The 57671-nt window shown below is 53.8% G+C and carries 55 protein-coding genes, 2 tRNA genes and 1 pseudogene (1 of these 58 running past the window's edge); 22 read left to right on the top strand and 36 right to left on the bottom strand.

Annotation, left to right across the window (positions count from 1 at the left end; genetic code table 11):
* Window positions 1–992: the 3' portion of a dipeptide/tripeptide permease DtpA gene (gene dtpA, locus ACUW6V_RS20305; RefSeq protein WP_085662668.1), read on the top strand. It extends 508 nt beyond the left edge of the window; only the last 992 of its 1500 coding nucleotides appear in the window; its start codon lies off the left edge, out of view; it ends in the stop codon at window positions 990–992.
* Window positions 993–1100: 108 nt separating this feature from the next.
* Window positions 1101–1709: a glutathione transferase GstA gene (gene gstA, locus ACUW6V_RS20300; protein WP_004386089.1), complete on the top strand. Its 609-nt coding sequence runs from the start codon at window positions 1101–1103 to the stop codon at window positions 1707–1709.
* 40 nt (window positions 1710–1749) lie between these two features.
* Here the strand turns inward: gstA and pdxY are convergent, their stop codons facing one another.
* From pdxY to anmK, 5 genes are all read right to left on the bottom strand, one after another.
* Complete coding sequence (gene pdxY / locus ACUW6V_RS20295) at window positions 1750–2610, bottom strand: pyridoxal kinase PdxY (protein ID WP_097649730.1); 861 nt, start codon at window positions 2608–2610, stop codon at window positions 1750–1752.
* Between the two features lie 74 nt (window positions 2611–2684).
* Window positions 2685–3959 (bottom strand): tyrosine--tRNA ligase, encoded by a 1275-nt coding sequence (gene tyrS / locus ACUW6V_RS20290; protein ID WP_032972515.1) that lies wholly within the window; start codon window positions 3957–3959, stop codon window positions 2685–2687.
* A 138-nt stretch (window positions 3960–4097) separates the two neighbouring features.
* The gene (gene pdxH / locus ACUW6V_RS20285) at window positions 4098–4754 is read right to left on the bottom strand and encodes a pyridoxamine 5'-phosphate oxidase (RefSeq protein WP_085045834.1); all 657 of its coding nucleotides are present in this window, start codon (window positions 4752–4754) and stop codon (window positions 4098–4100) included.
* A 56-nt stretch (window positions 4755–4810) separates the two neighbouring features.
* Window positions 4811–5134, bottom strand: a complete 324-nt coding sequence (gene mliC / locus ACUW6V_RS20280; RefSeq protein WP_032989659.1) for a C-type lysozyme inhibitor — start codon at window positions 5132–5134, stop codon at window positions 4811–4813.
* Window positions 5135–5192: 58 nt separating this feature from the next.
* Complete coding sequence (anmK, locus tag ACUW6V_RS20275) at window positions 5193–6347, bottom strand: anhydro-N-acetylmuramic acid kinase (protein WP_088277927.1); 1155 nt, start codon at window positions 6345–6347, stop codon at window positions 5193–5195.
* Between the two features lie 258 nt (window positions 6348–6605).
* Between anmK and slyB the strand changes: the two genes are divergently transcribed.
* Window positions 6606–7073 (top strand): outer membrane lipoprotein SlyB, encoded by a 468-nt coding sequence (slyB, locus tag ACUW6V_RS20270; RefSeq protein WP_004386095.1) that lies wholly within the window; start codon window positions 6606–6608, stop codon window positions 7071–7073.
* A gap of 118 nt (window positions 7074–7191) precedes the next feature.
* On the opposite strand, the gene slyA is transcribed toward slyB, so the two are convergent.
* Window positions 7192–7632, bottom strand: a complete 441-nt coding sequence (slyA, locus tag ACUW6V_RS20265; protein WP_012124911.1) for a transcriptional regulator SlyA — start codon at window positions 7630–7632, stop codon at window positions 7192–7194.
* A gap of 174 nt (window positions 7633–7806) precedes the next feature.
* Here slyA and ACUW6V_RS20260 point away from each other — a divergent pair, with 174 nt between their 5' ends.
* The 3 genes from ACUW6V_RS20260 to ACUW6V_RS20250 are packed head-to-tail and all read left to right on the top strand — an operon-like array spanning window position 7807 to window position 10948.
* The gene (locus tag ACUW6V_RS20260; RefSeq protein WP_007867474.1) at window positions 7807–8043 is read left to right on the top strand and encodes a DUF1656 domain-containing protein; all 237 of its coding nucleotides are present in this window, start codon (window positions 7807–7809) and stop codon (window positions 8041–8043) included.
* A 4-nt stretch (window positions 8044–8047) separates the two neighbouring features.
* On the top strand, window positions 8048–8905 hold the full coding sequence (locus ACUW6V_RS20255) for an efflux RND transporter periplasmic adaptor subunit (RefSeq protein WP_454038828.1): 858 nt from the start codon (window positions 8048–8050) through the stop codon (window positions 8903–8905).
* A gap of 9 nt (window positions 8906–8914) precedes the next feature.
* A complete protein-coding gene (locus tag ACUW6V_RS20250; protein ID WP_104659022.1) occupies window positions 8915–10948 on the top strand; it encodes an FUSC family protein in 2034 nt (677 codons plus the stop codon).
* On the opposite strand, the gene sodC is transcribed toward ACUW6V_RS20250, so the two are convergent.
* The 3 genes from sodC to ACUW6V_RS20235 all read right to left on the bottom strand — a co-directional run bounded on the left by sodC (window position 10941) and on the right by ACUW6V_RS20235 (window position 12727).
* Complete coding sequence (sodC, locus tag ACUW6V_RS20245; protein ID WP_454038827.1) at window positions 10941–11459, bottom strand: superoxide dismutase [Cu-Zn] SodC; 519 nt, start codon at window positions 11457–11459, stop codon at window positions 10941–10943. The genes ACUW6V_RS20250 and sodC overlap by 8 nt on opposite strands.
* A gap of 79 nt (window positions 11460–11538) precedes the next feature.
* Window positions 11539–12435, bottom strand: a complete 897-nt coding sequence (locus ACUW6V_RS20240; protein WP_007891813.1) for an aldo/keto reductase — start codon at window positions 12433–12435, stop codon at window positions 11539–11541.
* A 52-nt stretch (window positions 12436–12487) separates the two neighbouring features.
* Entirely contained in the window at window positions 12488–12727 is a 240-nt protein-coding gene (locus ACUW6V_RS20235; protein WP_004386102.1) for a DUF1289 domain-containing protein, read from the bottom strand.
* 204 nt (window positions 12728–12931) lie between these two features.
* Here ACUW6V_RS20235 and eptA point away from each other — a divergent pair, with 204 nt between their 5' ends.
* From eptA to rnt, 5 genes are all read left to right on the top strand, one after another.
* Window positions 12932–14560 (top strand): phosphoethanolamine transferase EptA, encoded by a 1629-nt coding sequence (gene eptA, locus ACUW6V_RS20230; RefSeq protein ID WP_454038826.1) that lies wholly within the window; start codon window positions 12932–12934, stop codon window positions 14558–14560.
* A gap of 64 nt (window positions 14561–14624) precedes the next feature.
* The gene (locus ACUW6V_RS20225) at window positions 14625–15206 is read left to right on the top strand and encodes a TetR/AcrR family transcriptional regulator (RefSeq protein ID WP_104659025.1); all 582 of its coding nucleotides are present in this window, start codon (window positions 14625–14627) and stop codon (window positions 15204–15206) included.
* A gap of 74 nt (window positions 15207–15280) precedes the next feature.
* On the top strand, window positions 15281–16378 hold the full coding sequence (nemA, locus tag ACUW6V_RS20220) for an alkene reductase (protein ID WP_014728997.1): 1098 nt from the start codon (window positions 15281–15283) through the stop codon (window positions 16376–16378).
* Between the two features lie 92 nt (window positions 16379–16470).
* A complete protein-coding gene (gene gloA / locus ACUW6V_RS20215; RefSeq protein WP_004385022.1) occupies window positions 16471–16878 on the top strand; it encodes a lactoylglutathione lyase in 408 nt (135 codons plus the stop codon).
* Between the two features lie 95 nt (window positions 16879–16973).
* Window positions 16974–17645, top strand: a complete 672-nt coding sequence (rnt, locus tag ACUW6V_RS20210; protein ID WP_007891820.1) for a ribonuclease T — start codon at window positions 16974–16976, stop codon at window positions 17643–17645.
* Window positions 17646–17715: 70 nt separating this feature from the next.
* On the opposite strand, the gene grxD is transcribed toward rnt, so the two are convergent.
* Entirely contained in the window at window positions 17716–18063 is a 348-nt protein-coding gene (grxD, locus tag ACUW6V_RS20205; protein WP_004385024.1) for a monothiol glutaredoxin 4, read from the bottom strand.
* Between the two features lie 345 nt (window positions 18064–18408).
* Here grxD and ACUW6V_RS20200 point away from each other — a divergent pair, with 345 nt between their 5' ends.
* Window positions 18409–19227, top strand: coding sequence for a C40 family peptidase (locus ACUW6V_RS20200; protein WP_007891821.1), 819 nt, complete (start codon window positions 18409–18411; stop codon window positions 19225–19227).
* A 68-nt stretch (window positions 19228–19295) separates the two neighbouring features.
* Here the strand turns inward: ACUW6V_RS20200 and ACUW6V_RS20195 are convergent, their stop codons facing one another.
* On the bottom strand, window positions 19296–20462 hold the full coding sequence (locus tag ACUW6V_RS20195) for an MFS transporter (protein WP_319703911.1): 1167 nt from the start codon (window positions 20460–20462) through the stop codon (window positions 19296–19298).
* A gap of 262 nt (window positions 20463–20724) precedes the next feature.
* Window positions 20725–20814, bottom strand: coding sequence for a cytochrome bd-I oxidase subunit CydH (gene cydH / locus ACUW6V_RS20190; RefSeq protein ID WP_015386754.1), 90 nt, complete (start codon window positions 20812–20814; stop codon window positions 20725–20727).
* A gap of 291 nt (window positions 20815–21105) precedes the next feature.
* Here cydH and purR point away from each other — a divergent pair, with 291 nt between their 5' ends.
* Complete coding sequence (purR, locus tag ACUW6V_RS20185) at window positions 21106–22131, top strand: HTH-type transcriptional repressor PurR (RefSeq protein WP_012124922.1); 1026 nt, start codon at window positions 21106–21108, stop codon at window positions 22129–22131.
* Between the two features lie 17 nt (window positions 22132–22148).
* Here the strand turns inward: purR and punR are convergent, their stop codons facing one another.
* The gene (gene punR, locus ACUW6V_RS20180; RefSeq protein ID WP_014729000.1) at window positions 22149–23060 is read right to left on the bottom strand and encodes a DNA-binding transcriptional activator PunR; all 912 of its coding nucleotides are present in this window, start codon (window positions 23058–23060) and stop codon (window positions 22149–22151) included.
* Window positions 23061–23171: 111 nt separating this feature from the next.
* Here punR and punC point away from each other — a divergent pair, with 111 nt between their 5' ends.
* From punC to ACUW6V_RS20155, 5 genes are all read left to right on the top strand, one after another.
* A complete protein-coding gene (punC, locus tag ACUW6V_RS20175; RefSeq protein ID WP_454038825.1) occupies window positions 23172–24347 on the top strand; it encodes a purine nucleoside transporter PunC in 1176 nt (391 codons plus the stop codon).
* Between the two features lie 288 nt (window positions 24348–24635).
* Window positions 24636–25784 carry a cyclopropane fatty acyl phospholipid synthase gene (gene cfa, locus ACUW6V_RS20170; protein ID WP_007891825.1) on the top strand — a complete coding sequence of 383 codons (1149 nt, stop codon included), beginning with the start codon at window positions 24636–24638 and terminating at the stop codon, window positions 25782–25784.
* A gap of 194 nt (window positions 25785–25978) precedes the next feature.
* The gene (locus tag ACUW6V_RS20165) at window positions 25979–27298 is read left to right on the top strand and encodes a PTS sugar transporter subunit IIC (RefSeq protein ID WP_454038824.1); all 1320 of its coding nucleotides are present in this window, start codon (window positions 25979–25981) and stop codon (window positions 27296–27298) included.
* A 53-nt stretch (window positions 27299–27351) separates the two neighbouring features.
* Window positions 27352–28737, top strand: coding sequence for a glycoside hydrolase family 1 protein (locus ACUW6V_RS20160; RefSeq protein ID WP_454038823.1), 1386 nt, complete (start codon window positions 27352–27354; stop codon window positions 28735–28737).
* Window positions 28738–28781: 44 nt separating this feature from the next.
* On the top strand, window positions 28782–29702 hold the full coding sequence (locus ACUW6V_RS20155) for a LacI family DNA-binding transcriptional regulator (RefSeq protein ID WP_032989678.1): 921 nt from the start codon (window positions 28782–28784) through the stop codon (window positions 29700–29702).
* 16 nt (window positions 29703–29718) lie between these two features.
* On the opposite strand, the gene ACUW6V_RS20150 is transcribed toward ACUW6V_RS20155, so the two are convergent.
* Window positions 29719–30369, bottom strand: a complete 651-nt coding sequence (locus tag ACUW6V_RS20150) for a riboflavin synthase (RefSeq protein ID WP_007849599.1) — start codon at window positions 30367–30369, stop codon at window positions 29719–29721.
* 236 nt (window positions 30370–30605) lie between these two features.
* Here ACUW6V_RS20150 and mdtK point away from each other — a divergent pair, with 236 nt between their 5' ends.
* From mdtK to ACUW6V_RS20130, 4 genes are all read left to right on the top strand, one after another.
* Entirely contained in the window at window positions 30606–31979 is a 1374-nt protein-coding gene (gene mdtK, locus ACUW6V_RS20145; protein ID WP_014729006.1) for an MdtK family multidrug efflux MATE transporter, read from the top strand.
* 189 nt (window positions 31980–32168) lie between these two features.
* Window positions 32169–32245, top strand: a tRNA-Val gene (locus ACUW6V_RS20140).
* A gap of 9 nt (window positions 32246–32254) precedes the next feature.
* Window positions 32255–32331, top strand: a tRNA-Val gene (locus ACUW6V_RS20135).
* A gap of 137 nt (window positions 32332–32468) precedes the next feature.
* A complete protein-coding gene (locus ACUW6V_RS20130; protein ID WP_454038822.1) occupies window positions 32469–32693 on the top strand; it encodes a hypothetical protein in 225 nt (74 codons plus the stop codon).
* A 63-nt stretch (window positions 32694–32756) separates the two neighbouring features.
* Here the strand turns inward: ACUW6V_RS20130 and ACUW6V_RS20125 are convergent, their stop codons facing one another.
* The 22 genes and pseudogenes from ACUW6V_RS20125 to tssD all read right to left on the bottom strand — a co-directional run.
* A complete protein-coding gene (locus ACUW6V_RS20125) occupies window positions 32757–33401 on the bottom strand; it encodes an Imm52 family immunity protein (protein ID WP_454038821.1) in 645 nt (214 codons plus the stop codon).
* A gap of 72 nt (window positions 33402–33473) precedes the next feature.
* Window positions 33474–34226, bottom strand: coding sequence for a Tox-REase-5 domain-containing protein (locus ACUW6V_RS20120; protein WP_454038820.1), 753 nt, complete (start codon window positions 34224–34226; stop codon window positions 33474–33476).
* A gap of 208 nt (window positions 34227–34434) precedes the next feature.
* Window positions 34435–35151, bottom strand: a complete 717-nt coding sequence (locus ACUW6V_RS20115; protein WP_088277903.1) for an Imm52 family immunity protein — start codon at window positions 35149–35151, stop codon at window positions 34435–34437.
* A complete protein-coding gene (locus ACUW6V_RS20110; protein WP_265093839.1) occupies window positions 35148–35438 on the bottom strand; it encodes a restriction endonuclease fold toxin 5 domain-containing protein in 291 nt (96 codons plus the stop codon). Before ACUW6V_RS20110 ends, ACUW6V_RS20115 begins: the two co-directional genes overlap by 4 nt.
* A 44-nt stretch (window positions 35439–35482) precedes the next feature.
* Window positions 35483–35821, bottom strand: a complete 339-nt coding sequence (locus tag ACUW6V_RS20105; RefSeq protein ID WP_072001900.1) for a hypothetical protein — start codon at window positions 35819–35821, stop codon at window positions 35483–35485.
* Between the two features lie 45 nt (window positions 35822–35866).
* On the bottom strand, window positions 35867–36856 hold the full coding sequence (locus ACUW6V_RS20100) for a DUF6402 family protein (protein ID WP_454038819.1): 990 nt from the start codon (window positions 36854–36856) through the stop codon (window positions 35867–35869).
* 4 nt (window positions 36857–36860) lie between these two features.
* Entirely contained in the window at window positions 36861–39329 is a 2469-nt protein-coding gene (locus ACUW6V_RS20095) for a type VI secretion system Vgr family protein (protein ID WP_454038818.1), read from the bottom strand.
* 3 nt (window positions 39330–39332) lie between these two features.
* Complete coding sequence (tssJ, locus tag ACUW6V_RS20090; protein WP_454038817.1) at window positions 39333–39854, bottom strand: type VI secretion system lipoprotein TssJ; 522 nt, start codon at window positions 39852–39854, stop codon at window positions 39333–39335.
* Between the two features lie 25 nt (window positions 39855–39879).
* The gene (gene tssG, locus ACUW6V_RS20085) at window positions 39880–40962 is read right to left on the bottom strand and encodes a type VI secretion system baseplate subunit TssG (protein WP_069684137.1); all 1083 of its coding nucleotides are present in this window, start codon (window positions 40960–40962) and stop codon (window positions 39880–39882) included.
* Window positions 40926–42695 (bottom strand): type VI secretion system baseplate subunit TssF, encoded by a 1770-nt coding sequence (gene tssF / locus ACUW6V_RS20080; RefSeq protein WP_069684136.1) that lies wholly within the window; start codon window positions 42693–42695, stop codon window positions 40926–40928. Before tssF ends, tssG begins: the two co-directional genes overlap by 37 nt.
* Window positions 42696–42876: 181 nt before the next feature.
* Window positions 42877–46275 carry an ImcF-related family protein gene (locus ACUW6V_RS20075; RefSeq protein ID WP_454038816.1) on the bottom strand — a complete coding sequence of 1133 codons (3399 nt, stop codon included), beginning with the start codon at window positions 46273–46275 and terminating at the stop codon, window positions 42877–42879.
* Window positions 46268–47476: a hypothetical protein gene (locus ACUW6V_RS20070; RefSeq protein WP_454038815.1), complete on the bottom strand. Its 1209-nt coding sequence runs from the start codon at window positions 47474–47476 to the stop codon at window positions 46268–46270. The genes ACUW6V_RS20075 and ACUW6V_RS20070 overlap by 8 nt, the downstream gene beginning before the upstream one ends.
* 2 nt (window positions 47477–47478) lie before the next feature.
* The gene (locus ACUW6V_RS20065) at window positions 47479–47742 is read right to left on the bottom strand and encodes a PAAR domain-containing protein (protein WP_071819701.1); all 264 of its coding nucleotides are present in this window, start codon (window positions 47740–47742) and stop codon (window positions 47479–47481) included.
* A 241-nt stretch (window positions 47743–47983) separates the two neighbouring features.
* Window positions 47984–48268, bottom strand: a complete 285-nt coding sequence (locus tag ACUW6V_RS20060) for a hypothetical protein (protein WP_088277893.1) — start codon at window positions 48266–48268, stop codon at window positions 47984–47986.
* 422 nt (window positions 48269–48690) lie between these two features.
* A complete protein-coding gene (locus ACUW6V_RS20055; RefSeq protein WP_454038814.1) occupies window positions 48691–49170 on the bottom strand; it encodes a hypothetical protein in 480 nt (159 codons plus the stop codon).
* Window positions 49171–49415: 245 nt separating this feature from the next.
* Window positions 49416–50111 carry a hypothetical protein gene (locus ACUW6V_RS20050; RefSeq protein ID WP_454038813.1) on the bottom strand — a complete coding sequence of 232 codons (696 nt, stop codon included), beginning with the start codon at window positions 50109–50111 and terminating at the stop codon, window positions 49416–49418.
* Between the two features lie 38 nt (window positions 50112–50149).
* On the bottom strand, window positions 50150–50431 hold the full coding sequence (locus ACUW6V_RS20045) for a hypothetical protein (RefSeq protein WP_312582848.1): 282 nt from the start codon (window positions 50429–50431) through the stop codon (window positions 50150–50152).
* Window positions 50432–50444: 13 nt separating this feature from the next.
* Window positions 50445–50867, bottom strand: a pseudogene (locus tag ACUW6V_RS20040) (DUF2345 domain-containing protein); the annotation flags it as partial.
* A gap of 245 nt (window positions 50868–51112) precedes the next feature.
* Window positions 51113–51541 carry a hypothetical protein gene (locus ACUW6V_RS20035; RefSeq protein WP_133061392.1) on the bottom strand — a complete coding sequence of 143 codons (429 nt, stop codon included), beginning with the start codon at window positions 51539–51541 and terminating at the stop codon, window positions 51113–51115.
* A 1-nt stretch (window position 51542) separates the two neighbouring features.
* The gene (locus ACUW6V_RS20030) at window positions 51543–54194 is read right to left on the bottom strand and encodes a hypothetical protein (protein WP_454038812.1); all 2652 of its coding nucleotides are present in this window, start codon (window positions 54192–54194) and stop codon (window positions 51543–51545) included.
* Between the two features lie 638 nt (window positions 54195–54832).
* Window positions 54833–57193, bottom strand: coding sequence for a type VI secretion system Vgr family protein (locus ACUW6V_RS20025; protein ID WP_454038811.1), 2361 nt, complete (start codon window positions 57191–57193; stop codon window positions 54833–54835).
* A 235-nt stretch (window positions 57194–57428) separates the two neighbouring features.
* The coding region (tssD, locus tag ACUW6V_RS20020; protein WP_325794034.1) for a type VI secretion system tube protein TssD at window positions 57429–57671 on the bottom strand (243 nt) is incomplete at its 5' end.

Here is a 57671-nt window from a genome sequence, read left to right as displayed (position 1 = left end):
CCCCGTGGCTCGCTGATAAATTCGGCTGGAGCGTGGCGTTCTCGCTGAGCTTTATCGGTATGCTCATCACCCTCGTGAACTTCATCTTCTGCAAGAAGTGGGTGAAAGATTACGGCTCAAAACCCGACTTCGCGCCGCTGCACGTGGGCAAACTGCTGGCGACTATCGCAGGTATCGTGGTGCTGGTCGCTATCGCCACCTGGCTGCTGCACAACCAGGGCATCGCACGTATGGTGCTTGGCGTGGTCGCTCTCGGTATCGTGATTATTTTTGCGAAAGAGGCCTTTGCCATGCAGGGTGCCGCGCGCCGCAAAATGATCGTCGCGTTTATTCTCATGCTGGAGGCGATTGTGTTCTTCGTGCTGTACCAGCAGATGCCGACGTCTCTGAACTTCTTCGCTATCCGTAACGTGGAACACTCAATTCTGGGTATCGCGTTCCAGCCGGAGCAGTTCCAGGCGCTTAACCCGTTCTGGATCATGATTGGTAGCCCGATTCTGGCCGCTATCTATAACAAGCTGGGCGACCGCCTGCCGATGCCGTTTAAATTCACTATCGGTATGCTGCTGTGCTCTGGCGCGTTCCTGGTGCTGCCGCTGGGCGCGAAATTCGCCTCGGATGCCGGTATCGTCTCCGTAAACTGGCTTATTCTGAGCTACGCGCTGCAGAGTATCGGCGAACTGATGATTTCCGGCCTCGGCCTTGCGATGGTTGCGCAGCTGGTGCCTCAGCGCCTGATGGGCTTCATCATGGGTAGCTGGTTCCTGACTACGGCTGGCGCGGCAATGATCGCCGGTAAAGTGGCTAACCTGATGGCCGTGCCGGAAAACGTGACCGACCCGCTGCAGTCGCTGGACGTTTACGGCCGCGTCTTCATGCAGATTGGTATCGCCACCGGCGTAATCGCCGTGCTGATGCTGCTCACGGCTCCCCTGCTGAACCGCATGACGCAGGATGATAACGCGACAGAAACGGATACCGCACACGCGTAACCGTTCGGGAAACGTTGTTCAGGCCGTCAGATTTCATGCTGGCGGCTTTTTTTTTACCCGTTCGCGCTCTACCATAATTTGGTTTATTCATGAGAAGGGAGCATTGCCATGAAACTGTTTTACAAAGCCGGCGCGTGTTCGCTTTCGCCGCACATCATTCTGCGCGAAGCCAATATCGATTTTACGCTGGTGGCGGTGGATCTGGCCGCCAAACGCACGGAAACCGGCGAAGACTATCTGACTATCAACCCGAAAGGTCAGGTGCCGGCGCTGCTGCTGGATGACAATACGCTGCTGACAGAAGGCGTGGCCATTGTGCAGTACATCGCAGATCTTGTCCCGGACCGTCAGTTGCTCGCGCCGGTTGGCAGTATGACCCGTTACCATACGCTGGAGTGGCTGAACTATATCGCCACCGAGCTGCACAAAGGCTTTACGCCCCTGTTCCGCCCGGATACGCCGGATGAGTACAAGACCATCGCACGCGCGCAGCTGCAGAAGAAATTCGCGTACGTGAATGAGGCGCTGGCTCAGAAACAGTGGCTGATGGGGCTGCGCTTCAGCGTGGCGGATGCATATCTGTTTACCGTGCTGAACTGGGCGAAAGCGGTCGGACTTGAGATGCAGGCGTTTGATAATATCGCTGACTACCATGCCCGCGTGAAAGCGCGCCCTGCTGTGGCAGCCGCGCTTAAAGCGGAAGGTCTGAGCGCGTAACACCTGTCAGCGCCGCGTCTGTTGCAGACGCGGCGTTTTTTTACAGTTTCACTGCCGTGAAGTAGTGCTCAGGCTGCGCGATGCCGTCCTGCGCCGCCACGACCTGCAATTCATACTCTTCCATGCGTTTGGTGGTCACCATGATGTCGTAGACCGCCGCCGTCACATGTTCCAGCGCCTCACGAAGCGTCGCGCCCTGTAACAGTTTCACCAGTAGCAGACCACTCGTCACGTCACCCACGCCAACCGGCTGACGCGCGCCAAAATCCACCAGCGGGCGGCTGATATGCCAGGCCTCGTCGGATGTTACCAGCAGCATTTCGAAACGATCCTGATGATATCCTGCACGCGCCAGATGTTTTACCAGCACAATTTGCGGGCCGCGGGCGATAAGCTCACGCGCGGTCACGACCGCCTCATCAACGCTTGCTACCGCATGGCCGCTGAGCATTTCGAGCTCCAGCAGATTCGGCGCGATGATATCACTTGCCGGCAGCGCGAAACGCGCGTGAAACTCCGCCACACCCGGTGCCACGATGCAGCCCTTTTCCGGGTGGCCCATCACCGGATCGCAGAAATATTTCGCCTGCGGATTGGCCGCCTTCACCTGACGGACGATCTCCAGAATATGTTCGCCCTGCTCCGCCGACCCCAGATAGCCGCTCAGCACCGCGTCACAGCGCGACAGCTGGCCGATAGCCGCGATGCCCTGCACGATTTCCGTCAGATGCGACGGCGGCATCACCGTGCCGGTCCACTGGCCATACTGCGTGTGGTTGGAAAACTGCACCGTATTAAGCGGCCAGACATTGGCGCCCAGACGGCGCATCGGGAATTCAGCCGCGCTGTTGCCGGCGTGACCAAACACCACGTGAGACTGAATGGCGAGAATATTCTTCATGATTTTCCGGGTGAAACGAGAGGTCGGGTTAAAAATAAAGGGCGTGGTTTCCCACGCCCTTGACTGGCTGAAGGTTATTTCCAGCAGACGAGGCAGTAGTTTTTCTTACCGCGACGCAACAGCGTATAACGGCCAAAGAGGCGGTCGCTGTCGCTGAAGGTGTATTCCGGGTCTGCCTGCTTTTCGCCGTTGATGGTAATAGCGTTAGACGCGATGGTTTTACGCGCCTGGCCGCGGGACGGCTGCAGCTCGGAATCGACCAGCGCCTGCATCAGATCCGCGCCTTTTTCCATCTCGATCATCGGCACGCCGTCCTGCGCAAGCTGCTCGAAATCCGCTTCGCTCAGCGCGTTGAGGTTGCCGTTAAACAGGCTTTCGGTGATGCGTTTTGCGGCGGCAAGGCCCTCTTCGCCATGCACCAGGCGCGTCACCTGTTCAGCCAGCACGTACTGGGCGCGCGGCGCTTTACCGCTGTTTTTGTCTTCTTCTTCCAGCGCGTTGATTTCATCAATGCTCATAAAGGTGAAGAATTTCAGGAAGCGGTAGACATCCGCGTCCGCGGTGTTGATCCAGAACTGGTAGAACTTGTACGGACTGGTTTTCTTCGGATCCAGCCATACCGCGCCGCCTTCGGTTTTACCGAATTTGGTGCCGTCAGACTTAGTGATAAGCGGTACGGTCAGGCCAAACACCTGGTTCTGATGCAGACGACGGGTCAGGTCGATGCCCGACGTAATGTTACCCCACTGATCGGAGCCGCCGATTTGCAGCGCCACGCCGTGCAGTTTATTCAGGCAGGCGAAGTCATAACCCTGCAACAGGTTGTAGGAGAATTCAGTGAAGGAGATGCCCACGTCATCGCGGTTCAGGCGCTGCTTCACCGCTTCTTTGTTGATCATCTGGTTGACCGAGAAGTGCTTGCCGATATCGCGCAGGAAGGTCAGCACGTTCATGTTGCCGAACCAGTCATAGTTGTTCGCCGCGATAGCGGAGTTCTCGCCGCAATCAAAATCAAGGAACGGCGCGACCTGGCGGCGGATTTTATCCACCCATTCCTGGACGGTGTCTTCGGTATTAAGTTTACGTTCGGTCGCTTTGAAGCTTGGATCGCCAATCAGACCGGTGGCGCCGCCAACCAGTGCAACCGGCTTGTGCCCCGCCATCTGAAAGCGTTTCAGGCACAACAAGGGAACCAGATGGCCCAAGTGCAGGCTGTCGGCGGTGGGATCGAAGCCGCAATAAAGGGCGATCGGCCCCTGCGCCAGTCGCTGCGCTAACGCTTCTTCATCCGTCACCTGAGCCACAAGGCCCCGCTCCTGCAATTGTTTAATCAAATTGCTGCTTGCCATCGATTTCTCCATGTATTTACGACTGCACCTTTGCCGGTACACGGCTTTTCGCCCACTGGCGAAGAATAAAATTCAGGGAGGCATAGAATAAAGCGCAAGCCCTGGGAGCGCCAGCGCTTGCATAAGAAAATCGCTCACTTACGGGGCGAGACGGTCGATTTTCCAGCCATCGCCGTCGCGCTGGTATAAAAAGCGGTCGTGTAGCCTGTGCTCGCCGCCCTGCCAGAATTCCACCTGCTCAAACGAGACGCGAAAACCGCCCCAGAAACTTGGCAGCGGCACTTCGCCCTGCTGGAATTTCTGTTTCAGTTCGAGGAATTTGCTCTCCAGCACGCCGCGCGCGGAAATACGGCTCGACTGCTTCGACACCCAGGCGCCGATCTGGCTGTCACGCGGGCGGCTGTGGAAATATTTCACCACTTCCAGCGTCGAGAGACGCTCTGCTTTGCCGGTGACCATCACCTGGCGCTCCAGCATGTGCCACGGAAAAAGCAGGCTGATGCGCGGATTGTTTTCAAGATGATGCGCCTTGCGGCTGCCGAGGTTGGTATAGAACACCATACCGCGCTCATCGAAATGTTTAAGCAGCACAATACGCTGGTACGGCTGGCCCTGTTCATCAACGGTGGCGACCACCATAGCGGTAGGATCGGCGAGTTTTGCGTCACACGCCTGAGCGAGCCAGCGTTCAAACAGCGGTAACGGCGTCTCGGTGAGGTCGCGGCGGCGTAGCCCGCCTTTGGTATATTCGCGGCGCAGATGCGCGATCTGTTGCAGATGGTCAATATCAGACATAGCGTTGAACCAGTGAGGATCGGGTGGCGCTATTGTGCGCCCCACCCGCTAAAATCTCAACGCTTCGGATTTTGTAACTGACAGTGATTTAACACAATATTGTCGCGATGGTAGACCGTCGCCTCATCGCCTTTCGACCAGAATGCATAGATGCCGTCAGTGTAGCGCGTACCGGACGCGGCGCGGCCCTGATTCAGATGCAGCATTTTATCATCCAGCACAAAACTGACCTGCTCGCGCTGCTTATTGAGCGAGACCGTCAGCGGTTTTTCATCGCAGCGATATTCAAGAGTATCGGTATTCATGCGCTCAACCATAGCGTCATAGTAGCTACAGCCAGTCAGCAGCGTGGGGAGCAAAACGACAAGCAGTTTCTTCATGGCATATCCTGAATGCGTATTTCTGAAGGGGGCCGGACGCCCCCGTAACGCATCCAGTCTAACGTCCTGGCGGAGCAGGAAAAGTCGGCAAACTCCGATTATTTAAGGGGTTGGCGGGAAAGACTGCACCGATCACGCTCGCTTCGCGCGCGCCGGTCACGGAGGGAAGATTTCCTGGTTTGCCGCTGAGCGTGCGGTACGCAAGCCAGGCGAAGGCCAGCGCTTCCATATCATCGCCGCGAATGCCCATCTCATCGGTTGACGAGACTTCGGTGCCCGGCAACAGCGCGGCGAGACGCGCCACCAGCCGCGGGTTGCGTCCGCCGCCGCCACATATCATTAGCCGTTCCGCGCCGCCGCTCAGCTGCACGTCCCGCGCGATGGTGCTGGCAGTCAGCTCCAGCAGCGTCGCCTGCACATCCTGGGCGGGCAGCCCGGCGAAGGACGAGAGCTGGCGCTCTATCCAGCCGTAGTTGAAATATTCACGTCCGGTGCTCTTCGGCGCAGGCGTTGAGAAATACGGATCGCGGAGCATCTTTTGCAGCAGCGGCTGCACCACATTGCCGCTGGCGGCCCACTCGCCGTCTTTATCAAACGGTTTGCCTTTCTGACGCCAAATCCAGGCGTCCATCAGCATATTGCCAGGGCCGGTGTCGAAGCCTTTTACCGGCTGGCCCGGGAACAACAGCGAAAGATTCGCGATGCCGCCGATGTTCAGCACCATACGCCGCTCCGTCGGGTGCGCCAGTAGCGCCTGATGGAACGCGGGCACCAGCGGCGCGCCCTGCCCGCCGAGCGCCATATCGCGACGGCGGAAATCACCCACGACGCTCACGCCGGTGCGTGCCACAATCTGATTGTTATCGCCTATCTGGATGGTGTGCGGCGCGCTGCCGGTCGGCTCATGCCAGACGGTCTGCCCGTGGCAGCCAATCGCCATGACGTCTTCGGGCTTAAGTTTTTGCTGCTCCATCAGCGCGTTGACCGCATCAGCAAACAGGCAACCGAGCTGATGATCGAGCCTGCCGAGCTGAGAGAGCGTCAGCGGCTGCCCCTGACAGATATCCAGGATCGCCTTTTTAATCTCAGGCGGCATTGGCCAGCTCAGGCTTGCCTGCTGCGCCACCATGTGTTCGTCGATGGCCGCCAGCACCACATCCACCCCGTCGAGGCTGGTGCCGGACATCACTCCAATGTAGCGACCTGATTTCATACGCAATCCTTAAGCCCTGTTTGAAAACGTGCAACGCGACCCACAATCATAAACATTCACCCTGATTGAGCAACGGAATAATCACGTGCGGTGCAAAAAGCCGGTTTTCCAGTCGCTGTTGATTTACCGTTCAGGCAGAATATTTTAGGATTTTTATCATCGGCTCCGTGAAGAATGTGAAATATCGCGGTCTTATGCCATATAATTTGAATATGATGGATGCTCAGGTGAGCATTTGTTGGTGAACAGGAGATTTACATGATTTCACGTGTACTGGTTGTTGCACTGGCAGGGGTAACGCTGGCGGGCTGCGTCAACAATGATAGCCTTTCCGGAGACGTTTACACCGCCTCTGAGGCCAAGCAGGTACAGAACGTCACGTACGGTACTGTCGTGAACGTGCGTCCGGTGAAAATCCAGGGCGGGGATGATACCAACGTTATCGGCGCACTCGGCGGTGCAGTGCTGGGCGGTTTTCTTGGCAATACTGTCGGCGGCGGCACGGGTCGTTCGCTGGCAACGGCGGCAGGCGCTATCGCAGGTGGTGTGGCAGGCCAGGGCGTTCAGGGCGCAATGAACAAAACGCAGGGCGTAGAGCTGGAAATCCGTAAGGACGACGGCAACACCATCATGGTGGTACAGAAACAGGGCAATACCCGTTTCTCTGCCGGTCAGCGTGTTGTACTGGCCAGCAACGGCAGCCAGGTCACCGTTTCTCCGCGCTAAAACGCACGATTTTACCGCTGTAAATACAGGAACGGAGGAGCATCAGGCTCCTCCGTTTTTTTATGCGCGCGATTATGATTGTGATGGTGTTGCTTCATACGGTCGTCATACAGACCGTTTACTCTTTCGCCGACAGCGCCTGAATGTTCTTCTCAAGACGCGCCACGATGTGCAGCATCTGGTCGTGCTCTTCCTGCGAAATGCCCGAGAGGATTTCACCGCGCGTTTTCAGAATCACTTCTTCAAGTTGCGAAATGATAGGCGCCGCTTTCTCGGTCAGCTTAATGCGCTTGGCGCGCCGGTCGCTGGCGCAGGTGTGGCGGGCGATAAGCCCCTTCTCTTCGAGCTGGTCGAGCGTGCGCACCAGTGACGGCTGCTCGATACCGATGGCCTTGGCCAGTTGAATTTGCGACTGATCGGGCGGCAGCGAGTGGATATGATGAAGTGTCACCCAGTGGGTCTGCGTTAATTCCAGAGGCTTCAGGCGATGGTCAATCAGAGCACGCCAGATGCGCACCAGTCTTGTCAGGTCAGAGCCTAATGGCGATTCCAATTTCATCTCCTTATAATTAGCTTGCTAAGTTATTATGCTGATTTTAGACTAGTGTGCAGTATTTAGATAGCTAAAACAAATGGCCACACTGGCGATGAATACCGCGACGTCTATAATTTTAGACCACAACGGCGTATCTGAAACGGGTGCCATCTCTCCGATTTTCAAGGATTATCTTTCGTGATATCGCGCTTCTTCACATCAGGGTTCGCGCTTTCGGATCTCGTCGCCGGTGCGTCGGTCTATTTCCCTCCCCTTTTTAAGGCCGTTATTCTCGGTTTTTTTATCTGGCTGATGGTGCACCGTCTGCTGCGTGACTGGATTTACGCGGGCGACATCTGGCACCCGACATTAATGGATCTTTCCCTGTTCGTTTTGTCAGTCAGCCTCGGGCTGCTGATGCTGATTGTGTGGTAATCTCATGCGTCTGAAAACTCTGAAATATTTCTCCACGCTCTATGTGGTTGCAGCCGCTCTGCTGGCAGGCTGGCTGGTCTGGAATTACTACATGCAGTCGCCCTGGACGCGTGATGGAAAAGTACGCGCCGAGCAGGTGAATATCACGCCGCAGGTCTCCGGCACCATTACGCGCCTGCTGGTGCGCGACAACCAGAAAGTCAAAGCGGGCGAATTGCTGTTCACGATAGACGACACGCCCTACCGCATCGCGGTGCTGAACGCCGAAGCGCAAATCGCCCGTGCGCAGACCGATCTTGCCAAAGCCAATAACGAAGCGAACCGCCGCCGCCATCTGCCGCAAAACTATATTTCCGCCGAAGATCTCGACACCGCGAATATCAGCGTAAAAGCCGCGCAGGCCGCGCTGAAAATGGCCGAAGCGTCGCTTGAGCAGGCTCGCTGGCAGCTTGAGCAGACGCATGTGGTAGCGCCCGTCGATGGCTGGGTGACTAATCTCTCAAGCCGCGTGGGCAACTACGCAAGCCAGGGCCAGCCGGTCTTCGCGCTGGTAGACAGCCACTCGTTCTACGTGGTGGGCTATTTTGAAGAGACCAAACTGCGCCATATCCGCGAAGGTGCCCGCGCGCAGATCTTGCTCTACAGCACCCATACGCCGCTGCATGGCAAAGTAGAGAGCATCGGTCGCGCCATTTACGATCAGAGCGTCGAGAGCGACAGCAGTCTCGTCGCCGATATCAAGCCTAACGTGCCGTGGGTGCGGCTCGCGCAGCGCGTGCCGGTGCGTATCGCGCTCGACAACCTGCCCGACGGCGTGACGCTGGTGTCCGGCACCACCTGCACCGTTTCGCTCACCGATTAAGCGCCGCTCATGAATCTCGAATGGCTCACCTGGCAGCGATCCCCGTGGGGCAAAGCGACGCCCGCGCAGTGGCGCTACGCGCTGCGCAACGGCATCGCGATGTCGCTTGCGCTGACTATCGCCTACGTGTTGGAACTGGACGAGCCCTACTGGGCGATGACCTCGGCCGCCGTGGTGAGTTTCCCGACGGTGGGTGGCGTTATCAGCAAAAGTCTCGGACGCATCGCTGGCAGCCTGATTGGAGCCAGCGCCGCGCTCATTATCGCCGGGCATACGCTTAACGATCCGTGGTTATTCACCTGGGCAATGGCGCTGTGGCTCGCGCTCTGCACCTGGGTTTCGGGCTATTTTCATAACAACGCCGCCTACGCCTTTCAGCTTGCCGGATATACCGCCGCCATCATCGCTTTTCCACTGGTCAATACGGTTGAAACCACAGAGCTCTGGAATATCGCCCAGTCGCGCGTCTGCGAAGTGATCGTCGGCATTTTGTGCGGTGGACTGATGATGATGGTGATGCCGGGCCAGCCTGACAGCGTGACGTTTCTCGGCGCGCTGCGCAAAATGCAGGCGCGTCTGCTGGAGCACGCCAGTCTGCTGTGGAAACCGCAAACCACCGACGCCATCCGCACCGCCCATGAGGGCGTGATTACGCAGGTGCTGACGCTCAACGTGCTGCGCATTCAGGCGTTCTGGAGCCATTACCGTATCCGCCAGCAGAACCAGTTGCTGAATTATCTGCTGCACCAGCAACTGCGACTGACCAGTTATATCTCCGGACTGCGCCGCCTGTTGATGAACTGGCCACAGCCGCCGCAAAGCCTGTGGGCCGGGCTTGAGGCGTTGCTGGAAGAGCTCGGCCATCCGAAGCCCTGCCCGCTGCGGGTGGCGCGCCTTCTGGTCGCACTCGCTCCAGATGAAAACAGTGATTTTCGCCATCAGGCGTTCTGGCTGCGGCTGCGCGATTTCTGCCGCGTCTGGATGAACTGTCAGCGCTGGATTGCCAGGCTTGATACCCCCATTCCCGACGACACGATAAGCGTGCCAGCCGCCCCGCCGCTGGCGCGCCATACCGATAACACCGAGGCGCTGTGGAGCGCGCTTCGCACCTTTTGCGTCATCACACTGATTGGCGCCTGGGCGATTAACACTCGCTGGGAGTCAGGCAGCGGCGCGCTGACGCTGGCGGCGATAAGCTGCGTGCTCTATTCCGCCTCACCATCGCCGCATAATTCGCTTAACCTGCTGCTGCGCACGCTGTTACTGCTGACGCTGTTCAGCTTTGTGGTGAAATTCGGCCTGATGGTACAAGTGACCGATCTCTGGCAGTTTCTGTTGTTTCTCTTCCCGCTACTGACCACGATGCAGCTCCTGAAGCTACAACAGCCGCGCTTTGCGGGGCTATGGGGACAGCTGATTGTCTTTATGGGCTCGTTTATCGCGGTGACGAACCCGCCGGTTTACGATCTGGCGGATTTTCTGAATGATAATCTGGCGAAGATTTGCGGCGTGGCATTCTGCTGGGTGGCATTCGCCGTACTTCGGCCCGGCTCTGACCGGCGTAAGGGGCTGCGCCATATCCGCGCCCTGCGTCGCGGATTTATCGATCAGCTCAGCCGCGTTCCGCAGCGCGGTGAAGCGGCGTTTGAATCGCTGGTTTATCATCACATCAGCCAGCTCAGCAACAGTAAAGACGACGCCACCCGTCGCTGGCTGCTGCGCTGGGGCGTAGTGCTGCTCAACTGTTCGCATGTGGTCTGGCAACTGCGTGAATGGGAAACCCGCGCTGACCCGCTCTCGCAGGTGCGTGATATCTGCATCGAAACGCTACGGGATGTGATGAGCGTTAAAGGGGTTCGCCAGCGGCCGCTGGCCGCGGCGCTCGGCGAGCTTGAACGTATTAGCTTTACGCTTGCGCGCCATCATCAGCCCGACGCGCGGCGGCTGGCAGGCATTATCTGGCGTCTGTGGTGTTCGCTGTCACAGCTGGAGCAGGCGTCGCCCTCACCGCAGGAAGACAACGCCCGGCAAGTGATTAAATAACACCGCAGGCGTAACGGGCACCGCCGCCGCCCAGCGCTTTCGGATGATCGGACAGGTTATCGCCGCCGACATGTACCATCAGCGCTTTACCCCTTACTTCGTCCAGCTTTTTGATGCGCGGTGCGGTCACCGGGTCGGTAGCTTTTCCGTCGTTGTTCACCGCCAGCACCGGCAGGTCACCTAAATGTCCGTCGCCTTCCGGCCCGGCGTGTTTACCGGTATTTTGCGGGTCGAAGTGGCCGCCAGCGGCTTCTGCCGCGACCATTTTGCCGTCTTTCATGGCGGGTTCGCAGTTGCCTTTGGCATGAATGTGAAAGCCGTGATCGCCTGGCGGAAGGCCGTTAAGATCGGGCGCGAATTCCAGACCTTTATCGGTTTCAGTGATTTTGACCATCTCGATGGACTGCCCCACGCCTTTGTCAGTCACCAGGTGTAGTTCCACTTCTTCGCTGGCGGCCTGCGCGGCACCGCATACGAGCAGCGCCATCGCCGCCAGTGTTAATCGCTTCATATTCCCTCCAGTTTCAGGTGATTCCCGTTAAGTCTATAACAAGGTAATGAATTTCACCGGAATGGAGGGAATCAGGCTGTCAGGGCACGTCGTAACCGAGCGCGGCCTTGCGAATGCGGAACCACTGCTGGCGAGACATTTCAAGCGACAGCGCGCCCACCGCGCTTTTCACGCGGTCGATTTTCCCCGAGCCGATAATCGGCAGCGGGCGCGATGGCAGACGCATCACCCATGCATAAACGACCTGCTCGATAGTCTGCGCGCCCGTCTCTTCTGCGACCTGATGCAGCTCGGCACGCAGCGGCGCAAAACTTTCATCACTGAACAGCCGCCCGCCGCCCAGGCATGACCAGGCCATCGGGCGAATGCGCAGTTGCTGAAGCAGATCCAGTGTCCCGTCCAGCAGCAGCGGCTGATGTACTGGCGAAATCTCAACCTGATTGGTGGCGAGCGTGAACGGCAGACGCGACTGCACCAGTGAGAACTGCGCAGGCGTGAAGTTAGAAACGCCAAAGTGACGCACTTTGCCGCTTTTATGCAGCTCAAGAAATGCTTCGGCAATCTCATCGGCATCCATCAACGGATCGGGACGATGGATCAGCAGCAGATCCAGCACATCAGTATGCAGATGCCGCAGGGAGTTTTCGGCGCTCTGCACAATATGCGCACGCTCGGTGATGTAATGACCAATCACGTTTTCCGGCTTCGCGGTCGTGGCGATACCGCATTTGGTGACGATTTCCATCTTGTCGCGCAGATGCGGTGCCAGACGCAGCGCCTCACCAAACGCCGCTTCGCACTGATAATTACCATAAATATCCGCGTGATCGACGGTGGTGATCCCAAGCTCCAGATGCTGCTCAATAAATCCGACCAGCTCGCGGGCGGAGTAGTTCCACTCCATTAAACGCCAGTACCCCATCACCAGACGTGAAAATGTCGGCCCCTGGGGTGCCATAAGAATACGCTCAACCATAAGTACTTACCTCAGAAAGGAAAATTGTGGCGATTATACGCAAGCGACGCGGTTAAAACAGTGAAGGCTGCTGTGGTTCTTCGTCTGGATCGGGGCGAGTGGCGCGCAGCTTACGGAGCATACGCTGGCGGCAGAGGCGCAACACCTCCTGCTTTTGCGAATCGCTCATCTTCTGCCAGTTGAAACGCTCGTCGCGGCTGCGCATACAGCCACGGCAGTAGCCACGTTCATCGGACTGGCAGATCCCACGGCACGGACTGGGAACGGGGAAAAACTCAAGCTGCTCGGCCACAACGATTCCTCGTTAACATGATAGTTACAATTGAAGCCTGAACGGCGTCGGGTTGCAAGTCGACCTGTTATCACGCCGATTTATCATCCTCATTCCTTTATTGTTGACCTGACGTTTACTCTCCAGCTCCCACTCTTAAAAACAGATTAAGGTTTAACTAATCTTTACGTCTTACACTGATGTCATCATTAATGGAGCTTACTGATGGCAATGATTAAAAAATGGCGCTGGAGCGATTTACGTTTTAACCTTTTTAGCGCCCTGCTTTTCACCCTGATAAATGCGCTGTTTATCGCCCGCTGCTGGACGATTATTGCACCGCATCATTTTCACGATATCCTCTTCGCTGCAAGCGTACCGCTGGTGCTGTTCTGCGCCTGGCTGGTCATTTTCAGCATTATTAATGTGCCCTGGCTGCGTAAACCCGTACTGGTTATCTTGCTGTTTGGCTCTGCCGCCAGCAGTTATTTTATGTATACCTACGGTGCCGTGATTGACCAGAACATGATGGTCAATATCTTCGAGACCAATCCTCAGGAGGCCGGAGCGCTGATTACGCCCCAGCTAATCGGCTGGTTGCTTATCGCGGGTGTGGTGCCTGCATTACTGTTTAGCCGTATTGAAGTGATTTCAGGCAGTCTGCTGTGGACTGCACTGCGCCGTCTGGTCAGTATTCTCGCGAGCCTGCTGATTATTATTCTGGTGGCGTCGCTCTTTTATAAGGACTACGCCTCGCTGTTTCGCAACAACAAAAACATCGCCAAAATGGTGACGCCGCCCAACTACATCAGCGGCATCGTCAAATATACCCATGCACGGTATTTTGCGGGCGACCAGACGCTGGTGCGCATCGGCGAAGACGCCAAAAAAGGCCCGGTGATCCGCCAGCAGGCAAAAAAAACCGTGCTGGTGGTGGTGATTGGCGAAGCCTCCCGCGAACAGAACTATTCGCTTGGCGATTATGAGCGCGAGACCAATCCGCAGCTTAAAAAACAGGGCGTGGTGTTCTATCCGCACGCCACTTCCTGCGGCACGGAAACGGCGGTGTCCGTGCCCTGCATGTTCTCCGGGATGCCCCGGGCGCATTATGATGCCGGGCTTGCGCATCATCAGGAGGGGCTGATGGACGTGCTGGCGCATGCGGGCGTCAATGTGCTGTGGCGTGATAACGACGGCGGCTGTAAAGGGGCCTGTAACCGCATTCCACATACAGACATGACTGAATGGAAGCTTAACGATCTGTGTAAAGAAGGCTCCTGCCTCGACGACGCGCTGCTGTGGCGTTTCGATAATGTCCTGGACGGCGTGAAACAGGACTCTGTGATTGTTCTGCATCTGATGGGCAGCCACGGCCCGGCTTATTACCGCCGCTACCCGGATAATTTCCGCCGGTTTACGCCGACCTGCGACACCAATGAAATCCAGAATTGCGACCGCCAGGCGCTGATTAACACGTATGACAACACCATTCTGTATACCGACGATGTCCTGAGCCGCACCATAGATGCGCTGCGTAAGCGTCAGGACACCATGAACACCGCGCTGGTCTATCTTTCAGACCACGGCGAATCGCTCGGCGAGAATGGCATCTATCTGCACGGCGCGCCGTATATGCTGGCCCCTGAGCAGCAGACGCACATTCCGATGCTGTTCTGGCTCTCCGGCGATTACGCGCGTCAGTATGGCGTCGATACAGCCTGTCTCGGCAAACGCGCGGCGACGGATGAGGTGTCTCAGGATAACCTTTTCTCAACGGTGCTGGGCATCATGAATATCCAGACTTCGCTTTATCAGCCGCAGGAGGATATGCTTAGCGCCTGCCGGAAAAATTAACGTTTCTGGCGGTTTTCATTAAGGCGACTTGCATTAGACCGACCGGTCTATTAGATTGGATTGTATGAACCGAACACCTGAACACGACACGCGCGAACATCTCCTTGCAACTGGCGAGCAGCTCTGCCTGCAACGCGGTTTTACCGGCATGGGATTAAGCGAGCTGTTAAAAACCGCGGGCGTACCGAAAGGCTCCTTCTACCACTACTTTCGCTCGAAAGAGGCGTTTGGCGTGGCAATGCTGGAGCGTCACTACGCCCGGTATCAGGCATGCCTTGAGCAACACTTCGGCCCGGCGGGCCCGGCGCGCGAGCAGCTAATCGCCTGGTTTGAACAGACGCTGCACCATTACTGCCAGACGGGCAAGATGATGGGCTGCCTGACCGTGAAGCTCTCTGCGGAAGTGTGCGATCTGTCGGAAGATATGCGCGGCGCGCTTGATAAAGGTGCGGCGCAGGTCATCGCCCTGCTGGCAGAGGCGCTTGAGCGCGGCCGCGATGCAGAGGCGCTGACCTTCAGCGGTAGCGCGCAGCAGCGGGCGCAGGTGTTATACGTGCTCTGGCTTGGCGCAAGCCTGCAGGCCAAAGTGTCGCGCAGCGGCGCGCCGCTCGAAAACGCGCTGGCGCACGTTAAAGAAATCCTTTGAAGAGAGCGCCTGCCGCAAGGCAGCGCTTTTTTATTTCGCTCATTACAAGACGACCGGTCTACTCAGGAGTGACTATGCAAGACGAAAAGCTGTTTACCCCGCTGAAAGTGGGCGCTGTTACCGCCCCTAACCGCGTATTCATGGCCCCGCTGACCCGCCTGCGCAGCATCGAACCGGGCGATATTCCAACCGCGATGATGGCGGAGTATTACCGCCAGCGCGCCAGCGCCGGGCTTATCATCAGCGAAGCCACCCAGATTTCTGCGCAGGCCAAAGGCTACGCGGGCGCGCCGGGCCTGCACAGCGAGGAACAGATCGCCGCGTGGAAGAAAATCACGGCTGCGGTGCACGGGGCCGATGGCCGCATCGCCGTTCAGCTGTGGCACACCGGCCGTATCTCGCACAGCAGCATTCAGCCGGGCGGCGAAGCGCCGGTCGCGCCTTCTGCGATTAACTCCGGTACCCGTACGTCGCTGCGTGATGAAAACGGCAAAGCTATCCGTGTCGACACCACGACGCCGCGTGCGCTGGAAACGCACGAAATCCCGGGCATCGTGGATGATTTTCGCAAGGCGGTCGGCAATGCGCGCGACGCCGGTTTCGATATGGCAGAGCTGCACTCCGCCCACGGTTATTTGCTGCACCAGTTCCTGTCGCCGTCCTCTAACCACCGCACCGACCAGTATGGCGGCAGCGTGGAAAACCGCGCGCGTCTGGTACTGGAAGTGGTCGATGCGGTGAGCAAAGAGTGGAGTGCCGATCGCATCGGTATTCGCGTGTCGCCGATTGGCTCTTTCCAGAACGTGGATAACGGCCCGAACGAAGAAGCTGACGCGCTGTACCTTATTGAAGAGCTGAACAAGCGCGGTATTGCGTACCTGCATATGTCCGAGCCGGACTGGGCGGGCGGCGTGCCTTACACTGACGAATTCCGCCAGAAAGTGCGTGAGCGTTTCGATGGCGCCATCATCGGCGCAGGTGCGTACACCCGTGAAAAAGCGGAAGCGCTGATCCAGAAAGGGCTTATCGATGCCGTGGCGTTTGGCCGCGACTATATCGCTAACCCGGATCTCGTTGAGCGTCTGCGTAAAAAAGCGGAGCTTAACCCGCAGCGCCCGGAATCGTTCTACGGCGGCGGCGCGGAAGGCTACATCGATTACCCCACCCTGTGATCCAAATTGATAGCGGCGGCCTTCCGCCGCTATACTAAAATCCTGTTTCACCCAAAAGCATTATCACAAGCCGTTTTATTTAAGAGGATCTTATGCGCTTACTTCACACCATGCTGCGCGTTGGCGACCTGCAACGCTCTATCGATTTCTACACCAACGTACTCGGCATGAAACTGCTGCGCACCAGTGAAAACCCGGAATACAAATATTCCCTGGCGTTTGTTGGTTACGGCCCGGAGAGCGAAGAAGCGGTGATCGAGCTGACTTACAACTGGGGCGTGGAGAGCTATGAGCTCGGCACGGCTTACGGTCATATCGCTATCAGCGTTGATAACGCCGCAGAAGCCTGCGAGCGCATCCGCAACAACGGCGGCAACGTCACCCGTGAAGCGGGCCCGGTCAAAGGCGGCACCACCGTTATCGCGTTTGTTGAAGATCCGGATGGTTACAAAATCGAACTTATCGAAGAGAAAGACGCGGGTCGCGGCCTCGGCAACTGATCCCTCCGGCGGGCGTTCTGCCCGCCTTGCTGCATCCCGTCGTGAAATTTGCCATAATGCGCTCTGCTTTAATTCCCCAAACTTAAGAGACGCTGATGTCCGATAACGCTCAACTGACCGGTCTGTCCGACCGTTTTCGTGGCTTTTACCCTGTTGTCATCGATGTGGAAACCGCCGGTTTTAACGCCAAAACCGACGCGCTGCTGGAAATCGCCGCCGTGACGCTGAAAATGGATGCTGACGGCTGGCTCACCCCCGATGAAACACTGCATTTTCACGTTGAGCCTTTTGAAGGCGCGATTCTCCAGCCGGAAGCGCTGGCCTTTAACGGTATCGATCCGCACAATCCGCTGCGCGGTGCCGTCAGCGAATATGACGCGCTGCATGCCATTTTTAAAATGGTGCGCAAGGGCATGAAAGAGAGTAACTGCAACCGCGCGATTATGGTGGCGCACAACGCCACGTTCGATCACAGCTTTATGATGGCGGCCGCCGAGCGCGCGTCGCTCAAACGTAATCCGTTCCACCCGTTTGTGACGTTCGACACTGCGGCGTTAAGCGGGCTGGCGCTTGGCCAGACGGTGCTCGCAAAAGCGTGTATCGCGGCGGGCATGCCGTTTGACAGCACCCAGGCGCATTCGGCACTTTACGACACCGAGCAAACCGCCCTGCTGTTTTGCGAAATCGTTAACCGCTGGAAGCGTCTGGGCGGCTGGCCGGTGCCGCCGCTCGCCGCAGAAGACACGACGCCGCAGGACGGCGAATAAGCTAACGCAGCGCAAAAAAAAGCGGCCTCTCAGGGCCGCTTTTTTGTCTGCGCGATAACGCGCGACGGGATTACTCTGCGTCCGGCGTTGCCGAATTATATTTCGCCGCCGTCTCTTTGATAAGCGTCTGCAGTTCGCCGCGCTGATACATTTCGATAACGATATCGCAGCCACCAACCAGTTCGCCATCCACCCACAGCTGCGGGAAGGTCGGCCAGTTAGCGTATTTCGGCAGTTCTGCACGGATATCCGGGTTTTGCAGGATATCGACATACGCAAAACGCTCGCCGCAGGCAGAGAGCGCCTGTACGGCCTGTGCGGAGAAGCCGCAGCTCGGCAGTTTCGGGGAGCCTTTCATGTACAGCAGAATCGGGTTTTCAGCGATCTGGCGTTGAATTTTTTCAAGCGTAGTGCTCATTGTCTTACTTCCTCAAGCGTCATTACGGCGTTAGCTTTACATTGTAGCGGCTCCGGAGCGTCCCGAAAATGCATAATCTTGCGCTTAAGCCCGGTGCCGTGCCGTGGTGAAAGAGAAGCAAATAATAACACTTTTCTGTAAGCTGCCGATATTCTCCTCTGAGAAGGCGCGCTAAAATGCGCGTCGGCGCAGCGGCAACTGGCGAAAAAGAGTGCGCCGGTTAACGAAACTGCGTTCAGAAGACGATTTGCTGCTTAACTTTGGTCATTTTTTTAGATTAGAATCAGCAAGCTCTTAAAATTCATCCGTTGGCATGATTGCCGGCTTTATGCAGGGGAATGCTCAGTGGCGCGCAAAACAAAAATTGCTCTCACGCTCTGTGCTTTATTAATGACTTCATCACTGGCTTTTGCACCGTTCGCGCAGGCGTCGGAGCAGACGCGCGCCTCGAAGGTGCAAAAAGCGCACGCCAGTACGGTGAAAAAGAAAACCAGCACAAAAACCGCCAAGAAAAGTAACAACGCAACGAAAACCAAAACGGCGAAAACCGCCAGCGAGAAGCGAAACAGCACCGCAAAACGCACCAGCAAAACCACCTCTTCCGTCAGTAAAACCGCTTCCCGCAGCCCTTCCACCACTTCTGGCAAACAGGCCAGCAACCGCCTGAGCGCGCAGACCTGTGCCAAAACACGAAAAAATCGCAAAACCAAATGCGTGAATGGGCCGCTCACGATTGCCGACGCACACAAAGCGCGCGTGAAGAAAGCCCAGACCACCGCCATGAACAAGCTGATGAACCAGATAGGCAAGCCGTACCACTGGGGCGGCACGTCGCCGCGTACCGGTTTCGACTGCAGCGGCCTCGTCTGGTATGCCTATAAAGATCTGGTGAAATTCCGCATTCCGCGCACCGCCAATGAAATGTATCACCTGCGCGACGCCGCGCCGGTTAACCGTGGCGAGCTGGAAAGCGGCGACCTGGTATTCTTCCGCACTCAGGGCCGTGGCACCGCCGATCACGTCGGCGTCTATGTCGGTAACGGCAAATTTATTCAGTCACCGCGCAGCGGCCAGGAAATCCAGATAACGTCGCTGAGCGAAGATTACTGGCAGCGTCACTATGTCGGCGCGCGCCGGGTGATGACGCCGCGCACTATTCGTTAATCGATTTATCCTCACAAAAAAACGGAGAAGGTCACCCTTCTCCGTTTTCTTTTATATGGCAGCATGCATTATTCAGCGCTGCACGCCATTTGCGCCTCGCTACGGCTGGAGATCAGCACCAGCAGCAGGCCGAGTGCGGCAATCAGCGCGCCCATCACTGGCACTACGCTATAACCGAAGCCCGCATGGATAACGGCCCCGCCCGCCGCCGCGCCAAGTGCGTTACCGAGATTAAACGCCCCGATATTCACAGATGAGGACAGGCCCGGCGCTTCGCTGGCGACACGCATCACGCGCATCTGCAGCGGCGGCACTACCGCGAAAGTCGCAGCCCCCCATACCACCATGCTCACCGCCGCGCCGATTTCCGTTTTCGCAAGCCACGGAATAGCCGCCATAATGACGATAAGCAGCATCAGGAAGCCTTTCAGCGTGCCGCTCACCGAGCGGTCCGCCAGGCGGCCACCCAGATAGTTGCCGATGGAAAACCCGACGCCAATCAGCACCAGCATGGCGGTGACGAACGCCGCGCTGGCATCAGTGATGTGGTGCAGAACCGGCGCGATATAGGTATAGAGCGTAAACATCGCGCCCGCGCCGAGCACGGTTGTCAACAGCGCGCTCACCACCTGCGGGCGCATCAACACGGCCAGTTCGCTTTTCACATCAGGGCGCTCGCCGCTGCCGCCTTTTGGCAGGGAAAACCAGAGGCTCGCCATCGCCACCACGCCAAGACCGGCCGTCGCCAGAAACGACATTCGCCAGCCGATGGTTTCACCAAGCCAGGTGGCCGCCGGCACGCCGCCGATATTGGCAATGGTCAGGCCCATAAACATCGTCGCGACGGCGCTCGCCTGTTTATGCTTCGGCACGACGCTTGCCGCAACCACCGAGCCGAGGCCGAAGAACGCCCCATGGTTAAGGCTGGTGAGAATACGCGAGGCCATCAGCGTCATATAATCCGGTGCCAGTGCTGACAGCACGTTACCGAGCGTAAAAATCGCCATCAGAAAAATCAGCGCGCTACGCCGTGCGCGGTGCGACAGTAAAAGCGTCATCAGCGGTGCGCCTACCATCACGCCGACCGCGTAGGCGCTAATCAGCATACCGGCGGCCGGAATGGAGACGTTGACGCCGTTCGCTATGACCGGCAACAACCCCATCGGGGAAAACTCGGTCGTGCCAATGCCAAAAGCACCGATAGCCAGTGCCAGTAACGGAAAATTGACTTTCATTCATTGCTCCAGAAATTGTACAACAGCGCCGGGAACGCCCGACGTTACAGCAGGATGCAGAAAAGGATGACACTCTCAATCAGAAAAGATAAGTGACAAAAACAGCAAAATATTATTGCGCAGCTGTTAAGAACACGCGCTAATTGTTATTAGCGAATCTAAAGGGAATAACGGGAAAAAGAAAGAAAACAGCGGGGAATCGGCGCTTAAACGCAAGAAAAGTTTAAGAAAGCGGGAGAACAGGTGCGCTCCCGCCTGTCGCTTAATGCAGAATGGCGGTAAATGCGCCCGCCACAATCAGGCCCAGTACAACCAGCGTCGTGACCAGCGAAAATTTCAGATCGGTACTCATGGTATTCTCCTTAAAGACCCCATAAAAAACAGGTAGTGCGCATTTTTGCATAAACGGGCCGAAAAATCCTGCGACATTTAACCAGATATGCGTTTTCCCTCTTCCCCTTTCGATAAAGATAAGCCAAAATTCGTCGCTACTTTATTCGGTACCGGCCATCGACCCCTCCTCACGAAAAATGTCGCGTTTCCCGGCATGCCGCACTCCCCTCGCGGCAGTCAGGGGTGTGTACAGGCAAACGATTAACCCGTGATTTTGCAGGGCTCAGCCAGGGGTCTGGAGTGATTATTAATGGCAACAATTAAAGACGTCGCGAAGCGAGCCAACGTTTCCACAACAACAGTCTCACATGTGATTAACAAAACCCGTTTTGTGGCGGAAGAGACGCGCAATGCGGTTTGGGCGGCTATCAAAGAATTACACTATTCGCCAAGCGCCGTGGCGCGCAGCCTGAAGGTGAATCACACCAAATCTATCGGGCTGCTGGCGACCAGTAGCGAAGCGCCCTATTTCGCGGAAATTATCGAAGCCGTTGAAAACAGCTGCTTCGCCAAAGGCTATACGCTGATTTTGGGCAACGCGCATAACAATCTGGAAAAGCAGCGCGCGTATCTGTCTATGATGGCGCAAAAGCGCGTCGACGGCCTGCTGGTGATGTGCTCGGAATACCCGCAGCCGCTGCTTTCCACGCTTGAAGAGTACCGTCATATCCCGATGGTGGTGATGGACTGGGGTGAAGCGAAAGCCGATTTTACCGACTCGGTAATCGATAACGCGTTCCAGGGCGGTTACCTCGCCGGGCGTTATCTTATCGAGCGCGGCCATCGTGATATTGGCGTGATTCCGGGGCAGCTTGAGCGTAACACCGGCGTCGGGCGTTTCTCAGGCTTTATGAAAGCGCTGGAAGAAGCGGCCATTAAAGTGCCGGAAAACTGGATTGTGCAGGGCGATTTCGAGCCGGAATCCGGTTACCGCGCCATGCAGCAGATCCTCTCGCAGCCGCAGCGCCCGACTGCCGTGTTCTGCGGCGGCGATATCATGGCGATGGGCGCTATCTGCGCCGCCGATGAAATGGGCCTGCGCGTGCCGCAGGATATTTCAATCATCGGCTACGACAACGTACGCAACGCGCGTTTCTTTAGCCCGGCGCTGACGACTATCCATCAGCCAAAAGAGACGCTCGGCCAGACTGCGTTCAATATGCTGCTCGACCGCATCGTGAATAAGCGCGAAGAGTCGCAGACCATCGAGGTGCATCCGCGCCTGATCGAACGCCGCTCGGTGGCGGACGGCCCGTTCCGCGACTATCGCCGTTAATCCTTCCGGGAGCCGTATTATTGCGGCTCCCGCAGCCACTCCGTGTTCAGCGTTTCACTGTCCCCCAGATAATCGAGCAGCCAGCGCAGCGCGGGCGAGGCGTCGCTTTGCCGCCACGTCAGACAGCAGGCGGCGTCCGGGAACGGGTTTTCCAGCGTCAACGCGCGCCACTCCCCGCTATCGAGCCATGGCTTCGCGAAATGCGTCGGCACCATGCCGATACAGAGCCCCTCGCTGAGCGCATCGGCGGCGCAGTGCCAGTCCGGCACCACCACGCGCCGCTGGTTATCCAGAAGCCAGGTAATGCGCTTGGGCAGCGATCGCGATGTATCTTCCAGCACCAGCGAGGGGTAATCGCGCAGCCTGTCGTCGCTGAGCGCGCCCGCGAGCTGTGCCAGCGGATGATGGTGCGCCACGACGCAACGCCAGCTCAGCATGCCCATATCACGAAACGCGAAGCGCCCGCCGACCGGGATCGCCTGTGTGGCGCCGATGGCAAGTTCCACGCGCCCGTCCGCCAGCGCGTCCCAGACGCCGTTAAAGACTTCCTGTGAAACCTGCAACTCGACATCGGAAAAGTGCCGGTAGAAATCAAGCACCAGCCGCCGGACGCGTTCCGGGCGCACGATATTATCCACCGCGATGGAAAGTTGCCCGCGCCAGCCGTTGGCGATCTGCTGGCACTGCTGACGGGTGATCATCATTTTTTTGATGACAGAACGCCCTTCGCGCAGAAACCAGGCTCCTGCAGGCGTCAGAACCACATCGCGATGGCGGCGCTCGAAGAGCGATACCGCAAGCCACTCCTCAAGCTGACGTACCGTATAGCTGACGGCAGAAGGCACGCGGTGCAGTTCTGCGGCGGCTGCGGTAAAGCTGCCGGTGCGCGCCACGGCGTCCACCACTTCCAGGGAATATTCAGACCACATTATCTGCCTGCAAATTTTTTGAATGGAATGGGCAAATATTAGCGTTTCACAAGCGGAATTGCACTCCGTACACTCCTGGCTCTTTCGCGTAATAAGAAGTGAGTTAATGTGATGCGACCTGATAAAGGATTTCTTTGCTGGCTGGCCGGGCTGAGCGTGCTCGGTTTTCTGGCGACCGACATGTACCTGCCCGCGTTCGCCGTTATTGAAGCGGATCTGCACACAGCCCCTTCGGCTATCAGCGCCTCGCTGAGCCTTTTCCTGGCCGGTTTCGCGCTGGCGCAGCTCGTCTGGGGCCCGCTTTCTGACCGTTTTGGCCGTCGTCCGGTTTTGCTGGCGGGGCTTGGGATTTTCGCGCTTGGCTGCCTTGGCACCGTCTGGGTAGAGAGCGCGGGCGCGCTGCTGGCCCTGCGCTTTATTCAGGCCGTGGGCGTTTGTTCCGCTGCGGTAAGCTGGCAGGCGCTGGTAACCGACCGCTACCCGGCGCAGCAGGCGCGTCGTATCTTCGCGACTATTATGCCGCTGGTGGGGCTTTCTCCGGCCCTGGCACCGCTGCTCGGCAGCTGGATCCTGAATCACTTTTCCTGGCAGGCGATTTTTTTGGTGCTGTTTGCCATTACGGTGGCGCTGATGATTCCGGCCCTGCGTCTGCCCTCCGGCGCGCCTCAGGGCAATAAAGGCGGCGAGCCGCTGAGCTTTATGATGCTGCTGCGCTCGCGCGTCTACAGCGGCAATGTGCTGATTTATGCTGCCTGCTCCGCCAGTTTCTTCGCCTGGCTCACCGGTTCGCCGTTTATTCTGCATGAGATGGGTTACAGCCCGGCGGTAATAGGACTGAGCTACGTGCCGCAAACTATAGCGTTTCTGATTGGCGGCTATGGCTGTCGCAGTGCGCTGCAAAAATGGAATGGCGAAACGCTGCTGCCGTGGCTGCTGGCAGGCTTCGCGCTGAGCGTGCTCGCCACCTGGCTCGTGGGGTTAAGCGACGCCGTTACGCTCACCACACTGCTTATTCCCTTCTGCCTGATGGCGATGGCGAACGGGGCGATTTACCCTATCGTGGTCGCCGCTGCGCTGCTGCCGTTCCCGCAGGCCACCGGACGCGCCGCCGCGCTGCAAAACACGCTCCAGCTTGGACTCTGTTTTGTGGCAAGCCTGGTGGTGTCGTGGCTGGTCGCGACCGCGCTGCTGTCAACCACCAGCGTTATGCTGGCGACAGTGGTGCTGGCGGGCCTCGGCTTTCGGTTGCGTGGTCGTCAACGGTTTACGCAATCATCAGCCGCGTGAAAATATGAAATTTTTGTGATTAGCTTGCTAACGGTCAACAGTTGAATCATCGTAAAGCGAGGCCTATACTGGTTCGCGGCTCTACGATAATTAGCATAAATATTATGTAGTAACGGGAGCTGCTGGCTCCCGTTTTTATTTGGAATGACATTTCTGGCAAGGGTCATCTCCCTTCCTCTGTTCTACGTCGGATATCAGGCTCGCGGACCTTTCCGTGATATTTCTCACATACCGAAAATTGCGACTACGCTGTTTGAAGGTTCTGATCACATCAGTGATGGAGAAGCTATGAGTTCATCGTGTATAGAAGAAGTCAGCATACCGGACAACCACTGGTATCGCATCGCAACTGAACTGCTCAGCCGGGCCGGGATCGCCGTTAACGGCGCTGCTCCTTCCGACATTCAGGTGAAAAATCCTGACTTTTTTAAACGGGTGTTACAGGAAGGTTCCCTCGGTCTTGGCGAAAGCTATATGGATGGCTGGTGGGAGTGCGAGCGGCTCGATCTCTTTTTCACTAAAGTGCTGCGCGCGGGGCTGGAAGAGCAACTGCCACGTCACCTGAAAGATACGCTGCGTATTCTTGGTGCCCGTTTGTTCAATCTGCAAACCAAAAAACGCGCCTGGATTGTCGGCAAAGAGCATTACGATCTCGGCAACGATCTGTTCAGCCGCATGCTCGACCCGTACATGCAGTACTCCTGCGGCTACTGGAAAGAGGCGGACAACCTGGAAGACGCCCAGCAGGCGAAGTTAAAACTTATCTGCGAAAAACTTCAGCTTAAGCCTGGCATGACGCTGCTGGATATCGGCTGCGGCTGGGGCGGATTGGCAGCGTTTGCCGCGCGCCATTATGGCGTATCGGTCACCGGCGTGACCATCTCCGCCGAGCAGCAAAAAATGGCGCAGGAACGCTGCCAGGGGCTGGATGTCACCATTCTGTTGCAGGATTACCGCGATCTCGATTCGCAGTTTGACCGCATCGTCTCGGTAGGCATGTTTGAGCATGTTGGTCCGAAAAACTACGCCACCTATTTTGAGGTTGCCGACCGCAATCTCAAGCCCGACGGGCTTTTCCTGCTGCATACCATCGGCTCACGGAAAACCGATAACAACGTCGACCCGTGGATTGATAAGTACATCTTTCCGAATGGCTGCCTGCCTTCGGCGCGCCAGATAGCCGCCGCCAGCGAGCCGCACTTCGTGATGGAAGACTGGCATAACTTCGGGGCGGACTACGATAAAACGCTGATGGCCTGGTATGCGCGCTTCCTGGCCGCCTGGCCGGAAATTGCGGATAACTATTCTGAGCGTTTTAAACGCATGTTTACCTATTATCTCAACGCCTGTGCGGGTGCCTTCCGCGCGCGGGATATCCAGCTGTGGCAGGTGGTCTTCAGCCGCGGCGTGGAAAACGGCCTGCGCGTCGCCCGTTAAGCGTCCACCCCGGCGCATGCCGGGGGCTTTTTGCCACTCTCTCTTCCTCGCTTTGTGATATTTCTCACGCTTTCGCGACGTTTCCTTCGATAAAAGTGATCCCGGCAGCAATCAGGTGACAGACACATGGAAACCGGTTTCCGTTTTGTTTCAAACTGAGCGCTATTCCCTCTGCCTGATTAAGGAAACATGTCATGAGTCTGTACCAGAGTATGGTCCATGTTATTGAAAATAAAATTACACCGCTGGCGGGTGCGATGGGGTCGCAGCGTCACGTGGTGTCTATCAGGGACGGTTTCCTTGCCGCCCTGCCGTTTATGATTATCGGTTCGTTTCTGCTGGTTTTTATCTTCCCGCCTTTCTCGCCGGATACGCAAATTGGCTTTTGTCGCGCATGGCTCGATCTATCGCTGAAATATCGCGAGCAGCTGATGCTGCCGTTTAATCTCAGCATGGGCGTCATGACGTTTTTTATCTCGGTCGGTATTGGCGCGAGTCTTGGCAAGCACTATAAGCTTGACCCTATCATGACCGGCCTGCTGGCGTTTATGGCCTTTCTGCTGGTGGCGGCGCCCTATAAAGACGGGCAAATTTCCACGCAGTATTTCTCAGGTCAGGGCATTTTCACCGCGCTTATTACCGCGATTTACGCGAGCGAAATGTATGCCTTTCTGAAGCGCCACAACATTACTATCCGCCTGCCAAAAGAGGTGCCGACCGGCGTCGCGCGCTCGTTTGAGATTTTGATCCCGGTCGTGGTCATTGTCCTTACGCTTCATCCGCTTAACCTTATCATTGAATCCACCACCGGCATGATCCTGCCGGAAGCGATTATGCACCTGCTTTCACCGCTGGTCGCGGCGTCTGACTCCCTCCCGGCCATTCTGATTTCCGTTTTGATCTGCCAGATCCTGTGGTTTGCCGGTATTCACGGCGCGCTGATCGTCACCGGCATTATGAACCCATTCTGGATGGCGAACCTCTCCGCCAACCAGGCCGCACTGGCGGCGGGCCAGGCGCTGCCACATATCTATCTGCAAGGGTTCTGGGATCACTACCTGCTGATTGGCGGTGTCGGCTCTACTCTCCCGCTGGCGTTCCTGCTGCTGCGCAGCCGCGCGGTGCACCTGCGTACCATCGGTAAAATGGGCGTCGTGCCGAGTATGTTTAACATCAACGAACCGATTTTGTTTGGCGCGCCGGTCATTATGAACCCGGTCTTTTTCCTGCCGTTTATTCTGGTGCCGATGGTGAACGCCGTTCTTGCCTGGACCGCGACCAAACTCGGCTGGCTGGCGCAGGTCGTCTCGCTGACGCCGTGGACCACGCCCGCGCCCATAGGCGCGTCGTGGGCTGCGAACTGGGCTTTCAGTCCGGTCATCATGTGCCTGATTTGTATGGTGATGTCGGCATTAATGTACTACCCGTTTGTGAAAGCCTACGAGCGCACCCTGCAAAAGCAGGAAGCGGCGCAGGACAACACCGAAGGTGACACTGTCACGAATAATGCCTGATTTTATTGCGCCTGCCCTGTTGGCAGGCGCCTGACTACGCTATGAGGATGGATATGCACTACTCATTTCCTGAAGGATTCTGGTGGGGCAGCGCCAGCTCGGCGCCGCAAACTGAGGGTGAAAGCCTGAGCCACGGCAAAACGCCAACAATATGGGATCACTGGTTCCGCCTGCAGCCAGAGCGTTTCCACCACGGCGTTGGCCCGGCGCAGACCTCCACGTTTTATCAGCACTGGAAAGAAGATATCGCGCTGCTGAAAGCGCTTAATCACAACACCTTCCGCACGTCCATCTCCTGGGCGCGCCTGATCCCCGATGGCACCGGCGCGGTGAATCAGGAAGCCGTCGCCTTCTACAATCAGGTAATTGATGAGCTTCTGCGCCAGGGCATTACGCCATTCATAAACCTGTTCCATTTCGATATGCCGTTAGCGCTGCAGGAACAGGGCGGCTTTGAGAACCGTAAAGTTATCGACGCGTTTGAAGCCTATGCCCGCACCTGCTTTGAACTGTTTGGCGACAGAGTGACGCACTGGTTTACCTTCAACGAGCCGATTGTGCCGGTGGAAGGCGGTTACCTCTATGACTTCCACTACCCGAACGTAGTCGATTTCCGCCGCGCCGCGACTGTCGCCTACCACACGATGCTGGCCCATGCCCGTGCGGTGAAGGCCTACCACGAGCGTAACGACGGCGGCGAAATCGGCATTATTCTGAACCTGACGCCCTCTTACCCTCGCTCGCAAAACCCGGCAGACGTGAAAGCGGCGCACATCGCCGATCTGATGTTTAACCGCAGCTTCCTTGATCCGGCGCTGCGCGGCAGTTACCCGGAAGATTTAGTCGCGCTGCTGGCGCAATACGATCAACTCCCTGCGTGCCAGCCCGGCGATAAAGAGCTGCTGGCGGCGGGTGTGGTGGATCTGCTCGGCATCAACTACTATCAGCCGCGTCGCATTCAGTGTCGTGATTCGCAGGTCAATCCGGAAAGCCCGTTCATGCCAGAGTGGTTCTTCAGCGCTTATGAAATGCCGGGCCGCAAAATGAACCCATATCGCGGCTGGGAAATTTATGAGAAGGGCGTCTACGACATCCTCACACGCCTGCGTGTAGAGTATGGCAACCCGCGCTGCTATATCTCAGAAAACGGCATGGGCGTTGAGAATGAGCAGCGCTTCGAGCGCGACGGACAGATTCAGGATGATTACCGCATCGAGTTTGTGCGCGACCACCTGAAATGGCTGCATAAGGGCATCAGCGAAGGCAGCCGCTGTCTGGGATACCACATGTGGACCTTCATTGATAACTGGTCCTGGTGCAACGCTTACAAGAACCGCTACGGCTTTGTATCGCTCGATCTGGAAAGCCAGAAACGCACGATCAAAAAGAGCGGTGAATGGTACCGCCAGGTAGCGGCCAGGAACGGGTTTGATGAGTAACCGAGTGGCGGCCTTCGCGCCGCCACGCTTTGCAGGAAAACACGATGTCCACCATTAATGATGTCGCGCGCCTGGCGCGCGTCTCGAAAGCCACTGTTTCCCGCGTACTTAGCGGCAATCGCGGCGTCAAGGAAGAGAGCCGTCTCGCGGTGCTGCGTGCCGCCGAGATGCTGAACTATCAGCCGAACGCCATTGCGCAGTCGCTCTCAAGCCAGATGACTCACTGCATCGGCGTGATTTGCGCCAGCGAACATATTCAGCAGGCCACTTGCTGGCTACAGGCGCTGGAAAAAGAGCTCAGCCGGCACGGTAAACACCTTCTGCTGCGTTTTGCGAGTACGCCGCAAGAGGTGACACGCGCCCGCGCCGAGCTGGATTCCGGCCTCTGCGACGCGCTGATGATTGTCGGGGCCCGCTTTCCTCTGCCCCCGCTTGATAACGACGTGATTCTGGTGGACTGTCTGAGTGCGGCAACCGCACAGGGGATTTTGTTCGACTGGTTGTTTGCCGCGCAGACGGCGGTGCAGTATTTATGCAGCCACCAGCGGCGCGATATCGCGCTGATTAACTTCCCGGCGGGCGATGCGGCAGCAGAGATCTTACAGGGCTATCGCCAGGCGGCGGAAAACCACCTGATCCCGTTTCATCGCCAGCGCGTCATTGAAGATGAGCCGGTGCTGCGTATCGCCCTGCAAAAGCTTATCAACAGCGGCGTGAAATTTAATGCGCTGCTGGTGACCGATGACAGCCAGGCGCGCGAAGCGGTGGCGATGCTGCGCGAATACCGTTTCGCGGTGCCGGAGCAGGTGCTGGTGTTCAGTCTTGAGAGTTCAGGGCGCGGTGTGGGGCTTGAGAGCGTTCCGGCCATCGGGTATTCGCTGGAGAGTATCGCCCGGCAGGCGGTGGCGCTGCTTTCAGGCGGCGCGCCGGGCGAACGGGTACGCGGAACGCTGGTGAGCGCCTGAGCGTACCCGCGATAGATTATTCGGCGGGGTGAAGCTGGGCGGTAATGGCTGCGGCGGCTTCGCGAGACGCCAGTACACGCTCAACCGTATCCACCACAGCCTGGGTCTGCGGATCGATTTCAATATTCACCCGCTGGCCCAGTTTTTTCGTGCCAAGCGTGGTGCGCTGGAGCGTTTCCGGAATCAGGAAAACGCAGAACCGCGTCGCCGTCACTTCACCTACCGTCAGGCTGATACCGTCAATGCCGATATAGCCTTTGTGCAGGATATACTTCATCAGCGTCGGATCCTGAATTTTAAACCAGATCTGCCGGTTATTTTCCGACGTCAGGATCTTCGCAACCTCCGCCGTGGTCATAATATGCCCGGACATTAAATGCCCGCCAATTTCATCGCTGAATTTCGCGGCGCGTTCAATGTTGACCACATCGCCGGTCTGTAAATCCCCAAGGTTAGTAATGCGCAGCGTTTCTTTCATTAAATCGAAGCTGACACGGTTGCCGTTAATTTCCGTTACCGTCAGGCAGCAGCCGTTGTGCGCCACCGATGCGCCTGTCTCAAGCCCCGGCAGCAGCTCATCTGGCAGCTCCACCACATGGGTGCGGAAATTCGGTTTTTCATCGATAGCCACGACTTTCGCGGTGCCCTGAACAATACCGGTAAACATATTTTGCCACTCCTGGATTCGCTAACATGGCGGCGCGCGGCCGCGAGATTCATAACCAGAACAATAACAGGTGGAATATGCCCTTGCCAGCCTGAGCGGTCTTAAGCGCATTATTTCACTGGCTTAATAGTGAACTCTCGCTACAATAGTCTGACTAATTCCCCTGCATTTTCTTCTTGCTGCCCGTTGCGGCGGCTTTTTTGTCTCTCAAATAACAACAATATACAGGTGTTCACGTGCAGAAGTATTTTGTCGAAGCGCGTCAGTTATTAGCTCTGGCAATCCCGGTGATTTTCGCGCAAATCGCCCAGACCTCGATGGGGGTTGTCGATACCGTTATGGCTGGTGGCTACAGCGCCACCGATATGGCAGCAGTTGCCATCGGAACCTCTATCTGGCTCCCCGCCATCCTCTTTGGTCACGGCCTGCTGCTGGCGCTTACGCCAGTCATCGCTCAGCTTAACGGCTCCGGTCGCCGCGACCGCATCGCGCATCAGGTGCAGCAAGGCTTTGTGCTGGCCGGGCTGGTCTCTGTGCTTATCATGCTGGTGTTGTGGAACGCCGGTTATATCATCCACGCGATGCACAATATCGACCCGGTTCTCGCCGACAAAGCGGTGAATTACCTGCGTGCGCTGCTGTGGGGCGCGCCGGGTTATCTTTTCTTTCAGGTGATGCGTAACCAGTGTGAAGGGCTCGCCAAAACCACGCCGGGCATGGCGATGGGCTTTATCGGCCTGCTGGTGAATATTCCTGTGAACTATATCTTCATTTATGGTCATTTTGGTATGCCGGAACTGGGCGGCGTCGGCTGCGGCGTGGCGACCGCGTCGGTGTACTGGGTGATGTTTTTCTGCATGCGCTTCTGGGTTAAACGCGCAGGCTCGATGCGTGATATTCGGCCTGAGCCCGCAAGCCGCCGCTTTGACTGGCCGGTTATCCGTCGTCTCGCGCAGATTGGTATGCCGGTGGCGCTGGCGCTGTTTTTTGAGGTCACGTTGTTTGCGGTCGTGGCGCTGTTAGTGTCGCCGCTCGGGATTGTCGATGTCGCGGGCCACCAGATTGCGCTCAACTTTAGCTCGCTCATGTTTGTACTGCCGATGTCGATGAGCGCCGCGGTGACCATTCGCGTCGGTTTCCGTCTCGGGCAGGGTTCGACGCTTGAGGCACAGACCTCGGCACGAACAGGCATTATCGTCGGCATCTGCCTTGCCGTGCTGACGGCCCTCTTTACTGTGGTATTCCGCGAGCCTATCGCCCTGCTCTATAACGACAACCCGGAAGTGGTTACACTCGCCTCGCATCTGATGCTGCTGGCGGCGATTTATCAGATTTCGGATTCGATTCAGGTGATCGGCAGTGGCGTCCTGCGTGGCTATAAAGACACGCGATCGATTTTCTTTATCACTTTCATCGCCTACTGGGTGCTGGGTCTGCCGAGCGGCTACATTCTGGGTCTGACCGACTGGGTCGTAGAACCCATGGGCCCGGCGGGCTTCTGGTTTGGCTTTATACTCGGCCTGACCTCTGCCGCTATCATGATGATGTGGCGTATGCGTTACCTGCAACGTCAGCCCTCGGAAACCATACTGGCGCGTGCCGCGCGTTAATCCAGACGCCGCCCCGAGGGCGGCGTTTTTTTATCCGTCTGACGCCTGCCTGCCCAACCCGCCGATCACTTTGTCAGCATTCTGCGCAAATACGCGGCAATCGCGTGAAATATGAAAGAAAATTGACGTTTTCCCCTTGCCAGCTGACGGGGCTGCCGTTAATATTCGTCCCCGCTGTCACACAGCAATGCGTTCATAGCTCAGTTGGTTAGAGCACCACCTTGACATGGTGGGGGTCGTTGGTTCGAGTCCAATTGAACGCACCATCCTAATGTGCGTCCGTAGCTCAGTTGGTTAGAGCACCACCTTGACATGGTGGGGGTCGGTGGTTCGAGTCCACTCGGACGCACCATTCAGTAGTCTTCAGGTTTCCTTTTCTGTTTCGTCCTAAACCTTCTGATACACCTCATCTCCCTTAGTCTTTCAGACTGTGCCTGCACATGATTTCGTATTATGCGGATTCTGTGGTAGTTACCAGTGGCAAATCTGATGAAGGTCATCATTACGCCCCTGCACCCTGCCGGTGACGGCGTTATGCAAGGTACGCACGCCCCAGACCGCTTCCTGCGCGCCGTCATACAGGCCGGACGGCTCGCGGTACGGCAGTCGGACGTCAAAATGAGAGTTAAGCAGGCTGTCGGCAAGGATTTATATATTCATTTTCCGGATGCTATCTACCAGTGTGCAGCAGTCAAACTCCGCACAAGACAGTAAACGCCAGGCGAACTGTAAGTCCGCTTCTCACAACTGGTTCATGAGGTCATATTTTAGGCTGTATTAGAGCTCTGTCATCAACGGTAACAAACCAAGATCCAGAAGCCTTATTTCTATATCATTTGCTTTACGGATGTGTTCTATGTTGTTTCCGTCAAATATTTCGTCGGTTGAAACCACTATAGTTCCTTTTTGCTTTTCACCGTCGGAAACCGGTACCACTTTAGCTGCCTCGGGTACTATTTCAGGTAAAACCACGTGGGGTAAATATAACATCCAGCCGACATATATCCTGTCAGGAAAAATATTACGATCATGGTACCAATAACCTTTTGAGTCTACTGATATCCATGTTTTGTTTTTTCCTTCAGCTAACAGGAGCAAGGAATCAATCATGTCCGAAGTATTCATAACCATCTGATCTATATCTATTATAAGGTTTGATTTTTTGGGGTTATCTATAAACTTCATAAAATGAGATATTGAGCAAGCCAGTCCATCGGGTTGACCATTCCATATAGACTCGTTGACTAAAGGATGGTTCTTTTTATAATGGCGTTGAAAAATATCCATTATATTTTTATTAGGTTCATCACCATTAAAAACAACATATTTTAATGCATCTTTCCTTGAGTAGCCAGTTAAATACCATGTTTGATTTTTTTTTCGTAAGATTTCTGATGACCAATGCACTTCTGTATAGTTCATTCACACAATCAGCTACTGTAATGTCGTATGCATTCAAAGAATGTATATTTATTGACGTATTAAACAGTTCATTCATGGTTGCCACCTCGTAATAATATCCTTATAATCTTTAAACAACTTTCTGAAATATTCATAACTTAAAGGTTGCATAAATATCCAAACCACTTTTAATGGCTGATTTACTGTTGCAACCGCCTGATGACGGGATGCTTGATTAATAGCACTATGGTTACCTGTCCACCACGGTTTCTTCGAATCATCATCCCTGAAAAACTGATCATACCGTGCCTTTGCTTCCCAAAACTGGCACAGCTTATCTTTCCACCCATCAAACGATACGCCGCAGTATTTAAACTCCTCTATCTGTTTCGTTTCAGGATTATAGAACGTCCCGCAGATACGTGTCTGGTAACTGATTGTCACCATGCTCCAGCGCGAACAACGCCTCACCATCGGCATCACTTTTCCCTCTGGCGGACAGCTTTTGCACTTCCTTTCATCTGTTTCCGTCTGAGCGGATGTCTGGTTTTTTGTATTTTCCGTACTTGCCGTTTCTGAATAATCCATGTCGTCTTCCCAGAAATCCGCATGGGTTTCTGAACTGACGATCATCGGCTCATTAAGTATCATATCATTTGCTTTGCCCTGATAAATGAATCCGGAAATCGATTTCTCACTGTTCTCAGCGATACTCTCTTCCACAGGAATATTTTCTTCTTCATCCATTATCCCGGCAGCTATTAACACACCGGTACAGGCACTGACAAGACAGGCTCCCGCTTCCTCCAGCCCCACAACCACGGCCTCTAAAACCAGTCCTGTCATTTACGGCATCCTTCTGATTTTATTCTTCGCAACATAAAGCAGATCTCTGTATTGTTGTTCAGGTGGCTGCTGACAAAGACAGAACTATATATTCCGTATGTACATCTGTCACTGTACACCAGTAAATTTATACCTTAAACACAAATATATTATGAATATACCAATCATTTCCCGAAAATGGCAAAACAAAGTTATATTTCTGTAAAAATTAAAGCTCTGTCATCAGTGGTAAAAAACCAAGATCCAGAAGCCTTATTTCTATATCGTTAGCTTTACGGATGTGTTCTATGTTGTTTCCGTCAAATATTTCGTCGGTTGAAACCACTATGGTTCCTTTTTGCTTTTCAGCAACTACAACAGGTATAACCTTCGACGCCTCGGTAATTAAATCTGGCAGTATTATTGCCGGAATATAAATCATCCACCCCACATACATCCGATCAGAAAATACATTCTTATTAGCGTTCCAGTAACCATTTGTGTTTATAGATGCATATACACCCTCTTTATTACAAATCAAAGACATTAAAAATTGAACAATTTTATTTATATTTACTTCAGCCTCATTACACGTAATGCTAATTTCTAGATTCGTTTTTTTTAAGTTTTCGATGTGTTTTTTTATATAGTTTATTGAACATACCTTACTATCGATTTCGCCATCCCACACTCCCTCAATAATAAGCGGATAGTCTTTTTTAATTAGGTTGCGCCATCTTTTAACGACTTCAGCCTCTGCGTTTTTATGGTCAAAAACCACATACTCTAGTGCTTTCTTTCTTGAATATCCTTTTTCATACCATCTTTTTTTAGTTCCCAACAATATATCAATTAATTCTGAAACATAAAAAAGCTCATCGAGACATAACTCTACTTTAGGAAACCCAGCATCTTCATAGTAAATATTTGCTGATATTCTTATCATGGCAACCACCTTGTAATTATATCTTTGAAACCCTTAAATATATTAGAAAAATAACGATAACTAACTGGCTGCATAAAAAACCAGACAATTTTTAATGGCTGATTTACTGACGCAACAGCCTGATGGCGCGCGGCTTGGCCTAGGCCACTTTTATATCCTTTCCACCATCCTTTGGGATCACCAAATGCATCAAAAAACTGATCATATCGTGCCTTTGCTTCCCAGAACTGGCACAGCTTATCTTTCCACCCATCAAACGATACGCCGCAGTATTTATATTCCTCTATCTCTTGTACTTGAAATCAATATTCTTATTAAGAATAAGCCAATATTATCTTTTATCCCCACACTCATATAGAGTCCATCCTGACACACCTTGATCTGTTGGATAAATAAAATCAATCCCAGACCATTTTGGTGAGACCATATCAGAGAACTGATACTCCCAGAAATACCATGCGGAACTTTTTAACTTATCGCCATCTTTACTATAAACAATAAAAAAAGATTGATTAGAAAAAAACCTTAAAAAACGACCAGCGATACCAAAAGGTTTATAGTTGGGACTATATGAAACAAAATAGCATGAATGCGAGTAATTCCATATTTTCCCGCTTGGCGCAGCCGTTTTATAAGCTAATATCTTAATAGTAAATAACATAGACAGCATTATAAAGAAAACCACAAAAAAAATATAACTATTTTTTTAAATAAATTAAGCAACTTTAGCACTCCTTGCTTGGTATTCTAATAAATCTAATTTACTGATATGAATAATAACGTCTACAGGTATTTTTTTTACTGTAGAATAAACAAAAAAATCCCCGGTTTTTATGTTGTTTTCTTTTTTGCATTTTTCTCTATACTCAATAAATGAATTATTGGTAACTCTATAATAATCATTACCATTTTTACTGACCACTTTACTTTCAAAAAGCTCATTTATTAAACTTGGTTTTATTACACCATGCCATCCCCAATAACCAAGAGGTTGATCATCCCCATCATTGATAAACTCATAGGTATCTCTCACATACAAACCAATTTGATTAATCTCAATCCTATAAAAACCGTCTTTATCATTAGAAACAATTAGGTTTAAAAATGCAATTTTAATGATAAAGCTACCAAGCGCACCATAAACATCATCTAATTCATCAGTAGCTTTTTCCCAGAGAGTACTCCCGATTGAGAAGTAATTAAATTGACTTTTTCTATCAAGCTCAATCGCGGATAACGCTTCATAATCGAGCGATATATTTTTTATCGAATGTGTTTTTAAATCGACTAAACCTTGTTTATACAGACAATCAATTATTGCGAGTAGCCCATTAGAAAGTTGCTTAACTCCCCCCTCTACTTTACCTAAAGTATCATTAAACTCTCGCACTGTAGAAATGCTTTTCAGAAAATTGTCAATTGCTGGCGATACTCTTGCTGACGCAGTATAAAGCCACTCAAACGGAATATCATCTACTATATGACATTCATCTATTAGAGCCATGTCAACTTTGTTAAGTTTCTCTTGCTTACTCATTTCATAAAGAGGATCACTAAACCATTTTCTCATGAATTTAGCTGCAACAACCCACCCCATTTTTTCCATTACCTCAGGTATATCTGTTATTTTAAACAGCCGAACAGACACTTTTTGCTGATTATCTTCCTGTTCAGTGAGGCTGGATTTAACCTTCATCTCACCCATGATATTAACCTATTATCAATGATTCTTGTCTTAGGATAGTTAACTCAACTTCATGTTTTTCTTTATGGCTCATAATATAAGTACACCCTTTATTATTAGAAACATTTTCCACTTTCTCTCCTGATGATAATGTCAGTCTATATGCTATTCCTGCGGCCGGCTCATTTGTTCTGTCATCAAGCAGAATAAAACCTCTGCTATAAATACCCTCCTTACCGGGCAGATAGGGGAATTCAACCTGCCGGGATTTGCTTGCTCCCAGATAAGTCTTCTCCACCTTCCTCAGATATACCTGCGGGGTGCCGTACTCTATTTTCCCGGCTTCCAGCTTCAGATAGCTTCCGCCGCCGATTAAGGTGATGCGCTTTTTGCCTGCAAAGGAAATATCACTCACCGATGTGAGGGTGACTTTCTTCTCTGCCGCGAGCTGCATGCCGCCGTTCTGTGCCTGCACCTCCAGCGGGCCCTCGCCTGATTTCAGGCTCAGCGGCCCGCTGTGGGCAAACAGCCCCAGTGTTTCACCCGCCAGTGCAGTCATGTTGCCCATCACGCCCACGCTGATGTCGCCACCCGCACTCACTGCCACATTCTTCGTGGCCGTAAGCTGCGTGTGCTCACCGCTGGTGAATGCCATACCGTCCGGGGCCTGCATGTGAATCAGCTCGTTCAGCGGTTTCAGCCGCTCGCTGAACATCGCGCTCTGGCTGGCGATGTCTGCCTGCAGCGCGTTCGCGGCGTCAGCTGCAGCGGAGAGCTGCGCTATCTGCTGCAGGCACAGGTCGATTTCCTTCAGCGCTGTCTCCCGGTCCAGCACCTCGCCGGCCGCCTCCTGCTGCCCGTCGGCGCTGATGAACAACCCCTTCGCCACGCGAATCACACCATATTCATCGGTGCGCAGCTCAAAGCCCGCACCGCGCGGTTTATCCTGCCCGTCCACCAGTTGCCCTTCGCCGAGCTGCGTTTTGCCGTATTCGGTGGACAGGTGGATGTGCTCTTCGCCCCGTTTATCTTCCATACGCAGTTCGTTCTGCGCGGGTGTGAGTAGGATATTCCGGCTGCGGTTGTCACGGTTCACCACATCCGGGTGTGCCGAATCATGAAAGGCGTGCGCGATATAGGGCCGGTCCGGGTCGCCGCTGTCAAAGGCGACGGACACCTCCGTGCCGGCCAGTAGCGGCGTGTGCCAGCCGTATGTCTCGCCCGCATACGGCTTCGCCAGGCGTACCCACAGGTAGCTGTAGCCGCTCTCGCTGCCCTCGTGATCCATATACAGCCTCACGCGGTAACGGCCCGCGTCGTCCAGCCAGGCGTACGTGTCCTTCGGGTCCCGGCTTTCCACCCGCGCCGGCACCGTGCCGTGTATTTCCGGGCGCGGGATTTCTGGCGGGCGGTAGCAGTAGCGTTCACTGTAGGGCATCCCCCACACCGACACATGCAGCCGCGAATCGCGCGAGGCGCGAAAGGTGGTGAGCGTGATAATCACCCCCTCTTTCAGCGCGCGGATGACATCGCCCTGCGGCTCCAGCACCATCCCCGGCGTAAGCGCGCCGGCATTGCTGAAAAGATGCACCCGCAGCGAGTTATTGAGCTCACGCTCATGGTGAATCCGGGCGTAAAACGCCCCGCTCTCGCTTTCCGGTTCGGGATCGGTGTCGTCGCCCTGCGCCCGATACGGCTCCGCGTAGCGGTAGTGTTCGCCGGTGGTGACCGCCGCGCTACGCACCCTGACGGTGGCGTCCAGCGGCGTGGTGGCGGCGGGGTAATGATAATCACGGGTATGCACCCGGCCGGTGACGGCGTTATGCCAGGTCCGCACGCCCCACACCGCCTCCTGCGCGCCGTCATGCAGACCGGACGGCTCGCGGTACGGCAGGCGAACGTCAAAATGATAGTTAAGCTGAGTGTCGGCAAAAATCGTCACATCCAGACCGCGCACGCTGTCCATTTCCGTGCGCCACCAGATCCCCACTTCTGACAGCAGCCGCTGAATAAATTCAAGGTCAGTCTCGCGCCACTGGGTGATAAGCTCACGCTCCGGGTATTCCCGCTCCAGCCGGAAATCAAAATCCGCCCCTTCCAGGCCATGCTCGCGCAGTACCTGCTCCACCACTTCGGGCACCGACTGGTTGAGAAACACGCGACACTGACGCGTGTGAGACAGCAGCGCCAGCCGGGAGGAGAGCGTCACGCTGTAGTGCGACTGATCCGCCGTGGTAGAGAGCCACTCCAGCCGGGTAAGGATGCCGTAAATCGTTCTGCCGCCCCGCATCCTGAGGCTTGCGTATTTCATCAGCATCTGTTCGGGCAGGAGGCCTGCCTGCGGGGTGGTAAACTCGATATTCCAGAAAAACGGTTCGCTTAAGGCCTCACGCCCACGAAAACGCAGCACGTCCGGTGTGATATCACTGTTGTGGATCACCAGCCCATACCGTGACAGACTCTCCTGGGGCTTGCCCCCATTATCCGTGTTCATAGATCATTCCTTTGTCTCCACCAGATTGAGCCAGCCGTCACCCAGCTCCACCACTCCTGGTTTATCCGGGTCAAGATCCTCCCTGGAAAGCACCAGTCGCCAGCGGTTGTCTTTGACGTCAGGATGGTTAAACAGCCCCACTACCGCTACAAACTGTGCGTTTTCTTCCATCGACATATCAAGCGTGACATTGCCATTCGGGATGATGAGCAACTCGCGGGAAGCCAGCAGATCGTCTTTCAGCACGGTGTCCGCATTCTGCAATAACGAGCCGTAATCAGCCGCATCGAGAGTTTTACGATCTTTAAGCTGATAAACTCTGACCATGGTCGCAAGCGGCGTCTGGTCACCATCCACGTTAAGCGCCGCTCGGGCAGAAAAATCGAGATGTAGTGTTTTGATCTTTTTATAAAACACCGATTTCGCCATACTGACCGTCCCGTCTTTCACCGCCTGGGTAAGACCACAACCCGTCATGACGCAGCACAGCGCGAGCGTTATCGCATGCCATCCTTTGTTTGGCATAAATGTATTCCTTTCTGAAAAATGGTTAGTCGAAGCGGTAACTGCCCTCTGCGGCAAGCGGCAATACCGTGCAACTCAGGCTTTCATAACATCCCAGGCTGACCGTGATGCACTGGCGGTTATCGCTGAGTTTGCCGCCTTTCAAACCCAGCAGGCCTGTGCGGCCAAGCTGAATGCGCCGATGTTTCGCAAGCTTTGGTTCAGGGAGTAAATGTACCGGCACTGTCAGGCGAAGCCGTGCGTCACTGCGATAGCCGAGATAAACCCGCATCAGCGCCAGCAAATCAGTATGCAATTGCCCGCCCGGCAGCCAGCCTGCAGCCTCCTGCGGATTGCGGGTGAATAATGTAATGAGCACCCGACTGTTTGCATCACGCGCCATTTTTCCGAGTGTCGCACGCTGCGCTAAACGTACTCGTTCGCCTCCCCCCAGCCCGCTGCGGTTTGTCACCCGCACTTTTACAGGATCGCGCTCAGAGATCTCTGCCCGTGTGTCTGGTGCCAGCAGAGTCACCAGCGCGCGTATTCCCTCAGCATTTCGCGTCGGTAAGCGCATGGCGCCGAGCAGCGCGAGAAAACGCGAAACGGGGGTAGCGATATGTTCTGCCGTGCCGGGAATGCCAAGTCCGACCAGCCCAAGCAGGCATTGAGAAGTGGCATCTGTCCCGCCGGGCTCAAACGTGGCCGGGTATGCATATTTTCGCCAGATGCGGTAATACTGTGTGGCGATACGGTGACCGAAGATATCCAGAAACGAGGAGACGGCTTCCTGCCCTTCGCGCCGCTGGGCGATATCATCCAGATAGTTGCCCGGTAGCGGCGAGTCGACGCCGTACATGCCGAGAAACGTAGTGCGTACCGCGGGCGGGGAGCCGGGGTGTTCGTCATCCGTTTCCACGCGGCGTAATTCACTGGCCGGAAATCCCATGCCCGGCCAGGAGCGAAACCGCACCGGATCATTTTCAGGGTAGCTGGTGCTTCCCAGGAGCGGATGGTCAGGATGTTCCTGCTCAAGCAACTGGCAGAAGCGATAGAAATTAACGCGCCAGATCTCCTCGCCTAATTGCTGCGTCAGCCCGGTATGTGCTGGCTGTGGTTCTCGCGCCATCTCAGTCTCTTCCCTGTCGGTTGCAATACCAGCGTGAGCTGATTAAAAAGATGAATATCCGCGTAAAGTGCAAAGAAGCGATGCAGCATTTCACCAAACAGATTCACATCGCCCTCACCGGCAAAATGCTGCGTGTCCAGAGTCACTTCGATATCCACCCCTCTTTGCATAAACCCCTGTTCAAAGCGACGTATAAGGGTGTGTTTCACCGCGACGATTGCGTCAAGACGTCGGCGATTCATCTCATCGTCGGTCCAGTCGTAGAGCGCCAGCGTGCCGCGCAACACCTCGGGGTTGTCCATCATGCTGAGAAAGTTCGACCCCAGGTGACTCATTACGCGCCAGTGAAAACGATCGCTCGCAGGGGGATACAACGGCATCGTGGGTGCCGTGAGGTTAATCACGCTGACCGGCACTTTGCCAATTTTCACTACCCGGTCAATCAGCGTGCTTTGCAACGCTTTGCGGGGAAGCTGGCCATTGGTGCCGGTGATACGCATTGAGAGCGATTCCGGTTTTTCCGCCAGTTGTTCTATTTCAAACGAGCGGCCACCAAGAATCAGCCAGGTATCGTGCAGGCCAGACGGGCCGCGCTTCACACGGGTATGGAAGTAGCGCTCTGGCGCATCGAACCGCATCATGCCGCCCCTGTGGCGAAAACTGGTAAAGGGCACATAAGGATGCTTACCGTTTTTCACAGCGCCGTGAATGTCATCAACGCTGTAAATTTCCGTATGGCCGTCCTGAAGACGCAGCGGCCGCAACAGGTACTCATTTTCCAGTGGATTGAGCGTCAGCGGATCAGCTTCCAGCGTGAAAAGGTTGATTACCGGCGCGCAGTGCAGACGAAAGTTTTCGGTTTCAAACGGCAGATCGGCAGGCCATCCTTCTGTGAGGACAATATCGATTTCAAACCAGTCACTTTCGGCAGTGAGTCCAATGGATTCCAGCCCACACAACTCGACAAACATAAACTTCTGCCGGAAGCTGAAATACTCCAGCAGTAACTGATAGCCACTGAACGCGGAGTCGCCTTTCGGCCACAGCCGGTCCGTATCATCAAAACCCATCGGGCGAAACCAGCCGTCAAAGCGCAGGCGCTCGGCGTGGGTGATGCTGTGGCGCGCATACATGGCATGCACACGGCGCGTTAATGCCAGATGAAGCGCAGAACTCACCGGGCTTTCCGCGTTAAGAAAAATGGCGACTTTATCGATGCCGGATTTCGCCCAGTCCACTTTCTGGCTGCATGCAAAACGCAGACGAATGGCGGAACGCCCGTCAGGTTCAGTGTGCAGGCGAGCCTCAGTGAGACTAATCGGTTGCAGCGTTATCTCGCGGGTAGTGCGATACTGGCAGGCCGTTTTCTGGGGGCCGACCGGACGAGATAAAACGGAAAAGCCTTCCGGTAAGGATTCCGACTGCCTGAGCCCGCGCCAGTCGGGCGAAAACTCCACGATCGACAGCGACGGAATGGTACGCATATAGTGCGGCCACAACAGGCTGACCAGCCCTTCCGTGAGTTCGGGGAGATCGTCATCAAGCTTTTCACGAAGCCGCCCCATCAAAAACGCAAACCCTTCAAACAGGCGTTCGACGTAAGGATCGCGAGCGCCGGGCTTGTCCAGATTGAGCATCGCTGCACGGTCAGGGTGCGCGCGGGAAAACTCCTTTCCGGCTTCGCGCAGATAGCGCATTTCTGCCTCGTAGTAGCGCAGTGTTAAATCATCCATGCACAAGGTTCCTGATGGTCATTAGAAGTCACAATAAACTGCATGCCGCGATGGGGCCGGAAGAAAAGAGCTGTGTTAAGCCTGTCGTGGCCTGAACGGTCATAAACGTTGTGATTGCTGTCTGGCTGTTGACTTTCACGACAACGGAAAGCCATCGGGCCTGCGTGAGATGGGGACATATTTATTCAACTCCTTGTTCTGGCTCATCATCCGTGGGCACTATTTCTTGCTGGCTGAAAATGGTTTCAGGCAGCGTAAATCCTTGCAGCTTCAGTAACGCAAGCGGGCCGTCGCTAAGCTCAGTACGCATAATAAATTTAAGCGGGCTGCCGTCTGGCGCGACCCACACGAGCTGTATCCGGCTGCTGTCGACTGGCGTTATTTGCGCTTTGCCTAACAGACGAATGAACCCCCATTTACCGGTGTTATTACTGTAAAGCTGCATACCGCTGCTGACGGTACGCCAGCTGAGATCGACGCCCGGATACCATGTCTCTCCAGGCCAGCTAAAGCTTCGCCAGCTTTCCATTTGGTTGAAGTAATCGAGCTTTTGCCCATCCAGAGTCAACAGCATTCGGGCAACATCGCGAGACGGACGGGCCATCAGCTCAAAGCGTACCCCGGCATCACCCTGCGCGAAGACCGTATCTGCGATAGTCGCCAGTTGATTAATCGCCGCAAGAAACGCCGGATTCACCGTCATTCCCTGGCTGGCTGAAGGGTCAACTACCCAGCGGTTGCCTTCCTGATGCAAAATTCCGCCGAGATTATTTTTCAGAAACGTGGAGATACGCCCGGAGTCAGCGCGTAAAAACTGCGCCAGTATGGGCAGTGAGGCATCGCTGCCGGTGGCTTTAAAGGGATAACGTCCAGCAAATGCGGTGTTCCATTGTTCAACAATGGTGGTCTTCCAGCGCTCGTTCAGCCCACTGGCCGCCGGGGCAAGAACCTGCCGCCAGGCCAGATCCAGCGGCTGAACAAACAATGCCTGGCCGAAACCGCTCCACTCCTGCCCGAGGCTCGCTGCCACCAGGCTGCCGTAATCTCGGGTATCCGTCAGATCGATGGCCTTACCTTCGAAAACCGTCTGCGCCAGCATTTGCGCCATCGCCTGCGGGTCCGGAGCGCTCGTTATCTGCTGAAGCTTAAGGCGCACCTGCGTCACGCGCGAAAGCCAGGACTGGAAGCTGAGATTACCGCTCGCGCCTGCCCCATCCTTACCTTCCATCAGCCCGGTTAACGGGCCGAAGACGTTATCCAGCGGTCCTTCCGGCCCCTGCGCCTGTTTAAGAATGGCTTTGGTGTTTTTCTTTTTACCTATCAGATTTTTTGCGGATTCCACCAGAGAATCCGCCAGCGCCTCACGCTGCTGACCGGTTTTTCCCTGATAGTTTAAGGTGTTCATTAGCGCTACCAGCGGAGACTGGCGCACATCGGCCAGCAGGTTCAGCTGGGCAATTGAATCTGATAGTGAGTCAGCTTCAATCCACTGGATGCTGTTGACCATATTGAGCCAGGCATTACCGAAATCAGTGAAGTAACGCGCGGTCAACCGGGCTTTCAGGGCTTCAGGAGAAAGGTCAGCGTCCGGCTGATGATGTTTATCCGCCAACACCCAGTCAATGGCGTCGTTACGGGATTTCACCACTTCATCAATTGCGCCCTGAACCTGTTCTTCCCAGGCCTGGCGAGTAAACATACCTGGCACCACTTCGTCTGTGGTAAAAAGTGTGGAGGCATCGGTGTCACCCGTCATATCCGCAAGCTGTAGATCCGGCCAGTTACTGGCGACGCGTTTCAGCATTTCCTGATATAAACCCGTTTCGGCGTTACGCTGGCCAATTTGTTTCAGCAGGATTTGGCGAACGGTGTTGATGAGCTCAGCGTCAGGTTTGACTTTCCATTCCGGGTGGGTCGGAAGGTTTTGTGCATAGAATGCCAGTAACTTCGGCGAGAGATCCTGCCAGAGGCCATCTGGCACGCCCTGACGCGTCGGCCAGAGGCTCGACAGCGTTCTGGAAAGCCATACCGCCTCCGCTTTCTCCGGTTGGGCGAGCATCAGATACGCTTTTAGCAAATCATATGCCCTCTGCGTTCCTTCAACCCTTGCCTTGCTGAGCGGCGGCAGACGAATGAACGCATCAAGCTGCTGGTGGAATTGCGCGGCCGCGGCATCACGCATCAGGAAGGTATTATTCTGAGCATAGCGGGGCCACAGCGACGATAACATGTCACGGTCCTGATTCAGCCCAAAACGAGTATACCAGGGCGCACCGGTAGCCTCGCGGTGCTGCAGGCGCGCCATTGTCTGCTGCAGAGCGAGCTGATTTTTCAGGCGGTCTGCCAACGGCAGTTTGCCGTTAGCCGCCTGGCGAGCCGTCTCTTGCGCCAGATAAATATCAGTACGGTTGACCCCGAGCGAAAGCAGCGTGCCGGTGCTCCAGAACACGGCGAAAACTAACAGAAACCGTTGTAGTATCTTGATCCCATCAAAGCCGATTTTTTTTGCGCGTATTTCAGTGCAATCGTCAACGACAGCCTGCCAGGTTGAGGTATCCAGCCGTGAGTGAGGAATCAGGGCGTAGCCTGCACCTGTCAGTGCAGGGCTGAACATTACGCCACGTAACCGGTACGCCGAAGGCCCTTTCATTAAGCCCTGAAGCAACGCGTGGATCTGCGATTTCAGCTCGCCCTGTAACCGGGACGCCAGATACAAGAGACCATCATGGCGCGGGTTTTTGAGCATTTGCGCGATACCTGCCCGACGCAGACGGGGCGTCAGCGCATTCAGTGTTTTCATCGCGTCTTCTGGCGCAGCATCCGGGCCAAACAGGATCCCCGAGGCGAGCTCCTCAGGTGTTTCCTGTAACCAGCGCGCGTCATCCGTTAACCATAACCAGACTGGTACCTGCCAGCCCAGCATCTGTGCCGCCTTTTGACGACAGCGGGCAAACGCATCACATTCGATGTCGGTCGGAAGTTTTTGGCTGTTCAGCACCTGAACGATGCCATCCAGCGGGCAACGTGGGCGCAGACGTTTCAGTGCGTTCAAAAATGCTTCATCCTGCGGCGACTGCCCGTCGCCACCATAGATAAGCACATTGCCATCGCCCTCTTGCCACAGTTCACGGCAAAGGCCCGGTGCCGCCTTTTCCACTTCATTTTCCTCGCCAATAACGAGCAAGAGGCGAACCTTACGCAGCCAGAACCGGCCATAGCGCAGCCGAAGATGTTCTGTAACAGGCGTTTCGCTGAATACGGCCTGTGTGTTGTCATCAGGGCCGGGTAAAATTTCCGGCTCGTGCTGTGCTTTCAGCGCCTTATTTTTGCCCCACTCGAAATAGAGGCCCGATTTACCGGAATAATCAAAGGCCTTATCAATAAGCCAGCCGATAAGAAGTAACGTGGCGGCGAGCATTGAACAAACGGTGAGGATCCGCGGTCCATCAAAAGGGCCAATTCCCATATTCGTTGCCACCCATTGCGGGCAGGCATACAGCAAAAATACGACTATCGCTTCAAGACAAAGCAACGCTGCCACCGTCGATCCAATCAGCGATCTCTTCTTTACCTTAAACATTCCCTGGCGTTTCCTTTAATCCATGTTGACGGGAAAGAACCACAACCCAAATTTCATCTTTATTGGCCACAGGCTGCGCCGCGATAACCTGATCGCCACGCACATCAAACGCTGCTTGCGCGATCGTAATCGCAAGCCAAACGGACGCTATACCGGCGTAACCCAGCACCGGATCCAGACTCTGATTATCGACAGTCAGGCTGAACGTAACGCCATTCTGCTCACAGGCTGTGTTCCATTCAGAGCCTGACACTAATGAAGGCCCGGTAACCCAGGCGGCGCGGAGTTGTTGCGCAGAAAGCTGTGACCATTGCAACGCTCTGGCGAGCGTTGCGCTAAGCGCTGCGGCGTGGCCCTTTTCGGGGCGATGAAGCCTGATGGCATTCGGGAATTCGGCGGCCTGGCGATTACAGAGAACCACGGCAGTAAGTGCGTCTGCCCCTCCTTCCTGAGGCACAGACGGCAACGACAGCGTAACGGCAACCAGTAACGAAGGCGTATCCCAGTGCCTGTCGAGCCAGCTATCGAACGCCGCCATACCAGAACCCGACAGCATGCGAAAACTCAGGCCCGTTATCGCACTAAGGCTTTGTTTTATAGTTTCTGTGACCTGTAAAGCCTTTCCGGCATCACACTCAATCGATAACCAGCAAGGGATCCCTCGTGGTAATTTCTCTGCGACACGGGTGATGCAGTCTGAGATTCTGGCACTGGCGCTATCCAGCGCCCCGGCAATGTTCTCCTCAAAACCGGAAAGCTCAGCGTAACGAATCATTCCGCCACCGCCACGTACCGTTTTCAGCTCTGGAACGGGTGTGGCATGATCTATGACATCAAGCAACCGAGAGGCTTGCCTTCCCGCCGGGGTTTGTATCGTACTTCCCAGAATCCAGGCACACCGCTGTCCACGACGTATTTCGTTAGCCAGCAGAATGTCACGCTCGGCGTTTCTGGACTCCGTTGCCCGCTGTTCAGCTTTATAACCGATTCGACGCAGGCTAAAGATAAACCCCCAGATACAGAAAGGCAGGCCTAACGCAGTAAACCAGAATACAAAACCGCTGCGCGATGTCGGCCAGTTCCAGAACGTCATCCCCGCGCACGTCATAATAAAAAGGACCAGCACCAGTAACCATCGCCTCACTCGCGGACGTTTCACTGCAGGCGCTTTCTCAGGTACAGCATCCAGCCAGACGGGCATAATCAGGCAACCTTCGCAGGAACAAATGAGCTAATCAGACTGCATCCGCAGGCACATTTATGGCCGTGAAAAGCAACCGGAATACCGTTATCCAGATAATCAGGATTGCCTTCAATAATTATGGTTACTCCGTGACCAGGAATTGGGCAGGAGACTTTATCGCCTTTTCTGGCAACGCCAATTCCTCCGAATATCATGGTTGAAGAACACGTCATAACCGATCCACCGTGGGTGGTTTTATCACCTTTACGAATGATGGGTAGCATTGCGTTAATGACCTCAGTTGGAGTACACGAGTTTTGCGAGTGAGAAAATTTATGATGTTGGTTTGTTTTTTGATTCCTGTCAGAGGTAAGCACTTTTAATTCGAAAATTATTTACAAAAAGTACTGCGGTAAATATAGATAATTGCAAACCTATTTTTATTAATAATTAAATGGAGCGAGCACATCTTTTAAATAATGAAAATGAAACTGCTGATCGATAACTCTTTATGCTTAAGATTTCTCATTCACTATATGCCCCCCAGGCGTAATTTATGGCGAGCTTGATGTGCTCCTGCCGCCGCTGGTCTTCCATCCGTAATTTGTTGTTCGCGGGCGTGCGCAGCACGCTGCGGGTGTGGTTGTCGCGCGTCACGTGGTCCGGGTGTGCCGAGTCATGCCGCGCGTGGGCGATGTACGGACGGTCCGGGTCGCCACTGTCGAACGCCACCGACACTTCCGTGCCGTCCAGCAGCGGCGGGCGAAAATAGACCGTTTCGCTGTAGGGAATGCCGTCCAACGCCAGCAATCATCACCTCAGATACATTAATACCGAGCCGTATTGAATGGTTTGATCACCGTTATGGATTACATAGAATGTATGTCTTACACCTTAAGATAATAGAGATAAAAATCTACAAAAGCCTCTCATCCAACACTATCTTTTTTACTATATTTTCTTCTAACAAAAAATCTAAGGAATTGTTGTTAAAACTATAACTTATTAATGATTTACTTATCCTTGAAGATTTGCCGTAAGCCTTTATAACTTCATCATTTGACATTCCTATATATATTCCTCTACTGGTTATATATTTGTTATTTGTGACCGTAATAGAAGTAATTCGGTACGTATCGAAATCGTTACCTAATTGTTCATAGTTTATATTCGAAGATCGAACCGAGAAACCTTTCCAGTAATAATCGAAATATTTATAATTTTTATCCCCTTTAGATATAAAACCACTCCACAGATATAAAACCACTCCACACACCAGTTTCAAGTTGTTCGTTTTTCCCGCATCTGCCCCAAGATTTATAAAAAACTTCGGATGGTGTACTTAAATCAATGCTACCATTAGGTGAGTAAATGCTAAAATCACCACCATTAATTTCCGTGCTAATATTTCCTGTAGTTTCTGCAAGGTCATCCTTTTTAAGCCATCCTATCACCTTTCTGCCATCTTTCTTAATAAATTGACCAAATTCAAACCTTCCAGAACTTAGAAACCCTGAAAAATTATCGTTTCTAATTAAAAAAACATTACTATTTTTGGCATCATCATTTGGCGTCGAATAGAAAAATATTTTGGCAACCACTTTAAAAACATTTAAATTTTGTTTATAGTTTGCCATTTTCCATGATTCATCACAATTAGCTTGAACCTGAAACACAAATAATGAGATTATCGCAGTAATTATTTTCTTCATTGTTAATCCTTCGCATATACTGGAATTTCAACTCGTAAATTGGCCTCGGGGAATTGATCAAAGATTTTTTTCATATTATTTTTTTGTATTAAAGCCCAATTGATTGCTGTTGCATATTGCTTAGTGCCAGGATTGGAGGGGTTCCACTTCATTTTATAAAAAGTGTTCTGCTGATTCTTTTGATTATTTACAAATGATTCTGAGATCCACTTCGCGCCCCCATCAATAGCTTCATCAACAGAAAATCAGCCATTTCTATACGCAACGGTTATACCATTTTTTGTATTATTTGGAAATACACCTATACCATACATATTATAAATAGGCCTTCCATTATAAGATTTTATTCCATTAGCAAAACCGTGCATCCCATTATCTGTTCCTAATAATGCATGTGAAACCAGATAAACCTCGTTTAATGAATATTTATAGGCGGCATTTATGAAAATATCTTTTTTACCTGATAAGGAACCTTTTCCTGCTAATAATTTTGCCAACTCATTTCGTGACACACCCGAAGGTGCTGATATATCTAAATATTGATATAACTCACTATTTTCCTGGTGCGTTTCGGGATCCATGTATTCACGCACCTGCTGACGTGTGACCGCACCATAATTCCCATAAGTCGGAACATTCATACCCTTTGTCCGGCTTTCAGCTTTCAGCTTTCCGCTGTCAGCATTCAGAGTTGCCAGCCCGTAAGTGCGCCCCCCGTGGGTGGAAGCCAGTGACTGATCGGAGGGATCCCAGGTCACAGGGATCCCCTTTTTGACCGTACCTGCATTCGCGGGTTTCTGGTCACTACGGCTCAGGTCCATGATTAACCAGTCAGCTTCAGAATAACCGGAGAGTGTGTCCCGGGTGATCCAGTGGACATTTTTAGCGCTTTCATAGGCCGAGTACGGCGCCAGATGCATATACAGGGTATAGAAATGCAACCCGCTTGTTTCTTTCTCACCCGGCTGGATATAGTGTTTTACCAGTACAAATGAACCCGAAAAATACAGCGAACCGGCTGCTCACCTTTATAAGCGACCGGGAAATCAATGCGTTCTGATGCCGCTTTGCCACTCAGTGCGCACCAGGGCGTGGTGACGTGAGTGATATGAATCCCGCCATGCCACATCCCGTTGCGGCCAATCGTATACTGGCCGGTTGATTCGCCCGCGAGATGCGAAAGAATATCGTCCAGACTGGCAAATTCATTTCCGCTCTTACCGGAGGGAACAGGCCAGGCAATTTTGGGTAATACAGGCACTATTCAGCCTCCCTCAGTCGTTAAAAGCTTTGCTGCTCATGGTGTTTTCCTGAGTAATATCTTTCATGCTGAATTCAGGCGCTTCATGGGGAAGCATTGCCCCCGTCCCCGTCACCAGATACGCCGCCACCTTCACCAGCATGTCGCCCTGCGAGCCGTGCTCGATGCCGCTTTTGCTCAGCTTCAGGTACGACCCGCCGCCGTTCAGCGTCAGCGTCTCCGGCGTGCTGATAACAATCTCATCCTCATTACTCGTGATGGTGAAACGGTCACGCGCGAACAGCGACATCGTGTTGTGCTGCGCCTGTATCTCCACCTCACCCTGGTTCGCCACCACCTTCGCGCCCTCTTTGTGAGCAAACAGCCCCAGCGCCTTCTCCACCGTCACCGACAGGTTTTTCATCGCCCCCGCGTCCAGATGCTGACCGGCTTTTATAATCCTGATACAAGTGTCTGTTTGATCCAGGCTATCATGTCTAGAAGATGTTCACTTTATTTCTTCTGTTCCAGAGACTTTTAGTAAATTAAAAAACGTTTTCGACTGGTTTTAACTTTCTTGAAATATAAGTTGTTTATTTTAAAATCATAGCTTTATATCATTTGTAAAGTTTGTCATGGCAAAGCTTTGCAGATGAATTTCTTGGATGTTAATATATCCTTGGCTGTAATTTCGACTTATCTCTAGTCTGCATCGTACTCTTCACCGTTCCAACGTAGTATATACTTAGGTCCGCAAAATATATCTTTCATTCCGTTATGAAAGTGCTTGGTCACCCCTAAAAAAGTACACATATATGTTCCGTCAATAGATTTTCCATCATGCATATTTATATCAAACGTTAAGATTGGCGAGCTATCGAGGCTGGACATACAATCTAATTGCTCACAAGTACCAGGTGGAGTTGCATTTGAAAATATATATTTAATAACATCTTTATATCCATCGCCATTCAGATCAACATTTACCGTTCCCATTTGCCCATCCACAAAACCTGTGTCTTTTAATCTACTGGCATTAACTAATATATCATTTCTATTAATGCAATATGCATTTGTAGATATAACTAACATGCACATTGCTCTTGTAAAATATTTTAATCGTAAGTTCATATCATCCAGCCTCAGGAATGCCTAATCTGTAATTAATTCTGATATTCTCAGCTATTTCATTTTTAGTGATTTTACCGTCACTGTTTCTATCGTGATAAAGGTTTTTGCTATAATAGTCTCCATCACTTCTTTCATAAACAATATCATTTGGTCCAAGCAATATCGTTTTAGGTCTAAAAATAGAGTAATAAACATCTTCAAGAGTCCATTTTTCTGTTGGAACTCCAATGTTATCTGCCTGCATTTTAAAGTATTTCTTAACATATTCCATTTGCTCTACATGGTTCATTAATCTGAGTTTACGGGTTGAAGTCCCAAGATCTTTAGCCGTATCATCCATAAACTGAATTAGACCCGTTGCAGATGAGCCAGGATTCTTGATGTCTGTCCTGAATGTTTTCCCCGTTTCGAGTGCTATACAGGCCATTATGTAATTTGGGTCAATATTTAACTCTCTGGACACCTCTAATAGTTTAGTTCTAAATGCCTCTGCTTTCATTAATCCGAATTTTTCTGTAAATTTTTTCATCCATATAATTTTATCTCTTTTAATTAATGAACCCAAAAACATAATCGGATGCATATGCCACAATACCGGTCCCAGTTTTAATTTCTTCAGTTCCTGCATCCAGCAGAGCCTGTCAGTGAACTGCTTTGTGTACGGCACCCATTCCGGTGCATACTTTTCCAGCGTTTTAATAAAACCTGCCCACATGTCCTCGTCACTTCTGTAATACCAGTCGCTAGGGTGACTGACGATGGTTTTATACAGCGTATCCCGGTAAGACGGATTGTGAACCGCACGCCGGTATTCCTCCGGCGAATATAAGCCGTCACGGTTACTGTCTATTTTATTCAGCAGCCGCCGGTAGTTATGGGGATCCAGTGCATTGCTGACCCGCCGGTCCTTCTGCGACACCTCAAGCAGCTTTTCGTAAAGCTGCCGTACAAGCCCTTTCGGCTGCTTTTTTCCGTCGAGATGGACAAAGCTCTCCGGCATGTCTTTCATTACAGTGAAGCCCAGTTTTACCAGGTCATACTGCGACAGCCGCTCCGGTGATGTCTCGCCTTTAAGCACAAATCCTTCCGGGAAAGGATAGTACTGCTCCGGTTTGTCCTTTGTACCGCCTGTCTCCACCGGCACCTGTGACAGCAACAGGAGGGTGTCTTCTTTTGTGTTGTCGGCGTTTTTTATAAAACCCCTGTTCACGTCCTGCAGATACAGCGCCAGCCCGGGTGTGCATCTGATGTACATCGGGTTATCTCTTCCTGCCGCCTCAGGGTTAGTCAGGAAGTTTTCCAGGTTGTCGTCCGTACTCAGGCATTCGATGTGCACCTGATAACGGGATTCCGTCCCCGCCTCAGTCGGTGCCTGCACAAAACCCATATGCCCGACCGGTGCACCGGCTGCAATGGCAAACGGTTCATTCACACACACCACACTGTCAAACGGCATTTTGTCCTTCGCTGATGCCAGCAGGGGCGCCCACCACGCCGGACGCACCGGTCCGTCATCCTCAGGCACCAGATTTCCCCGGTCGCACAGCACCCATACCCTGTCGCCTGCGCTCAGCGCCGGATTACCCTCCAGCCCGTCAACCAGCGTGACGCGGGCATACTGACGTCCATTTTTTGCCTTTTGTGTGGTCGCCGCATCGGTTGTATCCCATGACACCCGCGTTCCGCCGGGCAGTGAGCGCACGCACCACAACAGCGTGTCATCAATATAGGCATTCAGGTGCTGACCATCCGCCACCTTCATGAGTTTATTGTCCTGCGGGTAGGCGGAATACGGTGCCAGATGCATGTACAGCGTGTAAAAATGCAGGCCACTTTTTTTCGTTTTGCCAGGCTGGATATAGTGGCGGACCAGTACAAAAGAACCCGAAACGCTGAGCGGCCCGGATATCCCGCTGACCGGAATGTAATTCTTACAAAGCCGGTAAGCCACCACCTCACCGTCTGCCATACAGCGTACCGCCTGCTGACCATTATACTGTGCGGCTTCGCCCTCGCCCTTGCCGCTGAGCGCGCACCACGGTGTCGTTGCATCCGTGATGTGAATGCCGCCGTGCCACATCCCGTTACGACCAATCAGAAAGAAACCGGTTGATTCACCCTCCAGATGCGCCAGAATTTCATCGGTATGATTAAATTCCTGTCCGCTTTCCTTACGGATGGGGTAGCAAATATTGTTTGCTGCTTCGCAAGATCCTTTATTACTTTCAAAGCGGTATAACTTAAATGCAGGTTTTAAACTTTCATATGCTCTTCCCGGATAAAAACCTCTGGGTTGTATAAAATCTGATACCCATTTTTGTCCATTGAACATTGCCATGTGACCATATGGATGGTTAGGTATAGGCGCAATAACAACAACATCTCCGGCCTGCTGGCCCGGAATGTTATACACATCAGCAAGCGTTGCCCCATTACCGCTATATTCATAAATGCAATTAAACTGTTCAGTTTCTTCAAGTGAGCTACCATAATCTGCAGCAGCAGGAAATGTTAAGCCAGGACGCACCGGTGGGGGAACTATATTTACTCCGCCCGCTTTAATGGCCAGTCTGACATACTTCGCACATTTACTCTGGCTGGTTGCATTCGCATTTGAATTAAGTGCAGCAATGGCTGACTCTTTGTTCCACATGGTTCCCTCTCAACTTCATTGAAAACGATATGGGGCAGGACTCAGATCAGATACTTTATTAATTTTCCAGCAGCCATCATATTTTTTTAATGCAACCATGATGACATGTTCCTTTTCCCCGACTCCACCTAATGAAACTTTAACAGCTGAATCATTTTTTTAATGGTTATTGATTTAACGTTAATTTCGTGCCAGTCATCATAAACATCCTGTGCTCTTAAAATGTATACATAGCCTAGTTGTGGTTCAACGCCATCAATACTACATACGGGATCACCGCCTTTTTCACAAATTCTCGCCTCCCTTATTTGTTTTATAAAATCAGATGTTAAATATCTCCGAATCAATGTCTTATATTCAACTGAGTCTGGAGGTGTCATTTTGTAAACAAAATCCATATACTTCGTGTAAAAATCCTTTGTTATTTGAACCGGGTTAGACTGACAATCTGCAGCAGTGCAGAATTTATTAATACTGAACAGGGTCAAAAACAGAATTAACATGCATAAATTAACATTGTGTCTTTTAGACCCCTCCAGCTTTATCACTTCCTGGCAAGGGTGTTTAATAATGTTATTCATTTTAATAAATGCTCTTTTAGATGGATGCGAAAGTCTGATTAATGTTCTTTTTTCATGCTAATCATTCCTCGATTTACTTCTGAAGCCATCCTGCACCGAAATATCGCCTTTTTTGAAATTCACCGTTTCATTTGGCATGTCAGCCCCCGTCCCTGTCACCAGATAGGTCACCACCTTCATCAGCATGTCACCCTGCGAGCCGTGCTCAATGCCGCTTTTGCTCAGCTTCAGGTACGACCCGCCGCCGTTCAGCGTCAGCGTCTCCGGCGTGCTGATGACAATCTCATCCTCATTACTTGTGATGGTGAAACGGTCCCGCGCGAACAGTGACATCGTGTTGTGCTGCGCCTGTATCTCCACCTCACCCTGGTTCGCCACCACCTTCGCGCCATCTTTATGAGCAAACAGCCCCAGCGCCTTCTCCACCGTCACCGACAGGTTTTTCATCGCCCCCACGTCCAGATGCTGACCGGCGTTTATCATCGTGTTTTTTGTGCTGGTCAGCTGCAGATGCTCTCCGGAGCTGAGCGCCACGCCCTGTGGCGCGCTCGCCAGTACCACCGCCGAATGCAGCTGCGCCAGCCGGTCCTCCACCAGGTTCAGCTGCGTGCCGATATCGCAGGTCAGCGCCTGTGCCACCTTCGCCGCGTTGTTCAGCGCCTGCATCTCACTGTTCGCCTGATGTATCTGGCCCAGCGTCTCTGTCATCGCCAGCACCGGGCCCTGTGCCTTCAGTTGCTCATGCGCCGACAGGTATATCCCCTTCGCCGCACGCACCGCGCCGTAATCATCCGTTCGCAGCTCAAAACCCGTGCCGCGCACCTGCCGCTGCGCGTCCACCAGATGGCCCAGGTTCAGCTGCGTTTTGCCGTACTCCGTGGCGAGCTTGATGTGCTCCTGTTGCCGCTGGTCTTCCATCCGTAATTTGTTGTTCGCGGGCGTACGCAGCACGTTGCGGGTGTGGTTGGTACGCGTCACGTGGTCCGGGTGTGCCGAGTCATGCTGCGCGTGGGCGATGTACGGACGGTCCGGGTCGCCGCTGTCGAACGCCACCGACACTTCCGTGCCGTCCAGCAGCGGCGCGTGCCAGCCGTAATTATCCCCCGCGTAGGGTTTTGCCAGCCGCAGCCACAGGTACGCGTAGCCCTGCTCGCGCCCGGTACGGTCAACATCCAGCTTCACCCGGTAACGCCCGGTCTCATCCAGCCAGGCGTAGATATCCCCCTTCTGTGTGCTCTCGACACGGGCGGGCAGCGTGCCCGAAATCACCGGCCGCCTGCGCAGCGGCGGGCGAAAACAGACCGTTTCGCTGTAGGGAATGCCCTCAAAATCCAGCTGAAAACTGGCCCGGCGCGAACCGCGGCTGCGGATACGGGTAATGACGATGCCTGCGGTCAGCGTCTGCGACACGCTGCCATCCACCTCCAGCACCTGGCCGGGTAACAGATGCGGGCTGGTGCTGCGCCCGGTCATCAGAGCCTGCTCGTTGAGGAGACGCTCGTGGCGAAGCCTGGCGTAATACGCGCCGGTCTCCGGGCTGTCGGGGTCGCCTTCGGTCAGAAAAGGTTCGGCATAGTGATACACCTCACCCGTGGTGATGCCGTCCGTGCTGCTGACGGACTGCGTGCTGTCCTGTGGCGTCAGCGCCTCGCGGTAGTTATAGTCGCGGGTGGCAACGCTGCCGCTCACCACCTGATACGCGGTCCGTAGATCCCAGACGCTTTCCTGCCCGCTGTCGCTCATGCCTGACGGATGGCGCAGCGGCAGCGTCACGCCAAACTGGTACTGTTCTGGCGAATCCATAAAGATCACGACATCCTGACCCAGACGGCTGTCCATTTCGAAACGCCAGAAAATACCCACTTCTGCCAGCAGGCGCTGAACGAACTCCAGATCGGTTTCTCGCCACTGGGTGATCAGTTCACGCTCAGGGTATTCGCGCGACAGCCGAAATTCGAAATCAGCGCCTTCCAGCTCATGCTCGCGCAGTACGTTTTCCACCACCTCAACCACCGACTGATTAAGGTAGATTTCACTGCGCCGGGTGCGTTGCATAAGGGCGATTCGCGGCACCAGCCGCAGCGTGTAATGCGTTTCGTCTGCTGAAGTCGAAATACGCCGGAACGACTGCACGACACCATAGACATTGCGCACCTCTGTAGCGGGCGCGCCGGTAAAAAGGGGTGTCTGAAAGGTGAATGAACCGGGTTTGAGCAGCAGCGTGTCGCAGGCGATATCCGGGTTTTCACATGTAAGCGCAATGTCGTAGTACCAGGGCTTGCTGAGTGCCTCTTCTGCGCTGAAGTTCAACACATCAAGAAAATCATTACAGCCATGAATATCGACCCGATACCGCGACTGACCCAGAAGCTGCGCCGCCTTTTGGGCGTTTTTTTCCATGATAGCGTCACTCATCATCCCTCTCCTTTATCGTCTCAACAATTCCATGACGGCCTCTTGTCATAAAAGGAGCGGCGGTCGCTGTCGTCGTTGCAGCATGTATCGCTCCCTGACATGCCCTTAAATATGCTACCGCCCGTCGCTGTTACCCGAAGCGCACAGGGGCGGAGTGGTGATATTTTTTGTCTGCAGAACATCCGCACCGGGCGCTCTGCAGACAAAAAAGCAGACGGTCTCCCGTCTGCTGGCAGGGTCAGGCAGTGGTACGTTCGTTCCACGAATCGGAATGGATGATGTTGCCGTCCTTGTAGGTCCAGGTGATTTTTTCGTAGCGCAGCTCGATGCGCTCAAGATGGTTGTGCTTCTCCTTCGAGGGCTCCTTGATGTCGTGCATCAGCGGTGCCACTTTCACCAGCTTCACGTTCTCAAGCTTCGTGTTGAAATACTCCACCTCCTGGCCCGCGTCGTTGATGCGGTACCATTTAAATTCCGCCGA

The organism is Cronobacter sp. 153480017-3 (genome assembly GCF_053627815.1).
Note: the sequence above shows the minus strand (reverse complement) of the source record. Positions and strands in the feature narration are given on the sequence as shown.

Excerpts from the sequence above, each read along its gene's own strand:
- gstA (WP_004386089.1), top strand. The coding sequence starts at position 1,101 with ATGAAACTGTTTTACAAAGCCGGCGCGTGTTCGCTTTCGCCGCACATC.
- pdxY (WP_097649730.1), bottom strand. The coding sequence starts at position 2,610 with ATGAAGAATATTCTCGCCATTCAGTCTCACGTGGTGTTTGGTCACGCC.
- tyrS (WP_032972515.1), bottom strand. The coding sequence starts at position 3,959 with ATGGCAAGCAGCAATTTGATTAAACAATTGCAGGAGCGGGGCCTTGTG.
- pdxH (WP_085045834.1), bottom strand. The coding sequence starts at position 4,754 with ATGTCTGATATTGACCATCTGCAACAGATCGCGCATCTGCGCCGCGAA.
- mliC (WP_032989659.1), bottom strand. The coding sequence starts at position 5,134 with ATGAAGAAACTGCTTGTCGTTTTGCTCCCCACGCTGCTGACTGGCTGT.
- anmK (WP_088277927.1), bottom strand. The coding sequence starts at position 6,347 with ATGAAATCAGGTCGCTACATTGGAGTGATGTCCGGCACCAGCCTCGAC.
- slyB (WP_004386095.1), top strand. The coding sequence starts at position 6,606 with ATGATTTCACGTGTACTGGTTGTTGCACTGGCAGGGGTAACGCTGGCG.
- slyA (WP_012124911.1), bottom strand. The coding sequence starts at position 7,632 with ATGAAATTGGAATCGCCATTAGGCTCTGACCTGACAAGACTGGTGCGC.
- ACUW6V_RS20255 (WP_454038828.1), top strand. The coding sequence starts at position 8,048 with ATGCGTCTGAAAACTCTGAAATATTTCTCCACGCTCTATGTGGTTGCA.
- ACUW6V_RS20250 (WP_104659022.1), top strand. The coding sequence starts at position 8,915 with ATGAATCTCGAATGGCTCACCTGGCAGCGATCCCCGTGGGGCAAAGCG.
- sodC (WP_454038827.1), bottom strand. The coding sequence starts at position 11,459 with ATGAAGCGATTAACACTGGCGGCGATGGCGCTGCTCGTATGCGGTGCC.
- ACUW6V_RS20240 (WP_007891813.1), bottom strand. The coding sequence starts at position 12,435 with ATGGTTGAGCGTATTCTTATGGCACCCCAGGGGCCGACATTTTCACGT.
- eptA (WP_454038826.1), top strand. The coding sequence starts at position 12,932 with ATGGCAATGATTAAAAAATGGCGCTGGAGCGATTTACGTTTTAACCTT.
- ACUW6V_RS20225 (WP_104659025.1), top strand. The coding sequence starts at position 14,625 with ATGAACCGAACACCTGAACACGACACGCGCGAACATCTCCTTGCAACT.
- nemA (WP_014728997.1), top strand. The coding sequence starts at position 15,281 with ATGCAAGACGAAAAGCTGTTTACCCCGCTGAAAGTGGGCGCTGTTACC.
- gloA (WP_004385022.1), top strand. The coding sequence starts at position 16,471 with ATGCGCTTACTTCACACCATGCTGCGCGTTGGCGACCTGCAACGCTCT.
- rnt (WP_007891820.1), top strand. The coding sequence starts at position 16,974 with ATGTCCGATAACGCTCAACTGACCGGTCTGTCCGACCGTTTTCGTGGC.
- grxD (WP_004385024.1), bottom strand. The coding sequence starts at position 18,063 with ATGAGCACTACGCTTGAAAAAATTCAACGCCAGATCGCTGAAAACCCG.
- ACUW6V_RS20195 (WP_319703911.1), bottom strand. The coding sequence starts at position 20,462 with ATGAAAGTCAATTTTCCGTTACTGGCACTGGCTATCGGTGCTTTTGGC.
- cydH (WP_015386754.1), bottom strand. The coding sequence starts at position 20,814 with ATGAGTACCGATCTGAAATTTTCGCTGGTCACGACGCTGGTTGTACTG.
- purR (WP_012124922.1), top strand. The coding sequence starts at position 21,106 with ATGGCAACAATTAAAGACGTCGCGAAGCGAGCCAACGTTTCCACAACA.
- punR (WP_014729000.1), bottom strand. The coding sequence starts at position 23,060 with ATGTGGTCTGAATATTCCCTGGAAGTGGTGGACGCCGTGGCGCGCACC.
- punC (WP_454038825.1), top strand. The coding sequence starts at position 23,172 with ATGCGACCTGATAAAGGATTTCTTTGCTGGCTGGCCGGGCTGAGCGTG.
- cfa (WP_007891825.1), top strand. The coding sequence starts at position 24,636 with ATGAGTTCATCGTGTATAGAAGAAGTCAGCATACCGGACAACCACTGG.
- ACUW6V_RS20165 (WP_454038824.1), top strand. The coding sequence starts at position 25,979 with ATGAGTCTGTACCAGAGTATGGTCCATGTTATTGAAAATAAAATTACA.
- ACUW6V_RS20160 (WP_454038823.1), top strand. The coding sequence starts at position 27,352 with ATGCACTACTCATTTCCTGAAGGATTCTGGTGGGGCAGCGCCAGCTCG.
- ACUW6V_RS20155 (WP_032989678.1), top strand. The coding sequence starts at position 28,782 with ATGTCCACCATTAATGATGTCGCGCGCCTGGCGCGCGTCTCGAAAGCC.
- ACUW6V_RS20150 (WP_007849599.1), bottom strand. The coding sequence starts at position 30,369 with ATGTTTACCGGTATTGTTCAGGGCACCGCGAAAGTCGTGGCTATCGAT.
- ACUW6V_RS20130 (WP_454038822.1), top strand. The coding sequence starts at position 32,469 with ATGAAGGTCATCATTACGCCCCTGCACCCTGCCGGTGACGGCGTTATG.
- ACUW6V_RS20125 (WP_454038821.1), bottom strand. The coding sequence starts at position 33,401 with ATGAACTATACAGAAGTGCATTGGTCATCAGAAATCTTACGAAAAAAA.
- ACUW6V_RS20120 (WP_454038820.1), bottom strand. The coding sequence starts at position 34,226 with ATGACAGGACTGGTTTTAGAGGCCGTGGTTGTGGGGCTGGAGGAAGCG.
- ACUW6V_RS20115 (WP_088277903.1), bottom strand. The coding sequence starts at position 35,151 with ATGATAAGAATATCAGCAAATATTTACTATGAAGATGCTGGGTTTCCT.
- ACUW6V_RS20105 (WP_072001900.1), bottom strand. The coding sequence starts at position 35,821 with ATGCTGTCTATGTTATTTACTATTAAGATATTAGCTTATAAAACGGCT.
- ACUW6V_RS20100 (WP_454038819.1), bottom strand. The coding sequence starts at position 36,856 with ATGGGTGAGATGAAGGTTAAATCCAGCCTCACTGAACAGGAAGATAAT.
- ACUW6V_RS20095 (WP_454038818.1), bottom strand. The coding sequence starts at position 39,329 with ATGAACACGGATAATGGGGGCAAGCCCCAGGAGAGTCTGTCACGGTAT.
- tssJ (WP_454038817.1), bottom strand. The coding sequence starts at position 39,854 with ATGCCAAACAAAGGATGGCATGCGATAACGCTCGCGCTGTGCTGCGTC.
- tssG (WP_069684137.1), bottom strand. The coding sequence starts at position 40,962 with ATGGCGCGAGAACCACAGCCAGCACATACCGGGCTGACGCAGCAATTA.
- tssF (WP_069684136.1), bottom strand. The coding sequence starts at position 42,695 with ATGGATGATTTAACACTGCGCTACTACGAGGCAGAAATGCGCTATCTG.
- ACUW6V_RS20075 (WP_454038816.1), bottom strand. The coding sequence starts at position 46,275 with ATGTTTAAGGTAAAGAAGAGATCGCTGATTGGATCGACGGTGGCAGCG.
- ACUW6V_RS20070 (WP_454038815.1), bottom strand. The coding sequence starts at position 47,476 with ATGCCCGTCTGGCTGGATGCTGTACCTGAGAAAGCGCCTGCAGTGAAA.
- ACUW6V_RS20065 (WP_071819701.1), bottom strand. The coding sequence starts at position 47,742 with ATGCTACCCATCATTCGTAAAGGTGATAAAACCACCCACGGTGGATCG.
- ACUW6V_RS20055 (WP_454038814.1), bottom strand. The coding sequence starts at position 49,170 with ATGAAGAAAATAATTACTGCGATAATCTCATTATTTGTGTTTCAGGTT.
- ACUW6V_RS20035 (WP_133061392.1), bottom strand. The coding sequence starts at position 51,541 with ATGAACTTACGATTAAAATATTTTACAAGAGCAATGTGCATGTTAGTT.
- ACUW6V_RS20030 (WP_454038812.1), bottom strand. The coding sequence starts at position 54,194 with ATGTGGAACAAAGAGTCAGCCATTGCTGCACTTAATTCAAATGCGAAT.
- ACUW6V_RS20025 (WP_454038811.1), bottom strand. The coding sequence starts at position 57,193 with ATGATGAGTGACGCTATCATGGAAAAAAACGCCCAAAAGGCGGCGCAG.